Origin of the sequence: Streptomyces sp. NPDC000348, assembly GCF_042898795.1 — a bacterium.
Classification (GTDB): Bacteria; Actinomycetota; Actinomycetes; order Streptomycetales; family Streptomycetaceae; genus Streptomyces.
Window position 1 is genome coordinate 1 of the sequence record NZ_JBIAZD010000008.1, and the last position, 57671, is coordinate 57671.

The window sequence follows — 57671 nt, forward strand, 5'->3', positions numbered from 1 at the left end:
CGCTCCACACAGCGCCGGGCCACACAGGTCCATCCCCGGTTCACACCAACACGGGGCGCTCCACACAGCGCCGGGCCACACAGGTCCACCCCCGGTTCACACCAACACGGGGCGCTCCACACAGCGCCGGGCCACACAGGTCCACCCCCGGTTCACACCAACACGGGGCGCTCCACACAGCGCCGGGCCACACAGGTCCACCCCCGGCCCACACCAACACGGGGCGCCCCACACAGCGCCGGGTCACACAGGTCCACCCCCGGCCCACACCAACACGGGGCGCCCCACACAGCGCCGGGTCCTGCGAACACCCTTGGCGGGCCGGCACGAACGCGGGGCACCCGTAACGCGCCGGACTGCGCGGAGCCACCGGGTGGTACAACCCCCCGCCTCACCGCCGCCGGGCGATCCGCGCCCGGCCGGGGGCGTACGACGCGGGAAGACGGGCCGCCCCCACGGCCAGGGCGGTGGCGGCACTGGCGATGCCCAGGATCGCCCCGGCGGCCACATCGCCCGGATAGTGCACCCCCGTGTGCACCCGCGAGTACCCCACCGCGCACGCGAGCGCCCCCAGCGGCACGGACGCCGCGGGCAGCACCGTCCCGACCGCCGTGGCGAACGCGACCGCCGACGCCGTGTGCCCCGAGGGGAACGACGCCGACGTCGGCATCGGCACGTGCCGGTCCACGGTCACCCGCGCGGCCTCCCGGTCCGGCCGCGCCCTGCGCACCAGCCGCTTGCCCAGCAGGTTCGCCGACGCCGACGCCACGGCGATCGCCCCCACCCCCGCCAGCGCCGCCCGCCTCGGCCGCGCCCCGCTCAGCGCGAGGGCCCCGGCGATGGCGAACGAGATCTTGGAGTGGTCGGCCGTGTGGGACAGCCTGCGCAGCGCCCGGTCGAGCGTCGGCGTCGGTGTGGCGGCGACCGCCGCGTACAGGGCGCCGTCCACGGCCCTGAGGTCGCCCAGGACCGCGGTGGCGACCCTGCGCAGTCCGTCCGCGGGCGGTACGGGCTCGGTGAGCGGACGGGTGACGTCCTGGTCGGTGGTGGGCGGCTCGCTCATCTGTCTCTCCCGCAGTGGCATCGTGGACGAATCACCAGGTGCCCACGGTACGCATGATCCATCCGCGCGGACTCGCCCACCCCGGTCAGCCGGCCCGGAAGGTGCGCAGCCGCAGTGAGTTGCCGACCACGAAGACCGAGGAGAAGGCCATGGCCGCTCCGGCGATCATCGGGTTGAGCAGTCCGGCCGCGGCGAGCGGCAGGGCGGCGACGTTGTAGGCGAAGGCCCAGAACAGGTTGGACCGGATGGTGCCCAGGGTGCGGCGGGCGAGCCGGATGGCGTCCGCCGCGACCCGCAGGTCCCCTCGGACGAGGGTGAGGTCGCCGGCCTCGATCGCGGCGTCCGTGCCGGTGCCCATGGCCAGGCCCAGATCGGCCTGGGCGAGCGCCGCCGCGTCGTTGACCCCGTCGCCGACCATGGCGACCGAACGGCCCTCCGCCTGGAGCCGCTTGACGACGTCCACCTTGTCCTGCGGCAGCACCTCGGCGATGACCTCCTCGATGCCGACCTCACGGGCGACCGTCCGGGCCACCGCCTCGTTGTCCCCGGTCAGGAGGATGGGCCGCAGACCGAGCGCGCGGAGCCGGCGGATCGCCTCGGGGCTCGTCTCCTTCACGGCGTCGGCGATCTCCAGCACAGCGCGCGCCGCGCCGTCCCACGCGGCCAGGACCGCGGTGTGTCCGGCCGCCTCCGCCCGCTCCTTGGCCAGGGCCAGGTCCTCGGGCAGTTCCAGGGACCACTCCCGCAGCAGCCGGTCCCGGCCGACGAGGACCGCGTGTCCGTCGACGACGCCCTGGACACCGAGACCGGGGAGGTTGGCGAAGTCCTCCGGTACGGGCAGCTCGCCCAGCTTCTCCCGCGCGCCGTCGGCGACGGCCCGTGCGATCGGGTGCTCCGAGGAGTGCTCCAACGCGCCCGCCAGCCGCAGCACTTCGGCCTCGTCGGTGCCGTCGGCCGGGTGCACGGCCAGCAGGGTCATCCGGCCCGTGGTCACCGTGCCGGTCTTGTCCAGGACCACGGTGTCGACGCGGCGGGTGGACTCCAGGACTTCCGGTCCCTTGATGAGGATGCCCAGCTGGGCGCCGCGTCCGGTGCCGACCATCAGGGCGGTGGGCGTGGCGAGTCCGAGCGCGCAGGGGCAGGCGATGATCAGGACCGCCACGGCGGCGGTGAACGCGGCCGTCAGCCCGGCGCCGTTGCCGAGCCAGAAGCCCAGGGTGCCCAGGGCGAGGGCGATGACGACGGGGACGAAGACGGCGGAGATCCGGTCGGCGAGCCGCTGCGCGGCGGCCTTGCCGTTCTGCGCGTCCTCCACCAGCCTCGCCATACGGGCCAGCTGGGTGTCGGCCCCGACCCGCGTGGCCTCCACGAGCAGCCGTCCGCCCACGTTGATCGTGGCTCCGGTGACCGGATCGCCGGCGGCCACCTCCACCGGCACCGACTCGCCGGTGAGCATCGACGCGTCCACCGCGGAGGAGCCCTCGACCACGGTCCCGTCGGTCGCGATCTTCTCGCCGGGGCGCACCAGGAAGCGGTCGCCCGTGTGCAGCTCGGCCACGGGAACCGTCCTCTCCCGTCCGTCGGGGGCCAGTACGGTGACGTCCTTCGCGCCCAGCTCGAGGAGCGCCCGCAGGGCCGCGCCGGCCTTCCGCCTGGCGCGTGCCTCGAAGTACCGCCCTGCCAGGATGAAGGCGGTCACGCCGGCGGCGGCCTCCAGGTAGATGTTCCCGGCGCCGTCGCCGCGGGCGATGGTCAGCTCGAACGGGTGCGTCATGCCCGGCGTGCCCGCGGTGCCGAGGAACAGCGCCCACAGCGACCACAGGAACGCCGCCGACGTGCCGACCGAGATCAACGTGTCCATGGTGGCCGCACCGTGCCGGGCGTTGGTGAGGGCGGCCTTGTGGAAGGGCCATGCCGCGTACGTCACGACCGGCGCCGCCAGCGTCAGCGACAGCCACTGCCAGTACTCGAACTGCAGGGCGGGGACCATGGCCATCGCCACGACGGGCACCGCCAGGGCGGCTGCCGTGACCGACCGCTGCCGGAGCGGACGGAGGCCGTCGGGGTCGTCCTCCCCCTGGGACGGCTCGTCGGGCGGTGCGGGCCGCCGGGCGGTGTATCCGGTGGCCTCGACGGTGGCGATCAGGTCGCCGACGGTGGTCCCACCGCCGTAGGTGACCCGGGCCTTCTCGGTGGCGTAGTTGACGGTGGCGGTGACCCCCTCCATCCGGTTGAGCTTCTTCTCGATCCGCGCGGCGCACGAGGCGCAGGTCATCCCGCCGATGGCGAGTTCCACCTCGGCATCGGTGTCCACGGTACGGACGGTCATGGGTGCTCCTGGAGTAGAGGGACAGCGGATACGGGGTGGGGGTATCCGGACGAGTGATCCATTCATACCCCAGGGGGGTATGTATCGGCAAGGGTTTCGTGGATTGACTTTATACCCCGTGGGGGTATGGTGAGCTGCATCGAACGGCTCATGGTGAGCCGCCGGCCCCCATTTCCCAGGAGAGACGGCCATGAACACCGGACTGAAGATCACCGCGTTCGCCGCCGCCCTGGCCGCCACCTTCGGCACGGCCTACGGCGTCGGTCAGGGCCTCGACCCGGTCGTCGCGGACCGGGCACCGGCGCACGGCGAGCGGCACACCCCGCCCTCGACGGGGGCGGACGGTCGCACGGGACACGACACGCCGCCGGCCGGAGGGCTCCAGATCTCCGAGAGCGGCTACCGGCTCGATCTGCGGACCCCGCGCGTCACCGCAGGGCACCGTGCCGAGCTGCGCTTCACCGTCCGGGACGACCGCGGCCGGGCCGTCACCGAGTACCGTCGCGAGCACGACAAGGAGCTCCATCTCATCGTCGCCTCGCGCGACCTGCTCACCTACCGGCACCTGCATCCCACCCGCGCCGCCGACGGCACCTGGACCACCCCCGTCGACCTGCCCCGCGCCGGCGGCTACCGGGTCTTCGCCGACTTCACCCCGGCTGCCGAGGGCGCGCGCGACCTCACGCTCGGGGCGGATCTCGCCGCCTCCGGCCCCTACCGGCCGCAGGAACTGCCGCGGGCCGGCGGCACGGCCCATGTCGACGGCTACGAGGTCGAGCTGACCGGGGCCCTGCGTCCCGGACGGGCGAGCGAACTGCGGCTGTCGGTCTCGCGCGGGGGAAAGCCGGTCACCGACCTCCAGCCCTACCTCGGCGCCTACGGCCACCTGGTCGTCCTGCGCGCCGGAGACCTCGCCCACCTGCACGTCCACCCGGGCGGCGAACCCGGCGACGGGAGGACCGAGCCCGGCCCGGCGGTCTCCTTCACGGCCACGGCGCCCAGCAGCGGCAGCTACCGGCTGTTCCTGGACTTCAAGCACGAGGGGGTCGTCCGTACCGCCGCGTTCACCGTGCACGCCGGGGCGGCGGCGGAGGCGGGCACGGGGACGCCGGAGCACTCCGACGGCCACGGCCACTGAGCCTCAGCCCAGGGCGCGGTCCAGGTTGAACGCGGCGCTGATCAGGGCGAGGTGGGTGAACGCCTGCGGGAAGTTGCCCTGTTGCTCCCCGGTGTGGCTGATCTCCTCGGCGTACAGGCCGAGATGGTTGCCGTACGTCAGCATCTTCTCGAAGGCGAGGGACGCCTCGTCGAGCCGCCCGGCGCGGGTCAGCGCCTCGACGTACCAGAACGAGCAGATGGAGAACGTGCCCTCGTCACCGCGCAGTCCGTCGGGGCTCACCGACGGGTCGTAGCGGTAGACCAGCGAGTCGGAGACCAGGTCCTCGGTGAGGGAGTCGAGCGTCGACAGCCACTTCGGGTCGGTCGGCGCGATGAACTTCGCCATCGGCATCATCAGGACCGCCGCGTCCAGCTCCTCCCCGTCCTCGTGCTGGACGAAGGCCCGGCGCGACGGCGACCAGCCGCGGCTCATGATCCGCCGGTAGACGGCGTCCCGGCTCGCCTGCCAGCGGGGGAGATCCGCGGGCAGGCCCCGCCGGTTGGCCATGCGGATGGCACGCTCGATCGCCACCCAGCACATCAGGCGCGAGTACAGGAAGTTCTTCCGCCCGCCGCGCGTCTCCCAGATGCCCTCGTCGGGCTGGTCCCAGTGCTCGCACACCCAGTCCACCAGCGCCGTCACATGGTCCCACTGCTCGCTGGAGACGGGCTCGGCCCACTTGTCGTAGAGGTAGACGGAGTCGATCAGCGCCCCGTAGACGTCCAGTTGCAGCTGGTCGGCCGCCGCGTTGCCGACGCGGACCGGCGCCGAGCCGTGGTGGCCCTCCAGATGGCCGAGTTCGCGCTCGGGGAGGTCGGTGCGGCCGTCGATGCCGTACATGATCTGCAGCGGGCCGGAGGATTTGGAGTCGCCCGGACTGATGTGCCGGGAGACGAACCCCATGAACGCCTCGGCCTCCTCGGTGAAGCCCAGCCGCAGCAGCGCGTACACGCAGAACGCCGCGTCGCGCACCCACACGTACCGGTAGTCCCAGTTGCGTTCCCCGCCGAGCTCCTCGGGCAGACTGGTCGTCGGCGCCGCCACGATCGCCCCGGTCGGCGCGTAGGTGAGCAGCTTCAGGGTGAGGGCGGAGCGGTGCACCATCTCCCGCCAGCGGCCCCGGTACCGCGAGGAGGACAGCCACCGCCTCCAGTACGCCACCGTCGCACCGAACTGCCGCTCCGCCTCCCCGCACTCGCAGTGGCTCGGCGCCACCTCCGGGCCGATCAGGTCCAGGGCGAACACCGCCGTCTCCCCCTCGGCCAGCTTGAACCCGGTCCGCACGTCCGCCCCGTCGGTCTCCATCGGGACGGTCGCGGTGAGCGCCAGGGACAGTTCCCCGGAGTCGAAGACCGCGATGTCGCCGGCCGGCCGCAGGGTGTGCGGCCGGGAACCGTACGCGAACCGCGGCGCCACCAGCGTCCGGAACGGCACGGAGCCGCGTACGCACAGCACCCGCCGGATCAGCCGGTGCCGGGCCTCGTCGAGCGGCGTGCCGCCGACCGGCATGAAGTCCTGCACCTCACCGACCCCGTCCTCGGTGAAGAACCGGGTGATCAGGACGTTGGTGTCGGGGAAGTAGAACTGCTTGGTGCGGGCCGGCACGGCCGCCGCCAGCTCGAAGCAGCCGCCCCGCTCGGAGTCCAGGATCGCCCCGAACACGCTCGGCGCGTCGAAGGAGGGGCAGCAGTACCAGTCGATGGTGCCGTCGGTCCCCACCAGCGCCACACTGCGCAGGTCGCCGATCAGGCCGTGGTCGGCGATCGGCACGTACCGGTGGGGCCCGGACCCGCCTCGTTCCGTGGTCGTCCCGTCCATCGCAGCCTCCCTGGGCCGGCACGCCGTGCTCATGTGCCAGCTTAGGCAGCCTCGGCCGGACCGGCTCAGGTCACCACGACCCGCAGCCCCGCCTCCTCGAAGCGGCGTACCGTCCCGGCGTCCGCTCCCGAGTCCGTGACCAGGGTGTCCACCGACTCGGCCGCGCAGATCCGGGCGAACGCCCGGCGGCCCAGTTTGCTGGAGTCGGCGGCCACGACCACCCGCTCCGCCCGCTCGCACAGCAGCCGGTTGACCGCCGCCTCCGCCTCGTCGTGGGCCGCCGCCCCGTGCACGGCGTCGAACGCGACGACACCGAGCACCGCCACATCGAGGGTGATCTGCCCCAGCACCCCGTCCGCGAGCGGCCCGACCAGCTCGTACGACTGGGCCCGCGCCACCCCGCCGGTCAGCACGATCTTGAACTGGGGGCGTACGGCCAGCTCGTTGGCGATGTTGAGCGCGTTCGTCACCACGGTCAGCGCGGGCGAGCCCGAGGCGAGGTCTCCGCGTACGGCCAGCGCCCGCGCCACCTCCGTGGTGGTCGTGCCGCCGGTCAGCCCGACCGCCTCGCCCGGCGCGACGAGACCCGCCACCGCCTTCGCGACGCGCTGCTTCTCGGAGGCGTGCCGCGCGGTCTTGTAGCGCAGCGGAAGCTCGTACGACACCCCGTGCACCACCGCGCCGCCACGGGTGCGCACCAGCATCTGCTGCTCGGCGAGCCGGTCGAAGTCGCGCCGGATCGTCGCGGCCGACACGGCCAGCTCGCCGGCCGCCTCCTCGACGTCCAGCCGGCCGCGCTCGACGAGCAGCTCCAGCAGCGCCTTCCAGCGGGCGTCCCGCGCCATCCGCCCTCCCGTCTCCCGTGGTCTCCGGCGACCCTAACGCACCCGGCCTTCGACCTGATGCTTGATTTCGCTCGGAAACCCGCTCAATCTTGCAAGAACAATCACCAAGCCTTCGGGGGTGCGGCGTGACCCATGTCGAGGACGAGCTGGGCAGCCAGCCCGAGTGCTGGAGCCGCGCCGCCGCGCAGGCCGCGTCCCACGCCCCGGTCCTGCCGGCACCGGGGGAGCGGGTCGCGGTGGTCGGCTGCGGGACGTCGTACTTCATGGCGCAGGCGGTCGCGGCCCTGCGCGAGGACGCGGGCCAGGGCGAGACCGACGCCTTCGCCGCCTCGGAGTTCCCCCGGCACCGGGTCTACGACCGTGTCGTCGCCCTCACCCGCTCCGGGACCACCACCGAAGTCCTCGATCTGCTGGGCCGGCTGAAGGACGGCACGCGCACCACCGCGGTCACCGCCGACCCGGCCGCCCCCGTGACGTCGCTCGCCGGTGAGACGGTCGTCCTCGACTACGCCGACGAACGCTCCGTCGTCCAGACCCGGTTCGCCACCACGGCCCTCACCCTGCTCCGCGCCCACCTGGGCCTGCACACCGCAGCGGTCGTCGAGGACGGGCGTACGGCGCTGGCCGCCCCGCTGCCCGAAGGGCTGGCGGACCGCTCCCAGTTCACCTTCCTCGGCCGTGGCTGGACCGTAGGCCTGGCCCACGAGGCCGGACTGAAGATGCGCGAGGCGGCCCTCGCCTGGACGGAGTCCTACCCGGCGATGGAGTACCGGCACGGACCCATCAGCATCACCACCTCCACCACCGCGACCTGGATGCTCGGCGACGCGCCGAAGGGGCTGGCCCGGCAGGTGCGTGACACCGGCGGTCTGTGGATCGGGGGCACCCTCGACCCGCTCGCCGAACTCGTCCGCGTCCAGCGGCTCGCGGTCGCCGTCGCCGCGGCCCGCGGCCTGGACCCCGACCGGCCCCGCCACCTCACCCGCTCGGTCGTCCTCGCGCCCTGATCCGTCGGAAAGGACCGACCGTGCCCCTCACGACCACCGGCGAACTCGTCACCCGCGCCGCCGCCCACCGCTCGGCGGTCGCCTCGTTCAACATCATCACCCTCGAACACGTCGAGGCCCTCATCGCCGGCGCCGAAGCGGCGAACGCCCCCGTCGTCCTCCAGGTCAGCGAGAACGCCGTGAAGTTCCGCCACGGCCGGCTGCTCCCGCTCGCCCGCGCCGCCGTCGCCGCCGCCGAACGCGCCGCCGTCCCCGTCGCCCTGCACCTCGACCACGTCCGGAGCGACGCCCTGCTGCGCCAGGCCCCGGACGCCGGATTCGGCTCCGTGATGTACGACGCGGCCCGGCTGCCCTACGCCGACAACCTCGCCGCGACCCGGGCCGCCGTGGACTGGGCCCACGCCCGGGGGCTCTGGATCGAGGCCGAGCTGGGCGAGATCGGCGGCAAGGACGGGCAGGCCGCGCCGGACGCCCACGCCCCGGGCGCCCGTACCGACCCCGACCGGGCCCGCGCCTTTGTCGCCGGCTCCGGCGCGGACGCGCTGGCCGTCGCCATCGGCACCACCCACGCCATGACCACCCGCACCGCCACCCTCGACCACGCCCTCCTCGCACGGCTGGCCGCCACCGTGGACGTCCCCCTCGTCCTGCACGGTTCCTCCGGCCTCCCCGACCGGGAACTCGCCGCGGCGGTCACGGGCGGCATCGCCAAGGTCAACGTGGGAACGGCCCTGAACATCGCCATGACCGGCGCGATCAGGGAATTCCTCACCGCCCGCCCCGGGGCGGTCGACTCCCGCGGCTACCTCACGGCGGGCCGGGAGGCGATGGCGCGGACGGTGACGGGGATCATCGAGGCGCTGGGCCCGCTCCCGGCGCCGTCCTGAGTCATCGCTTCACGGCCCTCAGGACCACGAACTTCGGGTCCGAAGCCACCACTTCGCTGTTGCCGAACAGCCGTCGCAGCTTCACGTGGTACCCCAGGTGGCGGTTGCCGACCACCCACAGTTCGCCGCCCCGGCGCAGGGTGCGCCGGGCGCCGGTGAACATGCGCCAGGCCGTGGCGTCGGTGGTCGCCTGGTGGGAGTGGAAGGGCGGGTTGTTCAGGACGAGGTCGACACTGTCGGCCGGTACGCCCGACAGGCCGTCGCCGACCCGGAACTCGGCGTGGCCGGACACGTCGTTCTCCCGGTAGGTGGCCTGCGCGGACGCCACCGCCTGGAACGACTCGTCGACGAAGAGCACCTCGGCGCGCGGCGCGGACAGCGCCACCGCCGTACCGACGACGCCGTTGCCGCAGCCCAGGTCCACCACCCGGCCGCCGCCCCGGCCGGCGGGCAGGTGCCGCAGGAAGAACCGGGTGCCGATGTCGAGGCGGTCGGCGCAGAAGACGCCGGCGTGGTTGACGACCGTCGCGCCCGACACCGGGCCGATGCCGTCGGGCAGCGTGTAGCGGTACGGCCAGGGGTTCGCGGGACGCTCCCGCGCGGGGCCGGGCGTGCAGAGGATCAGCCGCGCCTTCCTCTCGGCGAGCGAGGTCCTGGTCGGCCCGAGGATCCGCTCGAAGAGGCCCAGCGTCGAGGTGTGGATCTCCTTCACCATGCCGGTGCCGACGACCACCGTCCCCTCGTGCACCGCCGGTGCCAGCCGCAGCAGCTGGTCCTCCAGCAGCGCCAGGCTCTTCGGCACGCGGACGAGCAGGACGTCGATCCGGCCCGGCGGGGGATCCTGCGTGGTGAGCAGCCGCACCGCGCCCGGCGCGACGCCGTTGCGGGCCAGGTTCGCACGGGTCGCCTCCTGCCCGAGCCAGGAGTCGGTGATCTGCGTCGGCCGGTGCGCCGCGAGCGCCGTCACCAGCGCGCCCCAGCGGTCGCCGACCACCACGACCGTGCCGGACAGCGGGACCCGCCGCTCGGCGAGATGCCTGAGGAGATACTCGTCGGACGCGTCCCAGGCGCGCAGCCCGTCCCGCGGGTCCTCGGGGAAACGGGCCAGCACCGGCTCGCCCCACGCAGTCGTCATACGGTCGTTCATGGTCCGACCAGGCTAGCCCAGCCGCAGCTCAGGGCGCGTCCGGCAGGATGGGAGGCATGGACGCCGAGCTGTTTCCCAGGGCACGCGACGAGATCGCGCCCGGCGCGGTGCACGTACCGGACTGGCTGGACGCGCGGGCGCAGCGCGAGCTGCTCGACGCCTGCCGGGCCTGGGCCCGGCCGCCCGCCGGACTGCGCACCGTGCGCACGCCCGGCGGCGGCACCATGACCGCCCGGCAGGTGTGCCTCGGGTGGCACTGGTACCCGTACGGTTACGCCCGCACCGTCGTCGACGGCGACGGCGCGCCGGTGAAACCGTTCCCCGCGTGGCTCGGCGAGCTGGGCCGCCGCGCCGTGACCGACGCGCTGGGCGCGGACGCCGCGCGCGGGGCCGCGTACGACATCGCCCTCGTCAACTTCTACGACGGCGACGCCCGCATGGGCATGCACCGCGACGGCGACGAGAAGTCGGACGCGCCCGTGGTGTCGCTGAGCCTCGGCGACACCTGCGTCTTCCGCCTCGGCAACACCGGGGGGCGGACCCGCCCCTGGACGGACGTGCAGCTGCGCAGCGGCGACCTGTTCGTCTTCGGCGGCCCCTCCCGGCTCGCGTACCACGGCGTTCCCCGGGTGCACGCGGGCACGGCGCCGCCCGAGCTGGGACTGACCGGCCGGCTGAACATCACGCTGCGGGTGAGCGGCCTGCGGTCCGCCCCCGGTTGCGGATCATGACAGACTCGCGTGCATGAGCGGGAAGGCGGACCCCCGGCCGGCGGGGGAAGGGACCACCTCGAGGACGCGGCTGGACCGGGGGCGCGGCGCGCTCGGACCCGCGCTGGAGCTCGTGCACACCGGACGCGCGCCGACCCGCGCGGTGCTCACCGCCGAGCTGGGCGTGACCCGCGCGACGGCCGGTGCGGTCGCCGCCGAACTGGAGGCCCTCGGACTGATCCGGGTGGACGCCCGGCCCGGTGCCGCGGCCGGTTCCCAGGGCCGTCCCTCGCACCGGCTCTCGGTCGCCGAGGACGGGCCCGTGGCGCTCGCCGCGCAGGTGCACTCCGACGGTTTCCGGGCGGCCCTGGTCGGGCTGGGCGGCCGTATCGTCGCCACGGCACCCGGCTGCGAGGTCGTCGACGCCGACCCGGCGAAGGTGCTCGGCTCCGTCGTCGCGGCCGGCGCCGAGCTGCTGCGGGAGACCGGACGGCGGTGCGTGGGCGCCGGGCTCGCCGTGCCGTCGGCGATGGCCGAACCGGAGGGGCTCGCCCTCAACCCCCTGCACCTCGCCTGGCCCGCGGGCGCTCCGGTGCGGGAGATCTTCGCCGAGCAGGTGCGCGCGGCCGGCCTCGACGGGCCCGCCTTCGCGGCCAACGACGTCAACCTCGCCGCCCTCGCCGAACACCGGCACGGCGCCGGGCGCGGCTCCCGCGACCTGCTGTGCGTGGCCACCGGCCACCGCGGGGTGGGCGGCGCGCTGGTGCTCGACGGCCGCCTGCACTCCGGCAGTTCGGGTCTCGCCCTGGAGGTCGGCCACCTCGCCGTCAACCCCGAGGGCCGCCCCTGCCACTGCGGCAGCCGCGGCTGCCTCGACGTCGAGGCGGACCCGCTGGCCCTGCTCACCGCCGCGGGCCGGGCACCGGGCCCCGAGATGTCCCTGCTGAAGCAGGCCGACGACCTGATCCACGGACAGTACGACGACCCGGACGTGCGCACCGCCACCGAGTCCCTCATCGACCGCCTCGGCCTGGGCCTCGCCGGACTGGTGAACATCCTCAACCCGGACCGGATCATCCTCGGCGGCCTGCACCGCACCCTGCTGGAGGCCGACCCGGACCGGCTCCGCGCCGTCGTCGCCGACCGCAGCCTGTGGGGCCGCAGCGGCGGCGTCCCCATCCTCCCCTGCACCCTGGACCACAACAGCCTGGTCGGCGCGGCGGAACTCGCCTGGCAGCCGGTACTGGACGATCCTCTCGGGGCACTGGTGTAACAGACGACGACCGCCCGACGTACAGAAAGCCGACTTCATGACCGACAAGCTCACCGTCAGCGTCCTGGGCACCGGCATCATGGGTGCGGCGATGGCCCGCAACCTCCTGCGCGCGGGGCACACCGTACGGGTCTGGAACCGCACCCGCGCGAAGGCCGAACCGCTCGCCGCCGACGGCGCGCACCTCGCCGGCACCCCCGCGGAGGCGGTCGAGTCCGCCGACGTCGTGCTGACCATGCTGTACGACGGCCCCGCCACCCTGGAGACGATGCGCCTGGCCGCCCCCGCCCTGCGCGACGGGACCGTCTGGGCGCAGTCCACCACCGCGGGCGTCGAGGGCGTCGCCGAACTGGCCGGTTTCGCCCGCGAGCACGGCCTGCTCTTCTACGACGCCCCGGTCCTCGGCACCCGCGGGCCCGCCGAGGCCGGAGAGCTGACCGTGCTCGCGGCCGGCCCCGCCGGGGGCCGGGACAGGGTGACGCCGGTGTTCGACGCGGTGGGCGCCCGTACCGTGTGGGCCGGGGAGGACGGCGCCGCGGCCGGCGCGACCCGCCTGAAGCTGGTCGCCAACAGCTGGGTGCTCGCCGCGACCACGGCCGCCGGTGAGGCCCTCGCCCTGGCCGAGGCCCTCGACGTCGCACCGGACGACTTCTTCGGCCTCATCGCCGGCGGCCCGCTCGACATGGGGTACCTGCGGGCCAAGGCCGGGATGATCCTCGACGGGCGGCTGACCCCGGCCCAGTTCGCCGTGACCACCGCGGCCAAGGACGCCCGGCTGATCGTGCGGGCCGGTGAACAGCACGGCGTCCGCCTGGACGTGGCCGCCGCGAGCGCCGAACGGTTCGAACGGGCCGACGCCCGGGGCCACGGCGACGAGGACATGGCCGCCGCCTACTACGCCAGCTTCGACGACGACCCCGCCGCCTGACCGGTACAGCCGAGAACACGAAGGAGTCCGTGGTGTCCAAGCCCCCGCTTCCCCCCGAGGCGCAGGAACTGCTGCGCAGGCCCAACCCCGGCGTGATGGCCACGCTGCGCTCCGACGGCGCGCCCGTCTCCACCCCCACCTGGTACCTGTGGGAGGACGGCCGCGCGCTGATCAACTTCGACGAGGGCCGGGTCCGTCTGAAGCACGTCCGCCGCGACCCGCGCGTCACCCTCACCGTCCTGGCCGGCGACGACTGGTACACCCACGTCACCCTGATCGGCCGGGTGACCGAGGTGTACGACGACGAGGACCTCACCGACATCGACCGCCTCTCCCGGCACTACACCGGCAACCCGTACCCGGACCGTGAGCGGGCGCGGGTCAGTGCCTGGCTCGAGGTCGAGCGCTGGCACGGCTGGGGCGCGATGAAGGACAGCGACCAGGCCGCCACCTGACCGCGGTCGCCCGGCCGGGATTCCCGGTGGGGGCGCCTTCCGCCCCTCCCGCCGGGCAGGGGAGCCGCATCGCCGTCGGGGCGATGCGGCGTTCCGAAAAGGGGGGCGGCGAGGCCGGCTGCGAGCAGGCGCAACGGGGTTTCATCCAAAGGGATGTGACGGGGTCGACGATTTCGTGGCGCGAGCGGACCGAGCGCTCCCGCGTCGCACGCGGCGGGTACGCCTCGGTGCGCCCGTACGGCGTTCCCGGTCCGGCGAGGACCGCCTCGGCGGTGGCCCGCGCCTCCCCGGCGGTCCGCGGCCGCTCGCGTACTCCCCGCGGAGCAGGCGCGGTGCCGCAGGCCGTACGACGACCCGACCCCCCTCGCGGGACGACCCTCGGAGGTGTCGCACCAGGAGCGACGAGACGGCGCATCCGAGGAGTTGAACGAGCATGCAGACCCTGGCGCACTTCGGCGACGGCGGGCCCGGTCCGTGGATCCTGTTCTTCCCGTTGGTCTGGGCCCTGGTCATCGGCGGCGGCATCGCACTGCTGCGCCGCACGGTGGGGCGCGGACGCCCGGCGCCCGGCCCCGGACGGCCCCCGGTGGAGGACACCTCGCCCCTCGCGGTGCTCGGCCACCGCTTCGCCTCCGGCGAGATCGACGAGGACGAGTACTGGCGTCGGCTGTCGGTCCTGGACGAGCAGTTCGGCCGGCACGGTGAGGGGGGCGGGCGCTGACCGGCACGACCATCGGGGCGGGGGCGGGTGGCGCGGCCCGGTGTCCGCGGGCTGCCGCCCGGGCCCGCCCGTGCCGCCCCGGGGCGCGCCTCCCGGGCCTTCGAGGCGCTGGGGAGGCACGATCGCCCGTGGGTACGGCGGCGGTCAGCCGGGGACGGCGGAACGGGCCGGGGCCCGTTCGGCGTGGTGCTCCTCGGCGGTGTGTTCCACGAGGGGGAGCTGCGCGAAGCGGTGGTCGGCGGGCTCGGCGGCCGTGATCCGCGGGCGCCGGTCCCAGGCGGGCACGGGGGTCGCGGCCGGTGTCGGCAGGGTGAACCACACGATCTTGCCGGACTCGCCGTCCGGCACCGCGCCCCAGCTCTCGCTCATCGCGGCGACCATCGCCAGCCCGCGCCCGCACGTGGCGAGCGGGCTCGCGTCCGCCATGACCGGCAGGCGCGGGTCGTGGTCGCGCACCGACACCTTGAGCCGGTCGAGCAGCAGCTCGATCTCGACGGTGCACGTCTTGTCGGGCCGGGCGTGCCGGTGGACGTTGGACAACAACTCCGTCACACCGAGCGACGCCCGGTCTATCAATGAGTCCATGTGCCAGTAGCGCAACTGCGCAGATACGATTCTGCGGACCTGGCCGATCCGCGACGGCAGGGCCTGGAGCTCCACCGCGCAGTGCCTGCTTGGGTGAGTGATCACGGCTGCGACTCCCCGACGTGAGGTCCGGAAGAACACGGAAGACGGATCCAGCAGGGCGTCTGCGTGACGCTGCCGCCTGCTGTCGTGGCCGGCGGGCTGGTTCGCAGCGTTATCGCCGGTAAACCCAGAGTGACGTGAGACCAGAGTGACGTAAGAGGTGAAGTGACGCAAGTCACGGGCATCTCAGGCGCCGCGCCCCGACGCCCGGTGCACGGCCTCGATGAAACGGCGGGCGGCGGGCGGACCGGGTTGGCCCGGCGCGGGGTCGTGGTCGGCCAGGGTCAGCAGGTACCGCGTCCCGTTGAGGTCCGCGAGCGCCCGGTCCTCGGGCGCGAACCAGGGCCTGGACGCCCGTACCGCCTGCACCGGCGCGCTGTCGATCTCGCTGCCGTAGCTGGTGAGCAGCTCCAGGCGGCCCTCGCTGATCCGGACCTGGCCGGCCCGGGTGAGCGAACGCAGCCACGTGCCGATCCGCACGCCCGTGGCCGTGAACTCCGGTTCCGCCATGCCACCCGCCCCCTTGTGCGCGTCGGTGCGCCGGACCGTGCTCCACGGGCCGGCTCCTGCCCAGCTCCAGTGTGCCCCCGTACGGGGCCCTGCCCACGCCGGTGCAGTCTGCCCCCACCCGCCGCCGAGCACCAGTGCGCGCGCCACCGTTCCCGGGTCCCGGGGTGCACTCGCGCCAATGCGCCCCCCCTGTCGCCTCCCGCGCTCCCCAGGGACGCCTTTGAGTGGCTCAAAGGAGTGTTTATGCAGGTGGGAGGCGGTGTGGAGGGTGCCTATGATCGGGGTACCGGCCGCGCGAGACGCCGTCGGCGCTCAGCGTAAGGAGCCCCGCCGTGAGCACTTCCCGACAGACCCCGACCGGCGTCACCCTCGACGTCGACCACAGCGACGCCGTCTACCGGGCCTGGCTGAAAGAGGCCGTGCGCAGGGTGCAGGCCGACGCCAACCGCTCGGCCGACACCCATCTGCTGCGCTTCCCGCTGCCCGAACGGTGGGGCATCGACCTCTACCTGAAGGACGAGTCGACCCACCCGACCGGCAGCCTCAAGCACCGGCTGGCCCGTTCGCTCTTCCTCTACGGGCTCTGCAACGGCTGGATCCGTCCGGGCCGCCCGGTGATCGAGGCGTCCAGCGGTTCCACGGCCGTGTCGGAGGCGTACTTCGCGAAGCTGATCGGCGTGCCCTTCATCGCCGTCATGCCGCGCACGACGAGCGCCGAGAAGTGCCGCCTGATCGAGTTCCACGGAGGCCGGTGCCACTTCGTGGACGACCCCCGCACGATGTACGAGGCGTCCGCCGCCCTCGCGGCGGAGACCGGCGGCCACTACATGGACCAGTTCACCTACGCAGAGCGGGCCACCGACTGGCGGGGCAACAACAACATCGCCGAATCGATCTTCCGCCAGCTGGAGTTGGAGCGGTTCCCGGAACCCGCGTGGATCGTCGCCACGGCCGGCACCGGCGGCACCTCCGCGACCCTCGCGCGCTACGTCCACTACATGCAGCACGACACCCGCATCTGTGTCGCCGACCCGGAGAACTCGTGTTTCTTCCAGGGCTGGACCACCGGCGATCCGGACGTCGCCTGCGACCGCGGCTCCCGCATCGAGGGCATCGGCCGGCCCCGTATGGAGCCGAGCTTCGTGCCCGGCGCGATCGACCGGATGATGAAGGTGCCCGACGCGGCCAGTGTCGCCGCGGTGCGGGCCCTGGAGCGGGTCATCGGCCGCAAGGCGGGCGGCTCCACCGGCACCGGGCTGTGGAGCGCGCTGAAACTCGTCGCGGAGATGGTGGCGGAGGGCCGGCAGGGGAGCCTGGTGACGCTGCTGTGCGACCCGGGGGAACGGTACCTGGACAAGTACTACTCGGACACCTGGCTGGCCGAACAGGGGCTGGACATCGCGCCGTACGCGGCGGCGATCGAGTCCTTGCTGCGGACCGGCGTCTGGCCCGACGGAGAACTACCCCACGAGCCGGCGGTCCAGTGAGGTCACCGCGTCGCGGAACGCGCGCACCAGGCCCGGCCGGGCGGCCCCGAGCACGAGCCGGAACGCCGCCGTGCCGTCGGCCGCCACCGTCCACCGCACGCGCGTACCGGTCCCGGCCGGCGCGAGCCGCCACTCCTCGACCATGGCGCGGACACCCGGCACATTGGTCGTGTCGACGCGGTAGGCGTATACCTCGGGCGCCCTCCTCGCCAGGACGGTCTCGTGGAAGCGGCCGCCGCCCCGGAGGCGGATCTCCCGCCGGGCGCCGCCGTCGAGGGGGCGGGCCAGCGTGACCGACCCGAACCACTCGGGCCAGCCGGTCACGTCCTCGGCCAGCGCGCGGAAGACCCGCTCCGGCGCCGCGGAGATCTCCCGGTCGAAGGCCAGACGCACGGGCGCGGTCCCGGCGAAATCGTGCCCCACGGGGCGCAGACGGTGGGCCATGGGCGTATCCCCCTTGACGAATGCCGCCTCCACGGCGGGCGGACGACGTTGGACGCGGGCCCGGGCCGGCGTCCCGTCAGATCTCGGCGACCTCCGCGGAGTCCTCGGATTCGCCCGCCACCACCAGCCGCCGCAGATGCTCGGACACCTCCGCGCGTGCCCCCGCGGGCAGCCCGGAGTCCGTCACCAGGGTGTCGACCTGCCCCAGGGACGCGAACGAACTCAGCCCCACCGTGCCCCACTTGGTGTGGTCGGCGACCACGACCACCCGCCGGGCCGACTGCACGAGCCGCCGGTTCGTCTCCGCCTCCGCGAGGTTCGGCGTCGACAGCCCCGCCTCCACCGATATGCCGTGCACCCCGAGGAACAGCAGATCGAAGTGGAGCGCCGCGATCGCCTGGTCGGCCACCGGCCCCACCAGCGAGTCGGACGGCGTGCGCACCCCGCCGGTCAGCACCACCGTGGCCGCGCCCTGCCGGGTCCCGGAGGTGCGCTGCGCCGCGTGGAACACATCGGCCACCCGCACCGAGTTGGTGACCACCGTCAGGTCGGGAACGTCGAGCAGGTGGTGCGCCAGCGCGAAGGTCGTCGTACCGCCCGACAGCGCGATCGCCGCGCCGGGGGCGACCAGCTCGGCCGCCGCCCGCGCGATGTCCTCCTTGGCGGTGGGCTCCAGGCCCGACTTGGCCTCGAACCCGGGCTCGTGCGTGCTCGCCTCCACCACCGGGACCGCGCCGCCGTGCACCTTCTCCAGCATGCCCTGCCGGGCCAGCGCGTCGAGGTCGCGGCGGACCGTCATGTCCGACACGCCGAGCTTGCGGGTCAGCTCGTTGACCCGGACCCCGCCCCGGCGCCGGACCTCGTCGAGGATCAGGGTGCGCCGCTGCTCCGCGAGCAGGTTCTGATTCTCGCTCACGTACGCTCCGGTCCTTTCGCCGCAAACCGTCCGACACGCCCGCACCCGCTCCGCGGGCGGGCTCCCGCCCGTCATCGGTGCGCGGACGTCCCATCCTCGCATGCCGCGCCCCCGGCGGTGCCACTGCCAACTCGTTGCGTACATGCCATTGATGTCCCGCATGTCGCTTGCATGTCACACGGATCGGGGAGATTACGTGACGAGAGGTGTGAGCCGTTCCGCCACGGGAGATCCTGTGCCCGCACGGACGGAGCCGACGGGGCGTCACGGGGGAAGTGCGAATCGGTGGAGAGCACGCAGAGACACGGAACGGCCGAGGGGACCGACAGTCCCGCGACGCGGGCCGCGGAGTCCGGGACCGCCCTGGAACTCCTGGTCCACGGGGTGGGCGGCACCACCCCCGAGGAGATGCTCGACGACCCGCGCACGGTCCGGATCACCGGTGACGACGTCGCCGCCGTGTTCCGCCGCGCCGACGACGCCGACGCGGAGCGGCGGCCCGCCGGACGACGCGAGGAACCCGTCCCCGAGGCCTACGTCTGGTGCAACCTCACCTCCGGGAACGGCACCCGCGCCCTGTGGCTGCTGCTGCTCCCCTTCATGGTGGTCAACCTCGCCCACTGGATGCGCCCCACCGCCCACGGCCGCCGGCGCGCGGTCCGGCTGTACGGGCTGCTGGTGCGGCTGGCCGCACTGAGCCTGACGGTGCTGCTCGTCGCGGCCGCCTGCGAGGTCGCCCTCGACCTGGCCGCCTGGCAGTGCGCGGGCACCCGGGGGTGCGCCGAACGGCACTCCTGGCTCGGCTTCCTCTCGCCCGGGACGTCCGACGGCGGCTGGTGGAGCGCACCGGGCCGCAGGCTGGCGCTCGCCGCCCTGGTGCCCGCCGCCCTCACCGGCCTGCTGTGGTTCCTGTCCCTGCGCACCTGGAGCGCGTACGAGTCCCAGCAGCCGATGACCCACGACCCCGGGCCCGAGGAGGACGCCGGGCGCACCGCGCTGGGCCGGCCCGGCTTCTGGTACGGCCGGCGCCTGGTGGCCCGGCTGCGCGCCGCGCACACCGCCGCCGGACTGCTGACGGTCGCCGCCGCGGTCGGCTCCGCCGCCGCCCGCCACGACCGCGAGCCGGGCGGCCCGGCCGTCCTGGGCGCCCTCGGCGTGCTCCTGGAGGCGGTACTTGCCGTCGGGGCGGGCGGCGTGGTGTGGGTGGTGTGCCGGCGGGGCCGCGCCGAACGCCGGCTGGACGGCGAACTCGACCGGCGCCTGGTGCGGTACCTGCCGCTCGCCGCGCTCGTCCTGCTCGCCCTCACCCTGCTCTACGCCGGGTGGGAGCGACCCGGCTGGGAGTCGGCGGGCCGGCTGCCGGGCGACGCCGCCTTCGGCGCCCTCGCCGTCGTCCAGGGCCTGCTGGTGATCGTGCTCGCCGGGGTCGCCCACAGCCTGCACCGCACCGACCCCGACCGGCGCGCCGCGATGCGGGGCCTGGCCGGACCGGCGGTCGCCATGCTCGGCTGCGCGCTGGGCGGCGTGATGTCCGGCGGTGTCTCCCAGCGGGTGGCCGACTGGCTGGACGGCACCGGCACCTCGATGCCCGGGCCACCGGTCCTGCTGACCTGGCAGGCGTCCGTGATCCCGCCCCTGCTCGTCCTGGTGCTGCTGCTGTGCGGCCGGCTCGCCCGGCGCGCCTGGCGGATCGCCCGCGCGGAACGCACCGCCGTGGAGCGCGAGTACGCCGGCGGGGCGGGCGACCCCGGCCGCACCCGCCGTATCGCCTCCGTACGCGCCATGGCCGCCCTCACCGACCGCGGACCGCGCATCCTCGCCGTCACCTCCGCCGCCACCCTGCTGCTCGGCGCCGGCGCCCTCGTCGGCGCCCTGACCACCGACAGGACACCCGGCGAGGCGGCACGGGGCTCGTACGCCGTCGTCCACGGCGCCGCCGAGACCGCGCAGGCGCTGGGCTCCTGGCTGATCGGACTCGGCTTCATCCTGTTCGTCACCTGGGGCCGCCGCGCCTACAAGGACCCCTCCGCGCGGCGCACCATCGGCATCCTGTGGGACGTCGGCACCTTCTGGCCGCGCGCCGCGCACCCCTTCGCGCCGCCCTGCTACGCCGAGCGCGCGGTGCCCGACCTGACCTGGCGCATCGCCACCTGGACCCGGGCCACCGGCGGCCGGCTGGTGCTCTCCGGCCACTCCCAGGGCAGCGTCCTCGCCGCCGCCACGGCCTGGCAGCTCCCGCCGTCCACCCGCAGACGCGTCGCGCTGCTGACCTACGGCTCCCCGCTGGAGCGGCTGTACGGCCGCTGGTTCCCCGCCCACTTCGGCCCGGACGCGCTCGGCTCCCTGCACCGGGAGGTCGACTGCTGGCGCAACCTCTACCGGCGCACCGATCCCATCGGCGGTCCGATGCGGCTGCCCGGCGTGGACCGTCCGGCGCTCGACGACCCCCTTGCCCACGGCCGCACCGAGACGCACCCCCTGCCCGCGCCGATCCTCGGCCACTCCGACTACCAGGCCGACCCGGCGTTCGCCGAGGAACGCCGCCGCCTCCTCGCCCGGCTGCGCCCCGAGGTGCCGGCCCCCCGGCACACGGGGGAGCCCGACGGCGCTCAGGGCAGCGCGGGCAGGTCCTCGGCGTAGAGGAGGGTCAGATCGTCGGTGGTCGGCTCGTCGAGCTGGGCCACCCGGCTCGCGTGCCGCTCGACCATCGCCTCGAAGGTCTGCCGCGCGGTGCGCCCGTTGCCGAACGCGGGCCCCTTGGGCATGTCGGTGAAGTACGCGAGCACCGCCTCGTCGGCGCCCGGCGCCAGCCGGTACTCGTGCTCCTCGGCCTGCTGCCGCACGATCCGCAGCAGCTCCTCGGGGCCGTAGTCGCCGAAGGTGATCGTCCGCGAGAAACGGGACGCCACACCCGGGTTGACCGACAGGAACCGCTCCATCTCGGCCGTGTAGCCGGCCACGATCACCACCACCGCGTCCCGCTGGTCCTCCATCAGCTTCACCAGCGTGTCGATGGCCTCCTTGCCGAAGTCGCGCCCGGCGTCCTCCGGGGAGAGCGCGTACGCCTCGTCGATGAACAGCACACCGCCGCGCGCCCTCTCGAACGCCTCCTGGGTGCGGATCGCCGTGGAACCGATGTGCTCGCCGACCAGGTCGACCCGGGACACCTCGACCAGGTGTCCCTGCTCCAGCACCCCGAGCGAGGCGAGGATCTCGCCGTACAGACGGGCGACGGTGGTCTTGCCCGTGCCGGGGGAGCCGGTGAACACCAGGTGCCGCTTGACCGACGCCGCCTTCAGTCCCGCCCGCTGCCGGCGCCGGCCCACCTCGATCATGTCGGTGAGGGCGCGCACCTCGCGCTTGACGCTCTCCAGGCCCACCAGCGCGTCGAGTTCCCCGAGCACGGCCTTGGACGTACGGGTCTCCCGCTCCGGCTCGGGGGCGGTAGCGGGGGGTGCCGGATCGGCCGTCCGGGCGGCGGGGACCGTGCTCAGCAGACCGGTGGTGTGGCCCACCGCCCGCACGGCCGGCTCCGGTGACGCCGGCGGCCTCGGACTCCCGCTCTCGTCACTGGTGCAGTCCTCCACCACGGGACCGCCCGAGCCGGACGCCGCGTCGCCCTCGGCGAACTCGTACCCCCCGCGCGCGCAGCGCTCCGTACGGCACTTGCGCAGCGTGGTGCGGCTGCCGTCGATCACATGGAAGCCGTAGCCGCCGCTGCCCGTGACCCGGCAGTTCACGAAGGTGCCGCGGCCGCCGGCGGAGACGTAGACGCCGGCCTCGGCGGGGGAGTCGACGGTGCAGCGCTCGACGGTGGGGTCGGCGCCCTTGGTGACGATCACCCCGGTCTGCACGCCCTCCAGGGAGCAGTTGCCGAGGGTGCCGCCGCTGCCGTGGTCGCGGAACCAGGCGCCCGTCGCCGCCTCCCGGATCCGGCAGTCGTCGAGCTGTGCGGTGGCGCCGTCGCTCACCGACACGGCCGTGTTGCGCACCTGCGTCAGATCGCTGTCGACGACGTCCGCGCGCGAGCCGCGGTCGAGCACGAACAGGGCGTCCGGGACGTCGTGCACCCGGCAGGAGTCCAGCACGGCGGTGGCGCCGTCGCTCACCCACACCGCCGGGTAGTCCCCGGTGCTGTCGAAGATCTCGCACTGGTTGGCGTCCACGCGGGTGCCCGGGTCCCACACCGACAGACCGTTGCGGCCGAACCGCCGCACGCTGGTGCGGGTCAGGGTGAGCACCGAGCGGGACCGCAGGTCGACCGCGTTCTCCGGGATGTCGTGGATCCGGCAGTCGGCCAGCGTCAGCACCGCGTCCGTGTCGAGCGTGACGCCGTCCCCGGTCGTACGGTGCACCTCGCAGTCGGTGAGGTGCGCGGTGGCGCGGCCGGTGACCTGGACACCGCTGCCCCGCACCTCGTAGACCTCGCAACCCACCGCCTCCAGCGCCGAGTTCTCCCCGGTCGCGGTCAGTCCCGAGCCCGAGGCGTGGTGCACCCGGCAGCGCTCAAGGCGGGGGTGGGCGCCGCCGTGCACCGTGACCCCCGCCTGCCCCGCGGCGACCACCTCGCACTCCTCGAACACCCCGCCCCCGCCGTCCACCACCGCGATGCCGGCGCCCGCCGGATTGTCGACCGTGCAGCGGCGCACCGTGGGCCGGGCGCCGCCGCGCACCTCGATGCCGGCCGCGGACCGGGTGACCACGCGTATGTCGCGCAGCTCCGGGGTGCCGCCCTCGACCAGCACGGCCGGGGCGGTGGCGTCCTGCCCCTCCACGTGCAGGTCCTGGACCACCGCGGAGGCGCGCACGGTCAGCGGAACGCCGTCCGGGGGCGCGATGCGCACCGAGCCGGGTGCGCCCTCGGGGCCGCGCAGGGTCACCGCCCGCTGCACGACGAGGTTCTCCCGGTAGGTCCCGGGAGCGACGGTGAGGACGTCGCCCTCGGCCGCGGCCTCCAGGGCGGCGGCGAGCGATGCGTACTCACCCGTGCGGCGCCGCCACCTCGATGTGCCGGTGTGCGTCACCTGGACCGTGCCCTGTGCCATGGCGTAGCTGTGCCCCCACCTTGTCGTACGTGGCTCGTTCGCGCGCGTGTTGCCGCCGATCGGTTCGGCCGGACCACCGTAGCGTGCGCGCGGGCACCGGGTTGACCAGAGCCGTGACCCCGGTCAGCTCCCGGTCCCGGTCCTGCCCCAGTCCGGGCCCGCCTTGTCCCACGCCTGACCCCAACGCGCGTACCGGCGCAGGACCATGCGCCGGACGACCAGCCGTCTGAAGCCCTCGACGAGGGCCGCGGCCACCAGGGCGGCGCCGACGCCGGCGAGCACGGCGTGCGTCGTGGCCGTCGCGGTGTCCAGGGGGCGGGCGACCGGGGTCCCGTGCCCGTCGGTCCATATCCGGAAGCGGTCGCCCGGCCGGGGGGCCGTCAGGCGCGTCGGCACCGGCCCTCTCCTCCCGGCGCCGTCCGGCGCGGTCCAGTGGGCGAGGACGCGGTGGCGCGGATCCCCGGCGACGGAGCCCTCCGGGTCGGCGGCCGACGGGGACGGATCGAGCTTGCGCATGACCGTGGCCGTCACCAGGTGCCGGGACTGGTGCTGTGCGCGGACGGAACGCTGCAGGGCGTCCTGGGCCGCGCTCCCGACGAGGACGCCGACCACCGGGGCGGCGACCAGGACGAGCAGCAGCGCCGTGAACGCCACCCAGGCCTCGGCCAGATCGGTCCCGCGGCACAACGGGTTGTGCCGCCAGCGCCAGAGTCCGCTGATCGCTCGCACGGTCCGCGCCCCCTTCCCCCCGCGGGTCCCTTCACGGATCTCTCGGGAAAGGACAACGCGCGAAGCCGGGGCCGGGTTCCCGCGCTCGCGACGGGAACCGCGGCGCGGACCTCCACGACGCCGGTGCCTCCGTTCCCGGCGCGGACGGCCGGACGCCGCCGGCCGGAAACCCGGCGGTGTTCCGTACGAAGCGCGGCGGCCGGCGCCGCCCGGGGCGCAACCGCCTGCTCCGCCCGCCGGGCAGAAGTCCGATTCCCTCCCCGGGGGCAGCCGGAAACGGCCTCGGGGCCTCCGGCGAATCGGGCGCGGACGGGCATGCCCGCGGGGCCGTCGTGCCGTACGGCGCCGACAGCCCCGGGCAGGCTCAGTACCCGCGGTACTGCTGACTGTTGTACGGGTCCTGGTAGGGAGCGGGACCCGGCCGCGGGGCCGCGGGGCGCATCGCCTCGTAGCCGGCGGGCGGAGCCGGACGCGGCGGCTGCGGCTGGGGGCCGGGGTAGCCGCGCGGCGCGGTCGCCTGCTGCGGGATGTACCCGGCGGGAGCCTGCTGGAGCGGGGCGGGCTGCGGCGCCTGCGGATAGCCGTAGGCGGGCTGGGACGGGGCCGCCGGGAGGGCGGGCAATGCCGAGGGGAGCGCGGGCAGATGACTGACCGGCGCGTCGTACGCGGCGGGGACCCGGATCGGGGCGATCTGCGGGGTGCCCCGCTCGGCCACGAGCGAGTCGTAGATCGGGGTGTCCGGGAAGGAGGCGGAGTAGTAACCGCCGCCATAAGTGGAGCGGGGGGAGGTCATGGCACATAAGTTAAGCCCACGATGTGCTGGTTGGGGAGACCGATAAGAGGGTTGTTTTCCGTGCCCGGCGTGACCGGGGATCCCCAATGCGAGCGAACTTATGGAAAACGGGCACATCGGCGAGCATATTTCGTGTAAAGGCCGAGTTCCGGGCCGGTTACCGGCGGTTGGCCACCGGTTTCCGCGCACTCCCCATGGGAGTTCCCCGCGCGGAGGAATAAGTTGTGCGGACGACGACCGACGGATGCCGGGACCCGGCCTGGCGCGGCGACCCGTGATGGGGGCGGACATGTCAATGCCGAAGGGATCGAACACGCCGGTGCCGACGACGGCACTGCGGGTGGACGTGGGCCGGCGCTCCGGTCCCGGCGTGCCCGATACGGACGCCTCGGCCCTCCTGCTGGCCGGCGGGAAGGTCCGCTCCGACGCCGACTTCGTCTTCTACAACCAGCCCGCCCACTCCTCCGGCGCCGTGCGCCACGAGGGCAAGCGCGACGCGGGAGGGCGGGCCACCGACACCCTGCTCGTCGACCTCGCACGCGTGGAGCCCGGCATCGAGGCGGTGATCCTGGCCGCCTCCTGCGACGGCGGCACGTTCGGACAGGTCCAGGACCTGTACATCGAGGTCAAGGACGCCGCAGACGGCACCGTGGCGGCACGCTTCGACAGCACGGGCGCCACCACCGAGACGGCGTTCGTCCTCGGCGAGTTCTACCGGCGCCAGGGCGCCTGGAAGTTCCGCGCCGTCGGCCAGGGGTACAGCAGCGGACTCGAGGGCCTCGCCACCGACTACGGCATCACGGTGGACGAGCCGCAGCACGCCCCCGCGGCCCCGGCGCCGCCCGTCGCGCCCCCGGTCACCATGCCCCCTCCGATCGCGCCGCCCGCGCCGCCCGAACCCCCCGCGCCGGTCCGGCTGACGAAGGTGACGCTCACCAAGGCGGCCCCCGCCGTCTCGCTGACCAAGCAGGGCGGCACGTCGGGCGCCCTGCACGTGAACCTCAACTGGGAGGTCCGCAAGCAGTTCTCGGGCTGGGCCGCCAAGCTGGGCCGCCCGGTCGCCATGCACTCCGACCTCGACCTCGACCTGTGCGCCCTGTTCGAACTCACCGACGGCCGCAAGGGCGTCGTCCAGGCCCTCGGCAACGCCTTCGGCGCACTGCACCAGCCCCCCTTCATCCACCTGGACGGCGACGACCGCACCGGCGCGGCGGCGAACGGCGAGAACCTCACCGTCAACCTCGACCACAAGCACCTCTTCCGGCGCATCCTCGTCTTCGTCACCATCTACGAGGGCGCCCGCTCCTTCGCCGACCTGCACGCCACGGTCACCCTCCGGCCGCAGCACGGCGCACCGATCGACTTCTCCCTCGACGAGTGCACCGTCCCCTCGACCGTGTGCGCGCTCGCCCTGATCACCAACACCGGAGGGGGCGAGCTGGTCGTCCGGCGCGAGGCCCGCTACCTGGTACCCGAGCGCGGAGTGAGCCCGCAGCGCACCGTCGACCACGCCTACGGGTGGGGCATGAACTGGACCCCCGGCCGCAAGTGAGGTGAGGTGACGGACGGTCAGCCCTCGTCGGGCACGGCGTCCGGACGCGCGTAGGTGCGGCCCTTCCAGGCCGCACCGCGCCCCCGGTGGTGCCGCACCGCCGAGTCCACCGTCATCAGCAGGTACAGGAACGCGGTGAACGGCAGCAGGGGAGCGAGCCACAGCGGCTGCCGGTAGTGACGGAGCATCGGGACGTACGTACCCGTCATCACCAGCCAGGCCGCCGCGCCGAGGACCGTGGCCGCCCCGCTCCCCGCCACCGCGCCCACGACCACCGCGACGGGCGGCACCAGGTACACCAGCACCAGGCCGGCGACCGTACCGGCCAGCAGCACCGGGCTGTGCCGCAGCTGCGCGTACGCACTCCGCGACACCATGCGCCACAGATCGCGCAGCCGCGGATACGGACGCACGCTGTCCACCCGCTCAGCGAGCCCCAGCCAGACCCGTCCGCCGCTCCGCTTGACCGCGCGGGCGAGCGCCACGTCGTCGATGACGGCCTGCCGGATCGCCTCCGGCACCCGTGCCCGCGCGGCCGCCTCGGCGCGCAGCAGCACACAGCCGCCCGCCGCGGCGGCCGTACGGGTCCCCTCCCGCCCGATCCGGCGGAACGGGTACAGCTGCGCGAAGAAGTAGACGAACGCCGGTACGACCAGGCGCTCCCAGAGGCTCTCCACCCGCAGCCGGGCCATCTGCGACACGACGTCGAACCCTCCGGTGCGGGCCGCCGCCACCAGCCGGCGCAGACTGTCCGGGGCATGCGCGATGTCGGCGTCCGTCAGCAGCAGGTACTCGGGGTCACGCGCGCGTGCCAGTCCGATGCCGTGCCGCACCGCCCACAGCTTGCCGGTCCAGCCGGCGGGCGGTTCGCCCGGGGAGTCCACCGTGAGCGGCAGCCCGCCGTGCCGGTCCGCGAGCCCCCGTGCCAGTTTCCCGGTGCCGTCCGTGCTGCCGTCGTCGACGAGGAAGACCTCGGCCCGGCCCGGATAGTCCTGGGCGAGCAGCGAGGGCAGGCTCGCGGGCAGCACCGCCGCCTCGTCACGCGCGGGGACCACGACGCACACCGACGGCCAGGCCCCCGGGTCGCGGGACGGCGGGAGCCGCACGTCGGTACGCCAGAAGAAGCCCTGGCAGAGCAGCAGCCACCACCAGGCGGCAAGTGATCCGGCGGCACTCCACACGATGGCGCTCACCTGCCGCAGTCTGCCCCACGGCAGGGGCCCGAAGCGGCTCATCGTCTATCGTGGCCGGGTGAAGATCGCGCTCATGGACTCCGGAATCGGTCTGCTGGCGGCCACCGCCGCGGTACGGCGACTGCGCCCCGACGCCGATCTCGTCCTCTCCCTCGACCCCGACGGCATGCCCTGGGGACCCAGGACGCCGGAGGACCTCACCGAGCGCGCCCTCGCCGTCGCCGAGGCCGCGGCCGCGCACCGGCCCGACGCGCTGATCGTCGGCTGCAACACCGCCACGGTGCACGCCCTCACCGCCCTGCGCGCCCGCCTCGAGCCCGGCCTGCCGGTCATCGGCACCGTCCCGGCGATCAAACCGGCCGCGGCCGGCGGCGGACCGCTGGCGATCTGGGCCACACCGGCCACGACCGGCAGCCCCTACCAGCGGGACCTGATCGAGGACTTCGCCGACGGCGTCACCGTCACGGAGGTGCCGTGCTGGGGGCTCGCCGAGGCCGTGGAGCGCGCGGACGAGACGGCGATCGACGCCGCCGTCGCCGCGGCCGCCGAGCTGACCCCGGACGATGTGACGACCGTCGTCCTGGGCTGCACCCATTACGAACTGGTCGCCGAGCGCATCCGGGCCGCCGTGCAGCGCCCCGGCCGCCCGCCGCTCGCCCTGCACGGCTCCGCCGGAGCGGTGGCCGCCCAGGCTCTGCGCCGCCTCGGCGGGCAGCCCGCCCCCGGGGCGCCGGCGAGCGGCACCCTGACGGTGCTGCTGAGCGGACGCGAGGGCACGCTCCCCGCGGCCGCCCTCACCTACGCGGAGGGCAGGCTGCTCCGGCAGGTCGCTTCCGCCCGGACGGCGCAGTAACGCTCTGCCGCGCGGTACCCGCGGAGCGAATCCTGAGTAACCTCGAACCCATGAGGGACCACCGCCCCGGAGAGCACGCCCCGTCCCCCGAGGTCTGGACCGGTCGCGCGACCAACCGCTTCCAGTGGCTCCTGGCGCTGATCGGCGCCGCCTGCCTGACGCTCGGCATCGTGCTGGCCGTCGACTCCGCGTGGACGACCGGCATCGCACCGCTGGCCATGGCCGTCGTCGGCTGCATCGCCGCCGGACTGCTGGTCCTGTTCGGCACCCTCGCCTTCGTGCATGTCGCGCTGCGGGTCGACGAGGACCACCTGGAGGTGCGCTGCGGGCACATCGGCGTGCCCCGCCGCCGCATCCCGCTCTCGCACGTCGCGGGCGCGGAGTTCGCCCCGCACGTCACCCCGCGGCACTGGGGCGGCTGGGGGTACCGCTGGCGGCCCGAGAAGGGCACGGCGGTCGTCGTGCGCCGGGGTGAGGGCATCGTCCTGCGCCTGTGGGACGGCCACACCTTCACGGTCACCGTGGACGACGCGGAAGCGGCGGTGACCGCCATCCGCGACCGCCTCCGCCCCCACACACCGGGCGCGACCCACTGACCACCCCCGGTATCCGCGGCCACTCGTGCCGCCCCGCACCGCGCCGCCGCCCCCGCCCCGCGACGGGCCCCGGCCGCCGACGACGCCCCGACGGACCGTGCGACCAGCGCACCGGCACACCGCGACGGCCGGCGCCCGGTTCCGGGACGTGGGGTGCCAAGGCGTGCGGAAACGACGCGGCACGCCGTCCGCACACCCGGAGGGAGCGCGGGCCCGCCGGGCGTCCTCCACCCCGCCGACCGTGCTGTCGGCCGCCAGGTCACGCGCCGTAGACTCCCGGAGTGACCGTCACCGCAACCTCCGTCGGCGAGTCGGACCCGATGCCGCCGCAGACCGCGCCCCCGGCGCGGCGCAGGCGGCTCGTGGGCCTCCTCCCGGCCGCCGCAGCCGCGCTCTCGGGCCTGCTCCTCTACGTCAGCTTCCCGCCGCGCACCCTGTGGTGGCTGGCCGTGCCCGCCTTCGCCGTCTTCGGCTGGGCGCTGCGCGGCCGGAGCTGGAAGGCGGCACTCGGCCTCGGCTACCTCTTCGGCCTCGGCTTCCTGCTGCCGCTGCTGGTGTGGACCGGTGTGGAGGTCGGCCCCGGCCCGTGGATCGCCCTCGTGGTGATCGAGGCGGTCTTCGTCGCGCTGGTCGGCGCGGGCATCGCCACGGTGTCGGGACTCCCCGGATGGCCGGTGTGGGCGGCGGCGCTGTGGACCGCCGGTGAGGCGGCACGCGCGCGCGTGCCGTTCAGCGGCTTCCCCTGGGGCAAGATCGCGTTCGGTCAGGCGGACGGTGTCTTCCTGCCGCTCGCCGCGCTCGGCGGAACCCCGGTGCTGGGCTTCGCCGTCGTGTTGTGCGGCTTCGGCCTGTACGAGATCGCCCGGCTGGCCCTGCGGGCCCGGCGCACCGGAACCGTACGGCGCGCCTCGGCGGTCGTCGGCGTGCTGAGCGTCGCCGTACCGCTGGTGGCCGCCCTCACCGCCCGGTCGCTGGTCAGCGACCGGGCCGAGGCCGGCACCGTGACCGTCGCCGTCGTCCAGGGCAACGTGCCCCGCCTCGGCCTGGACTTCAACTCCCAGCGGCGCGCTGTCCTCGACTACCACGCGCGGGAGACGGAGCGCCTGGCCGCCGACGTCGCGGCCGGCCGGGCGGAGCAGCCCGACATCGTGCTGTGGCCGGAGAACTCCTCCGACATCGACCCCTTCACCAACGACGACGCGCGTGCCGTCATCGACAGGGCGGCCAAGGCCATCGACGCGCCCATCTCGGTCGGCGGCGTGGTCGCCAGGGACGGCGAGCTGCTCAACGAGCAGATCCTCTGGGACCCGGCGAAGGGCCCCGTCGACACCTACGACAAGCGGCAGATCCAGCCGTTCGGCGAGTACCTCCCGCTGCGCTCGCTCGTGGGGGCGATCAACGAGGACTGGACGTCGATGGTCCGCCAGGACTTCAGCCGGGGCGGCGAGCCGGGCGTCTTCACCATGAGCGGTGCCGGCGTCGGCCTGGTCACCTGCTACGAGGCCGCCTTCGACTGGGCGGTGCGCGACACGGTCACCGCCGGCGCCCAGCTGATCTCGGTGCCCAGCAACAACGCCACCTTCGGCCGCAGCGAGATGACCTACCAGCAGCTCGCCATGTCCCGGGTCCGGGCCGTGGAGCACAGCCGCGCCGTCACCGTGCCGGTGACCAGCGGGGTCAGCGCGATCATCATGCCCGACGGGGAGATCACGCAGAGGACCGGCATGTTCGTCGCCGACTCGCTGGTGCGGGAGGTGCCGCTGCGCACCTCGCAGACCCCCGCCACCCGCCTCGGCGTCCTCCCGGAGATCGCCCTCGTCCTGGTCGCCGCGGGCGGACTGGGCCGGTCCGTCGCCGCCGGGGTGCGCGGGCGACGCGCCGGTGACGTGCGGTAGTACGCCCACCGCACGCTCCCTGAAGTGAGGAGGAGGCCCTGACCGGCCGGTTAGGGTCGGGGGCATGGCTACTCCTGACTTCATCCGCACCCTGCGCGCCTCCGCCGGCCATCAGCTGCTCTGGCTCCCCGGGGTCACGGCGCTCGTCTTCGACGACGAGGACAGAGTCCTGCTGAACCGCCGGACCGACACCCGCAAGTGGTCGGTGCTCGGCGGCATCCCCGAGCCCGGGGAGCAGCCCGCGGCTTGCGCCGTGCGGGAGGTCGAGGAGGAGACCGCGGTGCGCTGTGCCGTCGAGCGGGTCGTACTGGTCCAGGCGCTCGACCCGGTGACGTACGGCAACGGCGACGTCTGCCAGTACATGGACATCACCTTCCGCTGCCGTGCCCTCGGTGGTGAGGCACGGGTCAACGACGACGAGTCACTGGAGGTCGGCTGGTTCGCCGTGGACGCGCTGCCGGAGCTGAACGAGTTCGCGCGCTTCCGGATCAAGCAGGCCATGTCCGACGCACCCACATGGTTCGACCCCACTGGAATCGGCTGAACTGTAGGGCTCGGCCACATGGGGCGCCGTAGGGGCGCTGCCTAGGGTCGAGACATGACCGCGCCCCGTGCCCTTCCGGCCCCCCACGCCGCCACCCCGCTCGACCTCGGTGGCCGTACCGCCCTCGTCACCGGTGCCGCCGGCGGCATCGGCCGCGCCTGCGCGCTGCGGCTCGCGGCCGCCGGAGCCAAGGTCAGAGCCGTCGACCGGGACGCCGCGGGCCTGGAGACGCTCGCCGAGGCGGCCCGGGGCCTCGGGGGCGCCGTCGAGCCGCACGTCCTCGACCTCACCGACCTGGACGCCGCCGAACTCGCCGCAGCCGGCACCGACGTACTGGTCAACAACGCCGGGCTGCAGCTGGTCCGCCCCATCGAGGAGTTCCCGCCCGACGTCTTCCACACGGTGCTCACCGTGATGCTGGAGGCCCCCTTCCGGCTCGTCCGGGGCGCCCTGCCCCACATGTACGGCCAGGGATGGGGCCGCATCGTCAATGTGTCCTCGGTCCATGGACTGCGCGCCTCGGCCTATAAGTCCGCCTATGTGGCCGCCAAACACGGCCTGGAGGGACTGTCCAAGACCACCGCCCTCGAAGGCGCGCCCCACGGCGTCACCTCCAACTGTGTGAACCCCGCCTATGTGCGCACCCCCCTGGTCGAGAAGCAGATCGTCGACCAGGCCCGGGCCCACGGCATCCCCGAGGAACGGGTCCTGTCCGAGATCATGCTGCGGGACAGCGCCGTCCGGCGGCTCATCGAACCGGAGGAGGTCGCCGAGGCGGTGGCCTATCTGTGCGGCCCGCAGGCGTCCTTCGTGACCGGTACCTCACTGGTCCTGGACGGCGGCTGGACCGCGCACTGAGGCATCGGCCGTCAGCGGCCGGCCGTCGGCCGACAGGGTTTTCCACAGGCCTGACGGGGCGGCCGCGGGATGAGGAATCCTGTGAGCATGTCCCGCGATCACGTGCAGTCCGCCGAGCGTCCCCTCCCCGCCGCCGGAGCGCCGGGCCGGGTGCGTCCCGACGCCGGCTCCGTCGCCGGCAGCGCCGAGACGCCGTTCCTGGAGCTGCTGGCCCGTGGCGCCCCCGCCGAGGCCTACGAGCAGCCGGTGCTGCTCGCCCGCGCCGAGGGACTGCCCGCCGAGCGGATCGCCGCCCTCCAGCAGGCCAAGGTGCTCGCCCTGCGGGTGCGCGCGGAGCTGGAGGGGCGCCGCCGCCGGGAGGCCGAGCTGTCCGCCCTCTTCGAGACCGCCCACGACCTCGCCGGACTGCGCGACCTGGACGCCGTGCTCCAGGCGATCGTGCAGCGCGCCCGCTCCCTGCTCGGCACCGACGTCGCCTACCTCAGCCTGAACGACCCGGCCAGGGGCGACACCTACATGAGGGTCACCGAGGGTTCGGTCGCCGCCCGCTTCCAGCAGCTGCGCCTCGGCATGGGCGAGGGCCTCGGCGGCCTCGTCGCCCAGACCGCCCGCCCCTACGTCACCGACGACTACTTCCGCGACGACCGCTTCCAGCACACCCACACCATCGACACCGGCGTGCGGGACGAGGGGCTCGTCGCGATCCTCGGCGTGCCCCTGATGCTGGGGCACCACGTCATCGGCGTCCTGTTCGCCGCGGACCGGCGGGCCCGGGTCTTCGAACGGGAGCAGATCGCCCTGCTCGGTTCCTTCGCCGCCCTCGCGGCGGCCGCCATCGACACCGCCAACCTGCTCGCCGAGACCCGCTCGGCCCTCGCCGGCCTGGAACGCGCCAACGAGATCATCAAGGACCGCAGCGCGGTCATCGAGCGCGCCTCGGAGGTCCACGACCGGCTGGCCGAGCTGGTCCTGCGCGGCGGCGGGGTGCACGACGTGGCCGCCGCCGTCTCCCGGGTCCTGGACGGCACGGTCGAGTTCACCGAGGCCACCGCGGCACCCGCCCAGGCCCTCGGGTCCTCACGGGCGGAAGGCCACGCGGTACGGCACCGGGACGACTGGATCGCCGCGGTGGCCGCCGGCGGCGAACTCCTCGGTGCGCTGGTGCTGCGCGGCCACCCCGGCCTCGACCCCGTCGACCAGCGCACGCTGGAACGCGCGGCCATGGTCACGTCACTGCTGCTGCTCGCCCGCCGCTCCGCCGCCGAGGCCGAACAGCGCGTCCGCGGAGAGCTGCTCGACGACCTGCTCGACGCCCGGGACCGGGACCCGCGCCTGCTGCGCGAGCGCGCGGCCCGGCTGCACGCCGACCTCGACGCCACCCACGCCGTGCTCGCCGCCCGCCTCGAGGGCGGCACCGCGGACGCCGACGCGGAGGCGGACGCCCGCAGACGGCTGTGGGCCGCGGCCTCCCACCTCGCGGCCACCCGGCAGGGCCTCGCCGCCGCACGCGACGGCGGCACCGTCCTGCTGCTGCCCCTCGCCCCCGGCGACACCGCCACCGACCTGGCCCGCCGCACCGCCCGACACCTGGGCACGGCCGTCCACGAACCGGTCACCGTCGGCGCGTCCGCCCCGGTCGAGCACCTCACCGCCCGCCCCGACACCGTGGCGGCGGCCTACGCGGAGGCCCGGCGCTGCCTCGACGCCCTGCGCCTCCTCGGCCGCTGCGGTGACGGCTCCGCCGCCGAGGACTTCGGCTTCCTGGGGCTGCTGCTGGCCGGCGAGCGGGACATCGCCGGCTTCGTCGGCCGCACCATCGGCCAGGTCGTGGCGTACGACGAACGGCGCGGCACCGAACTGCTGCGCACCCTCGACGCCTACTTCGCCTGCGGGATGAGCCCCGCCCGCACCAAGGACGAACTGCACGTCCACGTGAACACGGTCGCCCAGCGGCTGGAACGCGTCGGCCGCCTCCTCGGCGACGACTGGCAGAGCCCGGCCCGGGCCCTGGAGATCCAGCTCGCCCTGCGCCTGCACCGCCTGTCGGCGGGCACCACGCCTCCCGCACGGCACTGACCCCGTACGCCGGGGAGCGTACGGGGCCGGTGCCGGACCCGGTCAGACGGTGCGCGCGTCCCGGGCGGCCGGGGCCGCCTCGACCGGCCCCTCCGTGTCATCCGGCGGGGCCACGTCCGCCAGGTCACGGTGGCGGGTCTCCTCGGCCGCCGCCACGGCGACCACCGTCAGCAGGCTCGCCGCGATGACGTACAGCGCGATCGGAGTGGAGCTGCCGTAGTCCGACAGCAGCGCGGTGGCGATCAGCGGCGCCGGGGCACCCGCCGCGACGGAGGCGAACTGGGCGCCGATGGAGGCACCGGAGTAGCGCATCCGGGTGGCGAACATCTCGGAGAAGAAGGCGGCCTGCGGCGCGTACATCGCCCCGTGCAGCACCAGCCCCACGGTCACCGCGAGCAGCAGGTTCGTGAATCCGCCGGTGTCGATCAGAGCGAAGAACGGGAACATCCACAGTCCCACCCCGGCCGCGCCGATCAGATACACCGGACGCCGCCCGAGCCGGTCGGACAGCGCGCCCCAGGCCGGGATGACGGCGAAGTGGACCGCCGAGGCGATGAGCACCGCGTTGAGCGCGGTCTGCTTCGAAACCCCGGCGGAAGTGGTCGCGTACACAAGGATGAACGCGGTGATCACGTAGTAGCTGATGTTCTCCGCCATGCGTGCCCCCATCGCCACCAGCACGTCACGCCAGTGGTGCCGCAGGACCGCCACGACCGGCATCCGCTCCGCGCCGGTGTCCGCCTCACGGGCCTCGGCACGCTCCAGTGCCTGCTTGAACACCGGCGATTCGTCGACCGAGAGACGGATCCACAATCCGACGATCACCAGGACCCCGGACAGCAGGAACGGGATCCGCCAGCCCCAGGCCGTGAAGGCCGAGTCCGACAGCACGGCGGTCAGCAGCGACAGCACACCGGTCGCCAGCAACTGCCCCGCCGGCGCGCCGGTCTGCGGCCACGAGGCCCAGAATCCGCGCCGCCGGGCGTCCCCGTGCTCGGACACCAGCAGCACGGCACCGCCCCACTCGCCGCCGAGCGCGAACCCCTGGACCAGTCGCAGCACGGTGAGCAGCACGGGCGCGGCGCTGCCGATGGCCGCGTGCGTGGGCAGCAACCCGATCGCGAACGTCGCCCCGCCCATCATCAGCAGACTCAGCACCAGCAGCTTCTTGCGCCCGAGCCGGTCCCCGTAGTGCCCGAAGACCAGCGCGCCGAGCGGCCGCGCGGCGAACCCGACGGCGTAGGTGAGGAACGACAGCAGCGTGCCGACGAGCGGGTCGGAGTCCGGGAAGAACAGCTTGTTGAAGACGAGCGCGGCGGCGGAGCCGTAGAGGAAGAAGTCGTACCACTCGATGGTGGTGCCGATGAGGGACGCGGCGACGATGCGCTTGAGGTTGTTCGGTGCTGGTGGGGCGGTTGCGGGCGACGACATCGGCACCACTTCCTGGGGTGTGACGGGGACGTTTGCGTGTCGCCACACCGTAGGAATCCGCAGGTCAGGCGCACATGTGGCGGGGCAACATAGTTCGAGGGCCGGCTATGCGCGCGGCCACCATGCCGACTCATGGAAAGGCGTTTCAGAGGATCGGTGGTGGTCGAAACGAGTGCCGTCCGGGACGCGTGGTTCAGCACGATGTGACGGTGCCGTGCTGACTCCCGTGCTGGTTTGGTGCTGACTGAAATCCCACGTCATCACCCGTCCTCACCTGTCCCGTGCTGACTTGGTGCTGACTACGCTCCGTTGAACTCGGGCATCTGGGATTGATCGACTCAGAGTCGTTGCATGGCAGGCGACCGGACTGAGAGACCGAGTCCGGCTTTGCCCCTCAGCCGCCGTCGGCGTGGGCAAGGCGCTGTGTCTGGGCGCGGTACATCCTGGTCCCAGGAGTTCGGGTTCAGCGCTGCTCCAAGGCTGGCTACTGGGAACAGGAGCATCCAGGCCCTGCCGATCCCAGGATGAGGTCGAGCTGATGGGGCTGGAGCGGGCACCGAGCCGGGTCCGGGGCATGATGCGGGGGATCGGTCGTGTGTGGCACGCCGCGCGTCGGGACGGCGGAAACGGACCATTGCAGGTCAGTGAAGACGGGGAACAGCGCATGACGATCGACCGGGCCGGGCCGGCCGGTTTCCTCCGACGGCGGCGGCCGGCACTACAGCCGGAGGACGCCGGACCCGTGCGTGGTGTACGACGTAGGATCAGCGGGCTGCGGCGGGAGGAGGCGGCCCTGTTGGGCAACATGTCGGCCGACTGTTACGCGAAGCTCGAACGGGAGCGAGGTCCTCAGCCGTCCGAGCGACTGATCGCTTCCATCGCGCGAGGGCTCCAGCTCTCCCTGGACGAGCGCGACCACCTGTTCCGGCCGACCGGGTTGACCGCACCCCGTGGGCCGGATCTGTACGGTGAGTGGTTCTGTCTCACATTCGGCGGTGACGGTAAGTCATGACGGCGACAGACAGGTCATCGGCCGTAAACCCGTAGGCCGGTGCCTCGCAACAGGCCTTCCCGGGGATCCGGCCGATCGCTTGGCGCCCGGTCGTGAGAGTTCGACGTGACAAGTCCGGTGACCCGGTGCGATGCCGTCCACCTCGGAGTGTCAAGGTCGGAGCACCAATCGTACTTTCCGTAAGGAAGAGGTGCTCGCCGTGCACGATCTGTCACCACCGAATGTGAGCCAGAGCTGCTCACCGTACAGACCCCGCTGCTCAGGTGGTGACGGCTCAGGGACGGCTCAGTACACCCCCTCAGCGACGGCTGCGCGCGAGCGGACACCGGGTGTCGGCGGCTCCGGCCCTCGGGCGTGGGCGGCCGAGGGCCGGCGAGGCCCGCGGTTGTCCCGCCACTTGTACTCGCGGTCCGGATGCGCGAGACGTGCCTGACTGACGGTTGGCGGCTGATGTCGTGCGGCGAGCACACGCTCACGCCGTGCACGGTCCACAGCAGCGACGATCGTGATCCAGTCGGGCCCGAGACGGGCAATCAGGCGGGTACGCAACACGGTCCGCTGCCGGGCGGTGGTGCCCGCCCAGATACCCGTCGGTGTCTCCTCCGGATGTGCGAGTGCCCACTTGAGGCACTGAGGCGCGACCGGGCACACCGCGCACCGTGCCTGGGCAGCCGCTATGCGCTGGGCGACCTGGTACCCACGTTCTTCGTATTCGTGGACGAAGAGCTCAGGACTTGTCCGGCAGCTGGTCGGTTTGTGGATGCGGGGGAACGGGATGTCGGCGGCAGAGGGATTGGCGGAGCTCATCGGGTGTACCTCGATTCGAAGGTGCGGACAGGCGGACGAGGGCTTGTGCGGCCGGATCGTGTCGGCGGCGAGCCGGTCACAAAGCGTCGGGCGCTTGATTGCGCGCCGGGTGTTCGGTCGAGGGCGGTTCTCTTCGGTGCGGGGCGGGACGGTCATGATGCTTGCGCCGGGTCACGGGTGCCGGGGCGTCCGGCCCGGCGGCCGTTGACGGGCGCATTCACCCCGTGCCGGGCCCCAGCGAGGGTTGCCCGGCCGGTGTGCTTGCCGTCGTAGAGAGCAGCGTCAGCAGCTCTGAGCAAACGCGACAGGTTGGTGGTGCCGATCGCGTCGGGCGTCGCGGCCCCGACGGAGGCCTCGACGTTGACGACCTGGCCGTCGTCCAGAAGGACCGGCTGGGTGAGCGAAGACATCAGGCGTGCGAGGCATGCGTGTTGGAGACCGGAGCCGAGCCGGGTCGTGAGAGCGAACTCGTCCCCGCCGAGCCGGCCGACGGCGGCCGTGCTGCCCGCCCACGTGGCGAGCCGCTGTGCGGTCGCGGCCGGCACGGCGTCTCCGGCTGGGTGTCCGAGCCTGTCGTTGATCTCTTTGAAGTGATCCAGGTCGCAGATGAGCGTCAGGGTGTCGTTGTCGTAGCGGTCGAGGATCTGCTGAGCCTTGGCGGTGTACCCATCGCGGCGAAGGAGCCCGGTGAGCGGGTCACGACTGGCAGAGGCGAGCCGGCGCCGAAGTGCCATGGCGTGCAGCGCCCACCCGAGCAGCGGGACTGCTGGAACAGCCAGAAGAAGCGCACGACGTACGCGGGGGACATACGCCTGTGGATGAGCGGCCATGATGGCTCCTTCGTGTCGTGCGGTGGCAACGGCTCCGCGCGGGCGGCAGATCGGACGCGGGGATGTGTCCCGTCCGGGGACACCGCAGATCGACGTGGGTGGGCGGATCCCTGTTGTGGAGATCTCTTCAGCGGCTGGATTTCGCGACTGAACGGTGGAGCGGCCGGTCGGACAGCGGGCCTCGCTCTCGGCGGGCGCTCGCCTGTGACGACGTGTACTCACGGAGGCCGGGATGGCGGCCGGGGCGACGCGGGATCGTTCGTCATGGGGGAGTGATGTGACGCTGCGGCACTCACCCGGGCCTCGAAGGCTCGGTTGGCGGCCGCGCACATGACGCTCATCAGGAACGTTCGCAGACGGGTGAGGGCTGGTCGGCCTGGACGAGGTTGCGCAGAGGTTTCATGAGTGGTTGTCCTTCGATGGGCGGAGCTTCCGTCGGCTTCGACTCCGTGACGTGGCGATCGGTCACGGGCGAGGGATGGCGAGGCACTGGCGTCTCTGCTTGTCAGGAAGTGTGCGCATCCGCCACGGCGGGCTGGCGCAGAAAGGCTGTGACGGCTTGGTACGGAACCGGCGCCGGCCGCACGTCTAGGAGGTCCGGCCGGGTTCGGCGGTGTAGTCGTCCCGACCGCGCGACGGGTCGGCGTCAAGCCGCAGGAACGTCCCCGTTGCGGTGCTCTGCGAGGGCTCACGACGCCACACGACACCCTCGACCTCTGAATTTCCTCGCATCGACAACTGGCGAGATCCAGGTGGGCCTCGTGGCGAACTAATCTGGTACCTCGACCCTTCCGCCACAGGTTCCCCCTTGTGGCGGAACTGAGTTCCTTCTGGCTGCGGGGACTCGGCGGGGTCGATCGCGTAAGGGCCTGGCGGAAGGCGTTCGGTGGACTCACAGCAGGATTTCGGGATGCAGTTGCGGACGTTCCGGCGCGTTCGGAGCTTGTCACTGACCCAGCTGTCGGCGTTGACCCACTTCAGCAAGGGGTATCTCAGCAAGATCGAGAACGGCGTGAGGCCGCCGACGCGCGAGCTCGCGGTTGCGTGCGACCGGGCCCTCGAACTGGACGGTGTGCTGGAAGCACTGGTGTCCGTTTCCCCGCCGAGAGCGGCGGTCGAGCGCAAAGCACCCGTTCCGGTCCCGGCTCAGCTGCCCTCTGCCGCATCGATGGTCGGCCGGTCGGAGACGGCTCGTGACCTGTTCGAGACGGTGACGGGCATGGCCGGTCGGACCGTGGTGATCGGCATCGACGGGATGGCCGGGGTGGGCAAGACCACGATGGCTCTGCATGTCGCGTACAGCCAGCGGGATCGCTACCCCGATGGTGCGTTGTACTGCGACCTGCAGGGCCACTCGGAGGCCGCGGCGCCGCTCCCGCCGGGACAGGTGCTCGGAGACTTCCTGCGTGCGCTGGGCGTTGAGGCCGACGTCATCCCCGACTCCACGGCCGAGCGTTCCAAATTGCTGCGCTCGACACTGAACGGGCGACGCGTCCTCATGGTGCTCGACAACGCGGCGACCAGCGCCCAGGTCCGCCCCCTGCTTCCCGGCGCGGCCGACTGTCTTGTGCTGGTCACGAGTCGCAGGCGGCTCGCCGGTCTTGCCGTCCACGACCACGCGCGTCTCCTCACGCTGGATCCGCTCGAAGACGAAGACGCGTTGGCGCTGTTGCGAGCCCGGGTCGGCGGAAGCCGGGTCGATTCCGAGCCAGGCGCGGCCGCGGACATCGTCCGATGGTGCGCGCGTCTTCCCCTTGCCCTGGCGATCGCCGCGGACCTGGCCGCCGAACGCCCTCACGTCGTGCTCGCCGACCTGGCGGCCGACTTGGCGCAGGAACCCAACCGGCTGAATCTGCTGGCCTCCGAGGAAGATCCGAGGACGGCAGTGAGCACCGCCTTCTCCCGGTCCTACGCCACTCTGGCCGCGCCGGCGGCCCGTGCGTTCCGCCTTCTCGCGCTGCACCCCGGGCGGGACATCAGCGCGGAGGCAGCCGGTGCCCTGCTGGGCACGACCGCCGAAGACGCCCGGCACCAGCTGCGTACGCTCGTGCGCGCACACCTGCTCACAGAGCCGACGCCACACCGCTACGGATTCCACGATCTGCTGCTCCTGTACGCGGTGGACAAGGCCAGACAGGAGGAGCCGGCCGAGACGCGCCGACAGACCATGCGTCGATCGCTGGAGTGGTATCTGCACACGGTGAGAGCCGCTTCGCAGGTGATCACTCCGAACCGCTGGCTGAATGAGCTGCGCGATGTGTCGCCTCCCGGTGACGGGGTGCCGACGTTCACCGAGCGCGCGCAGGCCCTGCTGTGGTGCGAGACCGAGCGGCGCAATCTGATCGCCGCAGTGGATGAGGCCGCCGCACTTGGAATGCACGCGGTGGCTTGGCAACTGGCCGCCGCGCTGGTCGGATTCCTCTATCTGCGCAAGCACCGTTCCGACTGGGATCATGTAACTCGGCTGGGGCTCGCCTCGGCCATGCAGGTCGAAGACCTGGAAGCCCGGGCTCGTATGCACACCTACCGGGGTGGCTCCTGCGCGGAGTCGCACGACTACACCGAAGCGACCGCTCAGTTCGAACAGGCGCTCAGCGTGTACCAAAGCCTCGGAGACACATGGGGACAGGTCAACGCGCTCAGTAATCTCGGTGACGTGAACCTCCGACAGGGGCGCTACGCCGAAGCCCTTGTGCACCTCGAGCCCGCCGCGGCTGCCGGACGCGATGTCCAGCAGCCCTGGATCATGGGGATCCTCCTCAACAACCTCGGTGAGGCGCGGGTCCACGTCGGCCGCTACCAGGAGGCAGTGACGGATCTTCAGCAGGCTCTCGTGATGCACCGGGAGATCGACAACACCTGGGTCGAGGCCATCACTCGTACGAACCTGGGCATTGCCCACTACCACCTCGCGGAACCGGAACAGGCGGTCACCTACTTCGATGAGGCCTTGCGACTCCACCATGCCGCCGGAAATGAGTGGGGAGAAGGCTGGACCCTCCACCACCACGCCCTGTGCCTTCAGAAGCAGGGTTACGGGGCCGAGGCGCTCGAGATGTGGAAGAAGGCGTTGACCGTGCTCGAATCTCTCGGCGACCCACTCGCCGAGACGGTCCGCGCCCACGTCGAGGAGTCGGCCCTCGGTCCACTGGGACCGGACGTGTGAATGCGTCCCCCATTGCAGCCTCCCTTCCGGCGTGATGCGTTCGGCGAGGTCGGGAACACCGGCCGGCTGCGTCCGGCGCGGATGGCGAACGACACGGGGTGCGTACGGTTGCGCAGCCCGTGGCGGCTCAGGAGGGCAGCCAGGGCGCTGATGACGGTGCGCGGAGAAGAGCTCGGCCCGACGGCGCGACCGCCTGCTCGGTCCTGTTCCGGAGGAACGGATCCCCGGCGATGGCTTCGCCCGCTCAGCGCCTCCCTGAGCACCGGCAAGTGAGGGTGGGGCGAGGCCGGCCGAGATCCGTGGGTCCGATGTCCGCGGAGCGGGCCACCGACGCGTCGGGTGGATCGTCGTGGACACTGCCGCATCGGGGCATGAGGCGGATGCGGTCATCGAACTGGTCTCCTCACTGGAGAATGCTCTCCTTCGGACGACAGGACGGGCACGGGCTTCGTGCTCGATGATTGCGCGCCGGGACGCGACCCTCCAGGGTTGCCAAGTGGACAACTGCGTTGGCGACGGCCGCGCCGTTGGGACCGGGACGCGTGGGCGTACGGTGCCGCGTGCGACCAGTCCGTCAGGCGCCGCAGGTCCTCGTCGGCCAGGAGGCCGACGAGGACCTGGGAGGGCGTTCAGGCGGACCTGACGCTCCCTGGGCAGGAGGCGTAGTCCTGGCGAGCCGCTCGACGGGCTGCTCGTCTGCTGCCCATGCTTTGGTGCCGCCGCCCAGGGGCGCTGCCTCGTAGGCAAGGCTCAGGGATACCCTTGCGCAGCAAAAGCTCGCTCGTGCCTGCTCGCCGCCTTTGTTCACCCCGTGAGTAAAGTCCCTGGCTGAAGGCGAGACGGTCGAAGTCGGCAGTCTCGTGGAACGTGCGATCCACACACGGCCGTCGGCCGGCAGGGAGCCGGCCGCTCGCCACTGGCAGCGGCGGGCGCCGGAATGGTGTGCAGTCGACCACCCCGCCGCAGAGCCGGCTTCGTGGTGAGATGGGTCCCGGCATGCCGTGCGGCGCGAAGTCGATGTCCCCATGGAGTAGTTCGACACCTCGGTACCGGCATGATGTCCCCGCCCATTCGTGGCACCAGGGGTCTCGCGGGCACCACGGTGCCGAACGGAGGAGGAAAGTGCGTGTCACGCCAGGTACTTGCGGTCAGCCCGGAGCGGCCCGACGGCTTTCGGACGATTGGTGAGGCTCTGGCCAGGGCGCGCAGTGGTGCTGTCGTCAGAGTCTCGCCCGGCATCTACACCGAGAACCTGACCATCACCACCCCGGTCACCATCGTGGCGGAGCAATCCCGTGGCACCGTGGAGATAGCACCGCGTCGCGGCAGCGCGATCGTGCTCAAGGCGGAGGCCGCGATGCTGACCGACCTGGTGCTGCGCGGACGGGACGAGGAGCTGCCGGTCGTCGACGCCCCGCGCGGGCAGGTCGCGATGGAGGGCTGCGAGATCACGGGCTCTGCCTGGACGGCCATGCTCGCCCGTGGCAGCGGTTCGCTCGCCCTCCGCGACTGCCGGGTCAGCAACCCGGGCGGTGCCGGGATCGTGGCCACCTCCGAGGTCGAGAGCTCCGTCGAGTCCTGCATCATCGAGCACCTCGGTACCACCGGGGTGGTGATCGGCGAACGAGGCCGGATCACGCTGCGTGGCTGCACCGTCCGCAACGCCCGCGGGAACGGCGTGCTTGCCAACGGAGAGTCCCAGGGATCGGTCGAGGAGTGCGACATCTCCTCGACCGACAAGCCGGCCATCGCCCTGGAGGGCAACAGCACAACTCGGGTGCTGCGCACGGTGGTCCACGACACGAGCACGGGCATCATGCTGAACAGCCGGGCCCGAACGGCACTCGAGGACGTGCGGGTCACCGGCACCACCGGTGTCGGCATCGCGGTCACCGGAGGCAGCAACCCGGTGCTGCGCCGTTGCCGGACCGCGCGTACCAAGGGGCATGGACTGCTGGTCGGCGACCGCTCCCGGGGCACGTTCGAGGACTGCTGGCTGGACGCCGCGCAATCCCCCGGGCTGCGCGTGAGCGGGCCGTCGTCTCCCGTGCTGGTCGGGCTCACCGTCCGGGACTGCGCCACGACCGCGGTGCTGCTGGAAGAGGAGTCGACGGCCGAGCTGGACCGCCTCGAGGTCATCGACGCCCAGGGAACGGGCGTTTCCATCCGCACGGGAGCCAATCCGCTGATCCGCCGGGCGCGGATCAGCGCTCCGCGCGGTCATGGTGTGGAGACCGTGAAGGACGGCCGGGGACGGCTGGAGGACTGCACCGTCGACGCGGCCGGCCGCTGCGGCATCAGGGTCGAGGACGACGGCAACCTGTACGTCGGCGGCGGCGCCGTCACCTCGGCTGCGGAATCGGGCCTGTCGATCGCCGCCGGGGGAATCGTGACCGTACGGGACCTGGAGATCACCGGTGCCAAGGACTCGGGTGTCACCGTCGACGAGGACGGCGAGGTGACCGCCACCCGCGTCCGGGTGGGCGGCAGCGGCCGCCACGGTGTCCGGATCGCCGAAGGCGGCCGCGGCTCGTTCAACTCCTGTGAGATCGGCGGCAGTTCCGGCGACGGGTTCCGCATCGAGTCCGCCGCGCCCGTCTCCGTCGTCAACTGCACCGTCCGGGACAACAGCGGCGGCGGGCTCCTCCAGTCCCGGCCCGGTGAGCGGCTCGCCGTCGAAGGGCTGGTCAGCACGGGCAACGGGAAGCAGGACTCCTGGGGCGCCGGGGCCGCCGGGGGCGCCGGCGACGGCGGAATAGGCGGTGAGGACGCGTGGCTGAGCCGTGAGGACGGTCCGCTGTCCGCCCTTGACGCCCTGATCGGCCTCGACAACGTGAAGCAGCAGGTGCGTACGCTGGTCAACCTCACGCGGCTGGCCCAGCATCGCACCCGGTTGGGCATGGCCGCTCCGCCGATGAGCCGTCACCTGGTCTTCGCGGGCCCGCCCGGCACCGGCAAAACCACGGTGGCCCGGCTCTACGGGACGATCCTGGCGGAACTCGGTGCGCTGCGCTCAGGTCACCTGGTGGAGGTCTCCCGGGCCGACCTGGTGGCACAGGTCATCGGTGGTACCGCCATCAAGACCACCGAGGCCTTCAACCGTGCTCTGGGGGGTGTCCTGTTCATCGACGAGGCGTACACCCTGCTGTCCGACGGCCGCGGTTCCGGCGCCGACTTCGGACGGGAAGCGGTCGACACGCTTCTCAAACTGATGGAGGACCACCGCGACGACGTGGTGGTGGTGGCCGCCGGCTACTCCGCCGAGATGCAGAGCTTCCTGGCATCCAATCCAGGTCTGGCTTCACGCTTCTCCCGCACCGTGGAGTTCGAGAACTATTCGGTGCCCGAACTGGTGGCCATCATGGAGAGCATGTGTGCGGGACACCAGTACGTGCTCGGTGCCGCCACGCGCAAGGCACTCACGGTGCATTTCGAGCGCATGCCCAAGGACGGGTCCTTCGGTAACGGCCGGGCCGCCCGTCAGGTGTTCGAGCAGATGGTGGACCGCCAGGCGTCCCGTCTGGCCACGCTCACCAACATGACGGCGGAGGACCTGCCACTGCTGCTGCCCGAGGATGTGGGGGAGGAAGCCGCACGAGCCGTCTCCGAGGAGGCCGCACCCGCGGACGGCGAGAACAACCCGCTGGCCCGACTCGGTGACCTGGTGGGACTGGCCGGCGTCAAGCGGGACGTCACCAACCTCGTCAACCTGCTGTCCGTCACGCGCCAGCGGGAGGCCGCGGGACTGCCCGCGCCGCAGATCAGCCACCACCTGGTCTTCACCGGCCCGCCCGGCACGGGCAAGACCACGGTGGCACGGCTCTACGGTGAGCTGCTCGTCTCGCTGGGCGTACTGCCCCGCGGCCAGCTCGTCGAGGTGGCCCGCGCCGACCTCGTCGGCCGGTACGTCGGCCATACGGCCCAACTCACCCGGGACGCCTTCGAACGGGCCCTGGGGGGCGTCCTGTTCGTCGACGAGGCGTACACGCTCACGCCCACCGGGCCGGGCTCCTCCTCGGACTTCGGGCAGGAGGCGGTGGACACTTTGCTGAAGCTCATGGAGGACCATCGGGACGAGGTGGTGGTCATCGTCGCCGGCTACACCGAGGAGATGGAGCGCTTCCTCTCCTCCAACCCGGGCCTCTCTTCCCGCTTCTCCCGGCGCGTCGGGTTCACCCACTACTCCTCGGACGAACTCGTCACCATCGTGCGGCAGCACGCGGCCACCTCCGGGTACGAGTGCGGGCCGGGCACCGGCCAGGTACTGCGGGCGTACTTCGAGTCGGTCCCGCGTGACCGCTCGTTCGGCAATGGGCGCCTGGCCCGCCAGGTCCTGGAAGGCATGATGACGCGCCAGGCCGGCCGCCTCAGCACGATGACCGCCCCCGGCGTGCAGGACCTGCGCCTGCTCCTTCCCCAGGACGTGGTGCAGGGGGAGGCCGTACCCGAGTGATGAGCGGCGGGTGAGGCGTCCGCGAAGCACACGAGGCCCAACGACCATGACCGGACACCGTCTACGTTTCCAGGATGCACGCCATGCGCCGTCACACGCTCCGCCACTCGTCGATGGCGGCCCTGCTCACTCTCCTGTCCACGTCCACGCTGGCCATGGGCGGCGCCGCGCAGGCCGGCGCCGCGGCCCGTGAGCCGGTGCGCCTGCCCGCGATGCCGTCCCGGCTGGCGGACGGGGCCGCCTGCACCGGCGGCTCGGAAAAGGTGATCGACGCGGTGCCTCGGGAGCAGCAGGACCTGCAGCTCGCCAGAGTGCGGCAGTTCGCCGACGGCGACGGGGTGACCGTGGCCGTCGTCGACACGGGGGTGTCGCCCAAGGCGCCGACGCTGAAGGGCAGGGTCGCCGCCATCGGCGAGGCCGACGACGACTGCGTCGGTCACGGCACCTTCGTGGCCGGGCTGATAGCCGCCACCCCTGCGGAAGGCTCCGGATTCTCCGGGGTGGCCCAGCAGGCGGATATCCTGGCCGTGTGGGGCACCGACGCCCGCGGCAGGGCGACCGACACCACGGTCGCGGCCGGTATCCGGGCGGCGGTGGACGCCGGAGCGGAAGTCGTCCAGGTGTCCCCGGCCCTGACCCGCAACTCCGCGAAGCTCACGAGTGCCGTCGCCCACGCCGCCGCCCACGACGTGCTGATCGTGGCCGCCGCCGTCCCCGACAGTCCCCAAAGCCCTGCCTCCGCCGCCCCGCCCAGGGACTACTGGCCCGCGGCCGAGCAGGGGGTGCTGTCCGTCATCGACCTCGGTGCGCAAGGCAGCCGTCCACGGGGCGCGCTCACGCCACGGCGTGCGGACCTCGCAGCACCGGGCGACGGCGTGGTCGGCATCGGCCCGGCGGGACGGGGCCACTTCGTCGGCTCGGGAGCGTCGCTCGCCGCCGGATACGTGGCCGGCACGGCCGCCCTCATCCGGTCCGCCCATCCCGAACTGACCGCCGGGGAGACGGCACGACGGCTGACCTCGACCGCTTACCCGGCGGGTGTGCCCCGGCTCGACGCGTACGGCGCCGTCACCACGGTCGCCGCCCCCTCCGCCGCGCCGGCGGAGGCGGCAGACGATTCCGAGCCGGTGCGGCTGCCGACGGATGAGGCGGGTGCCCGCGCGACACAGCGAGCTCTGGTGATGGTGGGCTCCGGCGCCGGTCTGCTCGTGTTCATGGCCTGGGCCGCCGTGATCGTCCCGAGAGGCCGTGCCCGCGGATGGCGGCCGGCCCGGGACGACGCTTCGACGACGACCTGAGACGAACGGCGGATCACCACCGCCGGGCACGGGCCTTCGCGTACCTGGGTCCGATTCTCCGACCGCCTGTTGCGCGAGCGGTTCCCGAAAGCCGTTGTCACCGGGGAAAAGGCGCCGGTCGGCGTCCGCGTATACGCAAGGCCGCTGTCCGGACCCGCGGGTCCGGACAGCGGCCTTTGCGCTTCATGGCCCCGGCGGCGCGCAGGGCACGGCCAGACACTGCCGGCCTCCCACCGTTCAGGCGATCCACACGGCGACGAGCGACCCCGGGGGCGCGGGTTCACCCGCGCCCCCGGAACCGGCAGACCCTCGAACCGCATCCGCACACGTCGACCGGGACGAAACGCCGCCCCGCGCGAGGTCGCTTCTCGCCCGGCTACTCCCCGGCCTGTCCGCCGACGATGGCCGTCTGCATCAGTACGGCCTTGCGGCGGGCGATGTAACGTGCCCGGCCGGGCGGCAGGTTGCGTGGCTTGATGTTGTCGAAGACGTAACCCTCCGACGGCGGACACGACATCAGCAGGCCCGGGGTGTTGACCTCGTCGAGGCGCCTGAGCAACTGGTCGCCGAGGCCCCGGCCGGCACCGGTCGCGGAACGCAGCACCACCAGGTGAAGTCCCACCTCGTGTCCCAGAGCCAGGTAATCGAGAAGGGCCTCGAACGGGTGGTCCATGATGCCGCCGGAGCCGACCATGTCGTAGTCGTCCACGAGCACGAACAGCCGTGGTCCCGTCCACCAGTCCGCGAGCCGCATCCGGGCCGGGGAGATGTCCTCACCGGGGAGGCGGGTCTTGAGGGCCCTGGCCGCTCCGGCCATCAGCTCCTTCAGGGGATCGAGTGACACCGCGTGCCCGAGGCGGTACGCCTCCGGGACCGCCTCGGCCAGTTCACGCCGGTAGTCCACCACCAGGATGCGCGCTTCACTCGGGCTGTAGCGGGCGGTGATCGCCGAGGCGACCAGCCGCAGCAGATTGGTCTTGCCGCTTTCGGTGTCTCCGATGCCCACCAGGTGGGGCGTGCGGCTGAAGTCGTGCCACACCGGCGACAGGGTCTCCTCGTCGAGCCCGAGAGGAATCCGCAGTCCGTCCGCCAGTTCCGGTTCCGGCAGTTGCGTGGCGGGCAACCGGTGCGGCAGCATCCGCACCGGCGGCGCGGAAGGCCCCGCCCAGTGCTCGGCGACCTGTTCCACCAGCGCGGCAACCCCGTCGCTGAGATCGTCGGAGGTCTCCCGGCCGTCGATACGCGGCAGGGCGGTCAGGAAGTGCAGCTTGCTGTCGACCGTCAGTCCGCGGCCGGGGCTGCGCGGCACGGTGGCGGCCTTGCGGATGTCGACCACGGAATCCATCGAGTCGCCCAGCCGCAGCTCCAGCCGGGTGGCCATCTGGTCACGCAGCTGGGACGACAGCTCCATCCATCGCGCGGTGGAGACGACCAGGTGGATGCCGTAGTTCAGGCCCTGGGACGCGATCTGGCCGAAAGCGGGCAGGAGCGCGTCGAACTCCTGACGCATCGTGCCCCACCCGTCCACCACCAGGAAGACGTCACCATGGGATTCGTCCTCGAACTCCCCGGCCGCACGGCGTCTGCGGTAGGTCGCCATCGAGTCGATGCCGTGGTCGAGGAAGAGCTGTTCGCGGTGGTCGAGCACGGCCGTGACCTCGGCCACCGCGCGGCTGATCCGCTCGCCGTCCATCCGGTTCGCCACTCCACCGACGTGCGGCAGGCCGGCCAGCCCGGCCAGCGTGCCGCCACCCAGATCCAGGCAGTAGAACTGCACTTCGCGCGGCGTGTGGGTGAGCGCGAGAGCCGCGATCAGGGTACGCAGCACCGTCGACTTGCCGCTCTGTGAACCACCCGCGACAGCGATGTGCCCACCGCTGCCCGAGAGATCCACCACGAGCGGATCACGCCGCTGCTCGAACGGCCTGTCCACCAGCCCGACCGGCACCCGCAGAGAGCCGACGCCCGGCCAGCCGGCGGAGACGAGCCCGCGCTCCGGATCGGCGGTCAGCCCCGGCAGCAGGGAGTCCAGGGCCGGCGGCTCGGCCAGCGGCGGAAGCCACACCCGGAGGGCCGGCAGCCCCGCCCCCCGCAGCCGCTCCACGGCGACCGACAGCAACGACGCCCCGTTCCCGTTCTCCTCGGCCTGCTCCTCCTCCGGCTCTGCTTCCGGCAGCTCAGCAGGCGCGCGCGGCACCACATAACCGGCCGTCCACGGAACCACCTGGCTGGCGACCCGCGCCTGGGCCACCGCCCCGCGCCGCGGTTGGTACACCCCGGACACGTACGCCGCCCGGAACCGGGTCAGCGCGTCCACGCCGCTCTTGAGGAAACCGGCGCCCGGCTGCGACGGCAGCTGGTAGGCGTCCGGCACGCCCAGTACGCCACGGCTCTCCATGGCGGAGAAGGTACGCAGACCGATGCGGTAGGACAGGTGGCTCTCCAGCTGGTGCATACGCCCTTCGTCGAGGCGCTGCGACGCCAGCAGCAGATGGACGCCGAGGGAACGGCCCAGCCGGCCGATCATCACGAACAGCTCCATGAAGTCCCGGTGTGCCGAGAGCAGTTCGCTGAACTCGTCGACGACGATGAACAGGCTCGGCAGCGGATCCAACGGCGTCCCCGCGGCGCGGGCTTTCTCGTACTCGAGCGCCGAGGAGTAGTTGCCGGCCGCCCGGAGAAGTTCCTGACGGCGTATCAGCTCGCCGTGCAGGGCGTCCCGCATCCGCTCGACCAGGGCGGCCTCGTCGGCCAGGTTGGTGATCACGGCAGAGGTGTGCGGCAGTTCGTCCAGGCCGAGGAACGTGGCGCCGCCCTTGAAGTCCACCAGGACGAAGTTCAGGGTCTCCGAGGAGTTCGTCAGCGCCAGGCCCAGCACCAAGGTGCGCAGCAACTCGCTCTTGCCCGAACCGGTCGCGCCGATCAGCATGCCGTGCGGACCCATGCCCCCCTGCGCCGCCTCCTTGATGTCCAGCTCCACCGGAACTCCGTCGCCACCCACCGCGATCGGGACCCGCAGCCGGGCGGCGCCCTTGTTGCGCCCCCACAGAGCGGCCGGCTGATGACGGGACAGGTCGGGGATTCCCAGCAGAGCCGTCAGCTCCACATCCGTCGACAGCGGCTCGGCGGTCTCCGTGGTCAGCCCCGTGCGATACGGGGCGAGCATCCGCGCAAGGGCCTCGGCGCCGACCGGACCGACCGCGTCGGGACGACCCAGCGGGGTCGACTGCTCCTTGCGGTTCCGGTCCGTGCGCACCAGCCGCACCCCGTCCGGCTGCACATCCAGCCGCAGCGTCGTTCGTCCCGGACGCCACCGCAGGGACTCCGACAGGTCGAACACGATCACGTTGCGGAACCCGGGGCCGTCGAGCCGGTGCCCGGACGGCACCTGGACCCCGTCCACCACGAGCACGGTGAACGGCTCGTCGCGGCCGGGCACGGCCTCGGGGTCGAATGCCGGACGCTCGGTGAACTCCCCTCCGAGCAGGTCCTCCAGGCCGTTGAAGTCCGACGCCACCATGCGGGCCGGCCCGGCGCCGTCCTGCTCGTGCGGGTGCAGGTTGTGCGGCAGCCACTTGACCCAGTCCCACTCGGCCCGGCGCTCGTCGCCGACGGCCAGCGCGATCCGCACGTCCTCGGGGGTGTGGAAGAGAGCCAGTTGGCACAGGGCGGCCCGCGCCATGCCGCGCACCGCCGCCTCGTCCCCGCGCAGCAGCACCCGTGCCCAGGACCGCAGGTAGAGCGCGATGGGCTGGTCCGGCACGGTGCTGTAGGCGCGCATGAACCGTCGCAGCGCGTGTGCTGACAGGGGCTCGAGGTCCTCCACCGGCTTGGTGGACAGCGGGGTCAACCGCAGCGCCAGTTGCTGGTCACCGACGGCCACCCGCACCTCGGCGAAGTCGTCATCCTTGACCCGGCGCTCCCAGAGCCGAGTCGTCCGCACCAGCGAACGCATCGACGCCGGCTCCGGGTGACGCCAGGCGAGCGCCAGTTGCTGCTCGATCACAGCCCGGTGGACCTGCCGCCGGGTCTGCGTCAGGTAGCGCAGATAGTCCCGGCGCTCGCCCCTGAGACGCTGTTTGCGCTCGCTGCTCTGGCGCATCACCTGGCCGATCATCATCACCGCCGAGGCCAGGACCATGATGCCCAGGGCGATGTACGTGAAGACACTGCCGGACCCGCCGGGCCGCAGGAAAGCCAGCATCATGGAAACGGACATCATCGCCATGGGCAGATACGTCCACACCGCCGAGCTGTCCGGCACGGTCTCCGGCAGCGTCGGCGGCTCCTGGAGGGTCAGTTCACCCTCGGGCATGTCCGGCCCGCGCCGACGGGCAGGGCGACGGAAAAGGACGATACTCAACTACTGACTCCTTAACGAGCGCACGGCTCCTGGACGGGGTCATCAACGGGAAGTCGCGTAGCGGGCCATGAGCGGCCCAAGGTCTCAGTACTCTGCAGGCGTTCAGAACCAAGCCCAGCGGATGAACCCCGGGAAGCGTGGCCCCCCACCCATGACTGAGAGCTCTGTGGCCGGCCTGTGCCACATCACCGTTCGTGCCCCTGCCAAGACGATAGACCTGGCTGTACCCGCCGATGTGCCGGTTGCCGACCTTCTGCCGACCGTACTGAGTTACGCGGACGGCGACCTGGAGGAAAACGGCCTGGAACACGGCGGCTGGGTCCTGCAACGTCTGGGCGGAGCCCCACTCGACGAGGAGGCAACTCTCGAGACGCTGGACCTCAAGGACGGGGAGGTGATGTACCTTCGTCCCCAAGCCGATGCCCTGCCGGAGGTGCGCCTCGACGACCTCGTCGACGGGATCGCCGGGGTCACGGGGGAACGGCTGCACGGCTGGAACCCTCAAGGCAGCCGCCGTGTGCTGCGCTGTGCGGTGGTCGTCTGTGTGCTGACATCCCTGGGAATACTGGCCTGGCCGTCGGGCCCGCTCGCCCTGCGCGTCGCGACCGCCCTCGTCGCCGGGCTGCTGCTCCTCGCGGGTGCGGCCTCGGCGAGCCGGGCAGTGGGCGATGCGGCAGCCGGTGCGACGCTGGGAATCCTGGCGGCGCCGTGTCTGGCGTTGGCGGGCTGGCTGCTGCCCGGAGGAGAGATAGCGGGCCCCCAGGCGCACCACGTGCTCGGCGCCCGGCTGATGGCCGCCGGCGCGGGGGCTGCCGGAGCAGCCGTGCTGGCGGTCGCGGCGACGGCCGTGTACACGCCCTTCTTCATCGCCACAGCGCTGATCGCGATCCTCTCCGCGGCCGCCGGGGCGCTGATGAGCGTCTTCCACCTGCCCGTGGACAGTGCCGGCGCGGGGGTGGCCGCGGCGGTCGTCGTCTTCGGCAGCTTCATACCGGTGCTGTCCTTCAAACTCGCCGGCATGCGGATGCCCGCTCTGCCCAACAGCGCCCGGCAGTTGCAGGAGGACATCGAGCCCTACAGTGGCCGTGACGTCGCCGTCAGGACCGAACTGGCCGGCGACTGGATGACCGCCCTGTACACGGCCACCGGAGTCATCTGCGCCGGCACCCTGGTCGCTCTGGCCCACGCGCCCGGCCTGGCCGAGACGCTGACCGCGGCGACACTCTCCCTGCTCCTGCTGCTGCACGGACGAGGCATGGTCAACGTGTGGCAGCGTCTGGCCCTGGTGGTGCCGGGCATGTGGGGAGCCGTCCTGCTGGCCGTCGGCAGCGCGGCAAGCCTCACTCCGGCCGACCGGCCGGCCCTGGTCATAGGACTGCTGGCACTGGCCGCAGCGCTGGCCGTCGCCTCATGGACCGTGCCCGGCAGGCGCATGGCGCCGCACTGGGGCCGCGCGGCCGAACTGCTGCAGTCGCTCCTGGCCATCAGCCTGCTGCCGCTGACGCTCTGGGTGCTGGGCGTCTTCGGCGCCCTCCGGGCGATGAACGGCTGAACCAGGCAAGGACCGGGAGGACACGAACCGATGCAGTCCAAGCGTGACCAGGTACAGGCCCACACGTTCGCCATGGGCAGACTCACCGCGGGCATGCTGCTCGCCGACCCCGATGCTCCCGAAACCCCGACGGGACGTACCACCCGTGGTGTGTTCATCGGCCTGCTCGTCGCGGCGCTGATCTCCGCGGGCGCTTTCGTCTACGGGCTGATCGTGCCGGGCGGGAACGACTCCTGGCAGGACGGGAAGAGTCTGATCGTCAACAAGGACACCGGAGCCCGCTACCTGTACATCGACGGCCGCCTCAGGCCGGTACGCAACTACGCCTCGGCCAAACTCATCGGCGGCGCCGACCTGAAGACCACCGACGTGCGCACGCCGTCGCTGCGGGGAACCCCGGTCGGGGCCCCGGTGGGCATCCCCGGCGCCCCTGAATCCGTTCCAGCGGCGGACGACCTGGACGACGGCGCCTGGCACGTCTGCTCCGCCATCAACGTGTCCGGCACCGCGGACGGCGCGGACACGGCACCGACCACGGTCACGACGCTCGTCGTGGGCGCCCCCCTGGAGAACAAGGGGGTCTCCGGTGACCAGGGACTTCTGGTGACCGGCCCGGACAAGGCGACCTATCTGGTCTGGAGGGGAAGTCGCCTCGAACTGGACAAGGCCTCCGGCGCCGCCGTCTCCCTGGGCTACGGTTCCGTGACACCGCGGCAGGTGTCCGCCGCCTTCCTCGACGCCCTGGTCGCCGGCCCGGACCTGGCCTCACCCGACGTACCCGGCCGGGGCACCGCCGGGCCGTCCTTTGCCGGCCGCAGCAGCACGGTGGGACGGGTGTACCTGGCCGAACTGCCCGGCTCGGCCGAGCAGTACTACCTGCTGCGGAAGGAAGGCCTGGTGCCCCTCACGGCCACGGAGGCGGCCCTCGTCCTCGGTGATCCGGCCACCCGCGAGAACGCCTACGGGGGAGCCTCTCCCACGGCCGCGCCGCTGAGCGCCGACATCCTCAGGGAGCACCTGGCGCCCGGCACCGCCGACACGTCACCGGCCTCCAAGGGGCTGCCCGAATCCCCGCCCCGCGCGGTTTCCGTGCCGGAGGGAATGTCCGCCTGCGCCCGGGGTGAGTCGGTCGACGGCCTCACACGCATCACCATGGCGCTGGTGCCGCTGAGTTTCCTGGCCCCGGTCACTCAGACGGCCCCCGGGGAGTTCGCACCGGCGTGCCTGCCGGTTGACGACGTCGTCGTCCGGCCCGGCCACGGTGCCCTGGTGAGGGCGCTGGGCGCAGGTGGCACGCCGGTGGGCGACACGACGTACCTCGTGGCCGACAACGGCGTGAAGTACCGGGTGCCGTCCCGGGCCGCACTCGAGGCGCTGGGATACGCGAGCGGCGATGTGGTGGCGCTGCCCTCCCCGCTGCTCTCCATGCTGAAGTCCGGACCGGACCTGGCCCCGGGCGCCGCCGCACAGGGTCGTACCGCCCCCAGCACCCCGCCTTCCTGCGAAGACGCCACGGGAGAGCCGGGCTAGGCCGCAGAGCAGCCCGCCGGCGATCGAGCTGTGCGAACAGGGGGACGCAAGCCCCGGTTGTTCGATCACCGAACCGTTTTCATCCTGTCCTGCGGGGGTGATGGTGCAGGTCAGCGGGGTGGTGTGACGAGGCGAGGCTCCTGGTCGTTGCGGTGGTGTTCTCTACGCACCACGCTTCGTCCGAGGGGCCTCGCCTGGTCCCGTAGCGAGCCTCGCTCGACGTCCCGCATGAGCTGGTCGGGCATGTCGCGTGGCTGACCTGTGCCCGAAGGCGTGAACGCGGCACGCGGTGGCGCAAGCCGGGCTGTTTCCACCAGGCTCTGCCGGCGCTGGTGCACCTGCGCAAGAACGAGACGTTGCCCCGGCTCGAGGCGGGATTCGGGATCTCCACCGCAACCGCCTGGCGGTACGTGGACGAGACCCTCGAGGCCCTGACCTCCTGGGCGCCCGGCCTGCAGGAGGCACTCGTCGGCCTGGGCGAAGGGGATTTCGTCATTGTCGACGGCACACTCATCCCCCGTCGACCGCGTCGCCGCGGACGAGCCGTACTCCTCCCAAAAACACCGGAAGCACGGCATGAACGTCCAGGTCGTCGCGCATCCGGACGGCACACCCCTGTGGTTCTCCCGCGTGACACCCGGCCGCACCCACGACCTGATCGCAGCCCGCGCTCACGGCATCGTCCAAGCCTGCCTGACCCGGCGGATCCTCGTCCTCGCGGACCGCGCCCACCAGAGTGCCGGCGCTGTTCCACCCGACGCATCGGCACGGCAGTCCAAGCCGTCCGCACCCTGCTGACCTGCACATATCCAGGATGGAAACGGTTCACTGAGAAAAGTTCCTCAGATAAACCTCAACCGAAGACGCCCTCAAGTGGAGCAGCCCTACCCTCTTCCCCAGCCCACAGGTACCTCCTCAACCATCAAGGGACAGGACCATGACAGGCAACATGCAGCAGTCGGACGCACGACTGACTCAGAACGGCATCGAGTCCCTCAACCAGGCTCGCAACGAAATCGTGAAGTCCCGACGGCACGTGGAGACTTTGAAGGAGGTCCTCAGGAGCAAGTACAAGGGCGGCGACGGCGCGGCGTACGGCGAGCTGCTGAGGCTGTGGGACGAGAAGTGCGCGATCGTCCAGAGGAACGTCGAGGACATGATCGACAAACTCGGCGGCAGCCGGCAGACGCAGGCAAGGACACAGGCCGCTGCGATGGACTCCATCGCCCAGGGCTCTGCCACGTCCCAGGCGGTCTTCGACGCTCTCAAGAACGTCTGACCCGATTCTCCGGCCCCCCGCCACACCTACGACTGAGAAGAGATTTGTGATGGACGACGGCTACATCTACGTCGATTACACGCACCTGAACGATGTCGGTGACTCCATGGCCCAGCAGACCAAGCTCATCGCCGGAATCGTGGAACGCCTGGAGACGGAGCTCCAGCCACTCAAGAACACGTGGATCGGCCTCGACGCCACGGAGTACCAGAACAGGCAGCGGGAGTGGGACGGGGCAGTCCTGGGGATGCAGCGGCTGCTCACCTCGCACGCCGGCCTGCTGGCGGAGATCGGATCCAGCTACAAGCAGAGCGAAAACCAACTGGCCGACCTCTGGTCCCAGGTCACCATCGGCCGCTGAGTCGCTGAATTCTTCGGTCCGAAGCTGTTCGCCGTCCGGCCGTCGGGCCGGACGGCGAACAACCACCAGGAGAAAAGACATGACGGATCTGACGCAATTGGACGCCTCGCACCTGCAGACCTTCATCGACACCGAAGTGGCTGACTTCAACAAGGACCTTGAAGGCATCGGAAAGGACGTACCCGGAGGCGCCCGGGCCCTGAAAAGTCTCGTAGAGGGGTACCACACCCCCGAGGGGAATCACCTTCAGGAAAATCCCTATCTGACCATCGGGCTCATGGCGGCTGAAGGCGGGCTGGTGAAGGGAAATACCCTCGTCAGTCGGGTAGCGGATGCTGCCAAGGGGATCGTCGACGTCCTGACGGCTGAGCAAAACCTGTTCAAGCACATCGCCAGAAACCTGGAGGAGACGATCAAGGTCCTGCAGAAGAATCAGGACCGGAGTCTCACCGCGATCAGCGCGGAGAAGATGCTCGACCTCTTCTCCGATGTCGACAACGATCTGAGCGGCGCATCTGCTTTGGACAACTCCACCTCCAAGGCGGCGTAGTTGCCGTCCCTCCCTCCTCTTCCCACCCCAGGAGCGTGCTGCTGTGGCTGCCGAGCCTTCCTTTGAGGCCGACCCCGATGACTACTGGGGAAGGGCCGTGTCTCTCCTCACCGGCTACATGATGCCGAAGAGGAGCGCGCTCTTCGACAAACTCAAGAGCGAAGGCGACATTCCCCTTTTCCGTATGGGCTTCAAGGACATGAGCATGAGACCGGTCATGCCCGAGGACTATGCGGCGATCAGTGGGTGGATGACCCATAAGGGAGAGGATTACGACCTGGTCTTCTACACGGCGAAGGGTCGCGACAACGTGAAGATGCAGCGGGCCCGGATCGTGTTCATCGGGGTGCTCACCGATGAGAACGGCAGGGCGGTGCTGTACACGGGGCCCGAGAGCAGGAGGACAGGCGGCGAGTTCACGAGCGTCGTCGAGAAGGATGCGCAGTGGGACAGCGCGCCGCCGGCACGCTACATCTTCGGAGGCAGAGCGGCGCTCGAGGCGCTGCAGACAGGTGACCG

43 protein-coding genes and 2 pseudogenes (1 of these 45 running past the window's edge) are annotated in these 57671 nt (G+C 72.4%); 28 read left to right on the forward strand and 17 right to left on the reverse strand.

What is annotated here, in order from left to right:
* Positions 1-391 precede the first annotated feature (391 nt).
* Together ACFY3N_RS17300 and ACFY3N_RS17305 are read right to left on the reverse strand one after the other, a co-directional pair.
* Entirely contained in the window at positions 392-1063 is a 672-nt protein-coding gene (locus ACFY3N_RS17300) for a phosphatase PAP2 family protein (protein ID WP_390817527.1), read from the reverse strand.
* 85 nt (positions 1064-1148) lie between these two features.
* The gene (locus ACFY3N_RS17305) at positions 1149-3392 is read right to left on the reverse strand and encodes a heavy metal translocating P-type ATPase (RefSeq protein WP_390817528.1); all 2244 of its coding nucleotides are present in this window, start codon (positions 3390-3392) and stop codon (positions 1149-1151) included.
* Between the two features lie 190 nt (positions 3393-3582).
* Here ACFY3N_RS17305 and ACFY3N_RS17310 point away from each other — a divergent pair, with 190 nt between their 5' ends.
* Positions 3583-4530 carry a hypothetical protein gene (locus ACFY3N_RS17310; RefSeq protein ID WP_390817529.1) on the forward strand — a complete coding sequence of 316 codons (948 nt, stop codon included), beginning with the start codon at positions 3583-3585 and terminating at the stop codon, positions 4528-4530.
* 3 nt (positions 4531-4533) lie between these two features.
* On the opposite strand, the gene ACFY3N_RS17315 is transcribed toward ACFY3N_RS17310, so the two are convergent.
* Positions 4534-6369: a glycoside hydrolase family 15 protein gene (locus tag ACFY3N_RS17315; protein ID WP_390817530.1), complete on the reverse strand. Its 1836-nt coding sequence runs from the start codon at positions 6367-6369 to the stop codon at positions 4534-4536.
* 65 nt (positions 6370-6434) lie between these two features.
* Positions 6435-7214 carry a DeoR/GlpR family DNA-binding transcription regulator gene (locus tag ACFY3N_RS17320; RefSeq protein ID WP_390817531.1) on the reverse strand — a complete coding sequence of 260 codons (780 nt, stop codon included), beginning with the start codon at positions 7212-7214 and terminating at the stop codon, positions 6435-6437.
* A 125-nt stretch (positions 7215-7339) separates the two neighbouring features.
* Here ACFY3N_RS17320 and ACFY3N_RS17325 point away from each other — a divergent pair, with 125 nt between their 5' ends.
* On the forward strand, positions 7340-8221 hold the full coding sequence (locus ACFY3N_RS17325; protein ID WP_390817532.1) for an SIS domain-containing protein: 882 nt from the start codon (positions 7340-7342) through the stop codon (positions 8219-8221).
* Between the two features lie 20 nt (positions 8222-8241).
* Positions 8242-9108, forward strand: a complete 867-nt coding sequence (locus ACFY3N_RS17330) for a ketose-bisphosphate aldolase (RefSeq protein WP_390817533.1) — start codon at positions 8242-8244, stop codon at positions 9106-9108.
* 1 nt (position 9109) lies between these two features.
* Here ACFY3N_RS17330 and ACFY3N_RS17335 read toward each other — a convergent pair whose 3' ends face one another.
* Positions 9110-10243 (reverse strand): methyltransferase, encoded by a 1134-nt coding sequence (locus tag ACFY3N_RS17335; RefSeq protein ID WP_390817534.1) that lies wholly within the window; start codon positions 10241-10243, stop codon positions 9110-9112.
* A 68-nt stretch (positions 10244-10311) separates the two neighbouring features.
* Here ACFY3N_RS17335 and ACFY3N_RS17340 point away from each other — a divergent pair, with 68 nt between their 5' ends.
* The 5 genes from ACFY3N_RS17340 to ACFY3N_RS17360 all read left to right on the forward strand — a co-directional run bounded on the left by ACFY3N_RS17340 (position 10312) and on the right by ACFY3N_RS17360 (position 14342).
* Complete coding sequence (locus tag ACFY3N_RS17340; RefSeq protein WP_390817535.1) at positions 10312-10986, forward strand: alpha-ketoglutarate-dependent dioxygenase AlkB family protein; 675 nt, start codon at positions 10312-10314, stop codon at positions 10984-10986.
* A 13-nt stretch (positions 10987-10999) separates the two neighbouring features.
* Positions 11000-12238, forward strand: coding sequence for an ROK family protein (locus ACFY3N_RS17345; protein ID WP_390817536.1), 1239 nt, complete (start codon positions 11000-11002; stop codon positions 12236-12238).
* A gap of 37 nt (positions 12239-12275) precedes the next feature.
* Positions 12276-13166, forward strand: a complete 891-nt coding sequence (locus ACFY3N_RS17350; RefSeq protein WP_390817537.1) for an NAD(P)-dependent oxidoreductase — start codon at positions 12276-12278, stop codon at positions 13164-13166.
* A gap of 32 nt (positions 13167-13198) precedes the next feature.
* Positions 13199-13621, forward strand: a complete 423-nt coding sequence (locus ACFY3N_RS17355) for a PPOX class F420-dependent oxidoreductase (protein WP_390817538.1) — start codon at positions 13199-13201, stop codon at positions 13619-13621.
* Positions 13622-14054: 433 nt separating this feature from the next.
* Positions 14055-14342, forward strand: a complete 288-nt coding sequence (locus ACFY3N_RS17360; RefSeq protein ID WP_390817539.1) for an SHOCT domain-containing protein — start codon at positions 14055-14057, stop codon at positions 14340-14342.
* A 144-nt stretch (positions 14343-14486) separates the two neighbouring features.
* Here the strand turns inward: ACFY3N_RS17360 and ACFY3N_RS17365 are convergent, their stop codons facing one another.
* Both ACFY3N_RS17365 and ACFY3N_RS17370 read right to left on the reverse strand, forming a co-directional pair.
* Entirely contained in the window at positions 14487-15032 is a 546-nt protein-coding gene (locus ACFY3N_RS17365) for an ATP-binding protein (RefSeq protein WP_390817540.1), read from the reverse strand.
* A gap of 183 nt (positions 15033-15215) precedes the next feature.
* On the reverse strand, positions 15216-15539 hold the full coding sequence (locus ACFY3N_RS17370) for a hypothetical protein (protein WP_390817541.1): 324 nt from the start codon (positions 15537-15539) through the stop codon (positions 15216-15218).
* 332 nt (positions 15540-15871) lie between these two features.
* Between ACFY3N_RS17370 and ACFY3N_RS17375 the strand changes: the two genes are divergently transcribed.
* On the forward strand, positions 15872-17026 hold the full coding sequence (locus tag ACFY3N_RS17375) for a PLP-dependent cysteine synthase family protein (RefSeq protein WP_390817542.1): 1155 nt from the start codon (positions 15872-15874) through the stop codon (positions 17024-17026).
* Here ACFY3N_RS17375 and ACFY3N_RS17380 read toward each other — a convergent pair.
* Positions 17000-17470: an SRPBCC family protein gene (locus ACFY3N_RS17380; protein WP_390817543.1), complete on the reverse strand. Its 471-nt coding sequence runs from the start codon at positions 17468-17470 to the stop codon at positions 17000-17002. The two genes, ACFY3N_RS17375 and ACFY3N_RS17380, sit on opposite strands and share 27 nt — an antisense overlap.
* Positions 17471-17546: 76 nt before the next feature.
* On the reverse strand, positions 17547-18386 hold the full coding sequence (locus tag ACFY3N_RS17385; protein ID WP_390817544.1) for a DeoR/GlpR family DNA-binding transcription regulator: 840 nt from the start codon (positions 18384-18386) through the stop codon (positions 17547-17549).
* A gap of 285 nt (positions 18387-18671) precedes the next feature.
* Here ACFY3N_RS17385 and ACFY3N_RS17390 point away from each other — a divergent pair, with 285 nt between their 5' ends.
* Complete coding sequence (locus ACFY3N_RS17390; RefSeq protein WP_390817545.1) at positions 18672-21026, forward strand: hypothetical protein; 2355 nt, start codon at positions 18672-18674, stop codon at positions 21024-21026.
* Here the strand turns inward: ACFY3N_RS17390 and ACFY3N_RS17395 are convergent.
* The 3 genes from ACFY3N_RS17395 to ACFY3N_RS17405 all read right to left on the reverse strand — a co-directional run bounded on the left by ACFY3N_RS17395 (position 20996) and on the right by ACFY3N_RS17405 (position 24953).
* Positions 20996-23431 carry a right-handed parallel beta-helix repeat-containing protein gene (locus ACFY3N_RS17395; protein WP_390817546.1) on the reverse strand — a complete coding sequence of 812 codons (2436 nt, stop codon included), beginning with the start codon at positions 23429-23431 and terminating at the stop codon, positions 20996-20998. The genes ACFY3N_RS17390 and ACFY3N_RS17395 overlap by 31 nt on opposite strands.
* Before the next feature lie 123 nt (positions 23432-23554).
* Positions 23555-24160 (reverse strand): hypothetical protein, encoded by a 606-nt coding sequence (locus ACFY3N_RS17400; protein WP_390817547.1) that lies wholly within the window; start codon positions 24158-24160, stop codon positions 23555-23557.
* A 364-nt stretch (positions 24161-24524) separates the two neighbouring features.
* On the reverse strand, positions 24525-24953 hold the full coding sequence (locus ACFY3N_RS17405) for a DUF6643 family protein (protein WP_390817548.1): 429 nt from the start codon (positions 24951-24953) through the stop codon (positions 24525-24527).
* A gap of 289 nt (positions 24954-25242) precedes the next feature.
* Between ACFY3N_RS17405 and ACFY3N_RS17410 the strand changes: the two genes are divergently transcribed.
* Complete coding sequence (locus tag ACFY3N_RS17410; RefSeq protein WP_390817549.1) at positions 25243-26505, forward strand: TerD family protein; 1263 nt, start codon at positions 25243-25245, stop codon at positions 26503-26505.
* A 17-nt stretch (positions 26506-26522) separates the two neighbouring features.
* Here ACFY3N_RS17410 and ACFY3N_RS17415 read toward each other — a convergent pair whose 3' ends face one another.
* A complete protein-coding gene (locus ACFY3N_RS17415) occupies positions 26523-27740 on the reverse strand; it encodes a glycosyltransferase (protein WP_390817550.1) in 1218 nt (405 codons plus the stop codon).
* A 16-nt stretch (positions 27741-27756) separates the two neighbouring features.
* Between ACFY3N_RS17415 and ACFY3N_RS17420 the strand changes: the two genes are divergently transcribed.
* The 6 genes from ACFY3N_RS17420 (at position 27757) to ACFY3N_RS17445 (ending at position 34520) form a co-directional block, all read left to right on the forward strand.
* Entirely contained in the window at positions 27757-28551 is a 795-nt protein-coding gene (locus tag ACFY3N_RS17420; protein ID WP_390817551.1) for a glutamate racemase, read from the forward strand.
* 50 nt (positions 28552-28601) lie between these two features.
* The gene (locus ACFY3N_RS17425) at positions 28602-29147 is read left to right on the forward strand and encodes a hypothetical protein (RefSeq protein ID WP_390817552.1); all 546 of its coding nucleotides are present in this window, start codon (positions 28602-28604) and stop codon (positions 29145-29147) included.
* 281 nt (positions 29148-29428) lie between these two features.
* The gene (gene lnt, locus ACFY3N_RS17430; RefSeq protein ID WP_390817553.1) at positions 29429-31042 is read left to right on the forward strand and encodes an apolipoprotein N-acyltransferase; all 1614 of its coding nucleotides are present in this window, start codon (positions 29429-29431) and stop codon (positions 31040-31042) included.
* A gap of 64 nt (positions 31043-31106) precedes the next feature.
* Complete coding sequence (locus ACFY3N_RS17435; RefSeq protein WP_390817554.1) at positions 31107-31586, forward strand: NUDIX domain-containing protein; 480 nt, start codon at positions 31107-31109, stop codon at positions 31584-31586.
* Between the two features lie 54 nt (positions 31587-31640).
* Positions 31641-32444 carry a 3-hydroxybutyrate dehydrogenase gene (locus ACFY3N_RS17440; protein WP_390817555.1) on the forward strand — a complete coding sequence of 268 codons (804 nt, stop codon included), beginning with the start codon at positions 31641-31643 and terminating at the stop codon, positions 32442-32444.
* Positions 32445-32531: 87 nt separating this feature from the next.
* Complete coding sequence (locus ACFY3N_RS17445; protein ID WP_390817556.1) at positions 32532-34520, forward strand: helix-turn-helix domain-containing protein; 1989 nt, start codon at positions 32532-32534, stop codon at positions 34518-34520.
* Between the two features lie 42 nt (positions 34521-34562).
* Here the strand turns inward: ACFY3N_RS17445 and ACFY3N_RS17450 are convergent, their stop codons facing one another.
* A complete protein-coding gene (locus ACFY3N_RS17450; RefSeq protein ID WP_390817557.1) occupies positions 34563-35951 on the reverse strand; it encodes an MFS transporter in 1389 nt (462 codons plus the stop codon).
* A gap of 664 nt (positions 35952-36615) precedes the next feature.
* Here ACFY3N_RS17450 and ACFY3N_RS17455 point away from each other — a divergent pair.
* A pseudogene (locus tag ACFY3N_RS17455) lies at positions 36616-36900 on the forward strand (helix-turn-helix domain-containing protein); the annotation flags it as partial.
* Positions 36901-37248: 348 nt separating this feature from the next.
* Here ACFY3N_RS17455 and ACFY3N_RS17460 read toward each other — a convergent pair.
* Both ACFY3N_RS17460 and ACFY3N_RS17465 read right to left on the reverse strand, forming a co-directional pair.
* On the reverse strand, positions 37249-37926 hold the full coding sequence (locus ACFY3N_RS17460) for a WhiB family transcriptional regulator (RefSeq protein WP_390817558.1): 678 nt from the start codon (positions 37924-37926) through the stop codon (positions 37249-37251).
* Positions 37923-38600 (reverse strand): GGDEF domain-containing protein, encoded by a 678-nt coding sequence (locus ACFY3N_RS17465; RefSeq protein ID WP_390817559.1) that lies wholly within the window; start codon positions 38598-38600, stop codon positions 37923-37925. The genes ACFY3N_RS17460 and ACFY3N_RS17465 overlap by 4 nt, the downstream gene beginning before the upstream one ends.
* 886 nt (positions 38601-39486) lie before the next feature.
* Between ACFY3N_RS17465 and ACFY3N_RS17470 the strand changes: the two genes are divergently transcribed.
* The 3 genes from ACFY3N_RS17470 to ACFY3N_RS17480 all read left to right on the forward strand — a co-directional run bounded on the left by ACFY3N_RS17470 (position 39487) and on the right by ACFY3N_RS17480 (position 47517).
* Positions 39487-41766 (forward strand): tetratricopeptide repeat protein, encoded by a 2280-nt coding sequence (locus ACFY3N_RS17470; protein WP_390817560.1) that lies wholly within the window; start codon positions 39487-39489, stop codon positions 41764-41766.
* Positions 41767-42892: 1126 nt separating this feature from the next.
* On the forward strand, positions 42893-46219 hold the full coding sequence (locus ACFY3N_RS17475) for a right-handed parallel beta-helix repeat-containing protein (protein WP_390817561.1): 3327 nt from the start codon (positions 42893-42895) through the stop codon (positions 46217-46219).
* A gap of 83 nt (positions 46220-46302) precedes the next feature.
* Positions 46303-47517 carry a S8 family serine peptidase gene (locus tag ACFY3N_RS17480; protein ID WP_390817562.1) on the forward strand — a complete coding sequence of 405 codons (1215 nt, stop codon included), beginning with the start codon at positions 46303-46305 and terminating at the stop codon, positions 47515-47517.
* A 376-nt stretch (positions 47518-47893) separates the two neighbouring features.
* Here the strand turns inward: ACFY3N_RS17480 and eccCa are convergent, their stop codons facing one another.
* Positions 47894-51832: a type VII secretion protein EccCa gene (eccCa, locus tag ACFY3N_RS17485; RefSeq protein ID WP_390817792.1), complete on the reverse strand. Its 3939-nt coding sequence runs from the start codon at positions 51830-51832 to the stop codon at positions 47894-47896.
* A 199-nt stretch (positions 51833-52031) separates the two neighbouring features.
* Here eccCa and eccD point away from each other — a divergent pair, with 199 nt between their 5' ends.
* From eccD to ACFY3N_RS17520, 7 genes and pseudogenes are all read left to right on the forward strand, one after another.
* The gene (gene eccD, locus ACFY3N_RS17490) at positions 52032-53432 is read left to right on the forward strand and encodes a type VII secretion integral membrane protein EccD (RefSeq protein ID WP_390817563.1); all 1401 of its coding nucleotides are present in this window, start codon (positions 52032-52034) and stop codon (positions 53430-53432) included.
* 30 nt (positions 53433-53462) lie between these two features.
* Positions 53463-54962 (forward strand): type VII secretion protein EccB, encoded by a 1500-nt coding sequence (gene eccB / locus ACFY3N_RS17495; protein ID WP_390817564.1) that lies wholly within the window; start codon positions 53463-53465, stop codon positions 54960-54962.
* 233 nt (positions 54963-55195) lie between these two features.
* Positions 55196-55777, forward strand: a pseudogene (locus ACFY3N_RS17500) (transposase family protein); the annotation flags it as partial.
* 122 nt (positions 55778-55899) lie between these two features.
* A complete protein-coding gene (locus tag ACFY3N_RS17505) occupies positions 55900-56241 on the forward strand; it encodes a hypothetical protein (RefSeq protein WP_390817565.1) in 342 nt (113 codons plus the stop codon).
* Positions 56242-56290: 49 nt separating this feature from the next.
* Positions 56291-56602: a WXG100 family type VII secretion target gene (locus ACFY3N_RS17510; protein ID WP_390817566.1), complete on the forward strand. Its 312-nt coding sequence runs from the start codon at positions 56291-56293 to the stop codon at positions 56600-56602.
* A gap of 79 nt (positions 56603-56681) precedes the next feature.
* Positions 56682-57152, forward strand: coding sequence for a type VII secretion system-associated protein (locus ACFY3N_RS17515; RefSeq protein WP_390817567.1), 471 nt, complete (start codon positions 56682-56684; stop codon positions 57150-57152).
* A gap of 43 nt (positions 57153-57195) precedes the next feature.
* Positions 57196-57671 carry the 5' portion of an AAWKG family protein gene (locus ACFY3N_RS17520; RefSeq protein WP_390817568.1) on the forward strand. It continues 2227 nt past the right edge of the window, so 476 of the gene's 2703 nt are visible here — the first part of the coding sequence; the start codon lies at positions 57196-57198; the stop codon falls past the right edge of the window.

What these genes read in the sequence shown, in the direction of transcription:
- ACFY3N_RS17300 (WP_390817527.1), bottom strand. Translation starts at nt 1,063, where the DNA reads ATGAGCGAGCCGCCCACCACCGACCAGGACGTCACCCGTCCGCTCACC.
- ACFY3N_RS17305 (WP_390817528.1), bottom strand. Translation starts at nt 3,392, where the DNA reads ATGACCGTCCGTACCGTGGACACCGATGCCGAGGTGGAACTCGCCATC.
- ACFY3N_RS17310 (WP_390817529.1), top strand. Translation starts at nt 3,583, where the DNA reads ATGAACACCGGACTGAAGATCACCGCGTTCGCCGCCGCCCTGGCCGCC.
- ACFY3N_RS17315 (WP_390817530.1), bottom strand. Translation starts at nt 6,369, where the DNA reads ATGGACGGGACGACCACGGAACGAGGCGGGTCCGGGCCCCACCGGTAC.
- ACFY3N_RS17320 (WP_390817531.1), bottom strand. Translation starts at nt 7,214, where the DNA reads ATGGCGCGGGACGCCCGCTGGAAGGCGCTGCTGGAGCTGCTCGTCGAG.
- ACFY3N_RS17335 (WP_390817534.1), bottom strand. Translation starts at nt 10,243, where the DNA reads ATGACGACTGCGTGGGGCGAGCCGGTGCTGGCCCGTTTCCCCGAGGAC.
- ACFY3N_RS17340 (WP_390817535.1), top strand. Translation starts at nt 10,312, where the DNA reads ATGGACGCCGAGCTGTTTCCCAGGGCACGCGACGAGATCGCGCCCGGC.
- ACFY3N_RS17345 (WP_390817536.1), top strand. Translation starts at nt 11,000, where the DNA reads ATGAGCGGGAAGGCGGACCCCCGGCCGGCGGGGGAAGGGACCACCTCG.
- ACFY3N_RS17350 (WP_390817537.1), top strand. Translation starts at nt 12,276, where the DNA reads ATGACCGACAAGCTCACCGTCAGCGTCCTGGGCACCGGCATCATGGGT.
- ACFY3N_RS17360 (WP_390817539.1), top strand. Translation starts at nt 14,055, where the DNA reads ATGCAGACCCTGGCGCACTTCGGCGACGGCGGGCCCGGTCCGTGGATC.
- ACFY3N_RS17370 (WP_390817541.1), bottom strand. Translation starts at nt 15,539, where the DNA reads ATGGCGGAACCGGAGTTCACGGCCACGGGCGTGCGGATCGGCACGTGG.
- ACFY3N_RS17380 (WP_390817543.1), bottom strand. Translation starts at nt 17,470, where the DNA reads ATGGCCCACCGTCTGCGCCCCGTGGGGCACGATTTCGCCGGGACCGCG.
- ACFY3N_RS17395 (WP_390817546.1), bottom strand. Translation starts at nt 23,431, where the DNA reads ATGGCACAGGGCACGGTCCAGGTGACGCACACCGGCACATCGAGGTGG.
- ACFY3N_RS17405 (WP_390817548.1), bottom strand. Translation starts at nt 24,953, where the DNA reads ATGACCTCCCCCCGCTCCACTTATGGCGGCGGTTACTACTCCGCCTCC.
- ACFY3N_RS17410 (WP_390817549.1), top strand. Translation starts at nt 25,243, where the DNA reads ATGTCAATGCCGAAGGGATCGAACACGCCGGTGCCGACGACGGCACTG.
- ACFY3N_RS17415 (WP_390817550.1), bottom strand. Translation starts at nt 27,740, where the DNA reads ATGAGCCGCTTCGGGCCCCTGCCGTGGGGCAGACTGCGGCAGGTGAGC.
- ACFY3N_RS17425 (WP_390817552.1), top strand. Translation starts at nt 28,602, where the DNA reads ATGAGGGACCACCGCCCCGGAGAGCACGCCCCGTCCCCCGAGGTCTGG.
- ACFY3N_RS17435 (WP_390817554.1), top strand. Translation starts at nt 31,107, where the DNA reads ATGGCTACTCCTGACTTCATCCGCACCCTGCGCGCCTCCGCCGGCCAT.
- ACFY3N_RS17440 (WP_390817555.1), top strand. Translation starts at nt 31,641, where the DNA reads ATGACCGCGCCCCGTGCCCTTCCGGCCCCCCACGCCGCCACCCCGCTC.
- ACFY3N_RS17445 (WP_390817556.1), top strand. Translation starts at nt 32,532, where the DNA reads ATGTCCCGCGATCACGTGCAGTCCGCCGAGCGTCCCCTCCCCGCCGCC.
- ACFY3N_RS17450 (WP_390817557.1), bottom strand. Translation starts at nt 35,951, where the DNA reads ATGTCGTCGCCCGCAACCGCCCCACCAGCACCGAACAACCTCAAGCGC.
- ACFY3N_RS17460 (WP_390817558.1), bottom strand. Translation starts at nt 37,926, where the DNA reads ATGACCGTCCCGCCCCGCACCGAAGAGAACCGCCCTCGACCGAACACC.
- ACFY3N_RS17465 (WP_390817559.1), bottom strand. Translation starts at nt 38,600, where the DNA reads ATGGCCGCTCATCCACAGGCGTATGTCCCCCGCGTACGTCGTGCGCTT.
- ACFY3N_RS17480 (WP_390817562.1), top strand. Translation starts at nt 46,303, where the DNA reads ATGCGCCGTCACACGCTCCGCCACTCGTCGATGGCGGCCCTGCTCACT.
- eccCa (WP_390817792.1), bottom strand. Translation starts at nt 51,832, where the DNA reads ATGCCCGAGGGTGAACTGACCCTCCAGGAGCCGCCGACGCTGCCGGAG.
- eccD (WP_390817563.1), top strand. Translation starts at nt 52,032, where the DNA reads ATGACTGAGAGCTCTGTGGCCGGCCTGTGCCACATCACCGTTCGTGCC.
- eccB (WP_390817564.1), top strand. Translation starts at nt 53,463, where the DNA reads ATGCAGTCCAAGCGTGACCAGGTACAGGCCCACACGTTCGCCATGGGC.
- ACFY3N_RS17505 (WP_390817565.1), top strand. Translation starts at nt 55,900, where the DNA reads ATGACAGGCAACATGCAGCAGTCGGACGCACGACTGACTCAGAACGGC.
- ACFY3N_RS17510 (WP_390817566.1), top strand. Translation starts at nt 56,291, where the DNA reads ATGGACGACGGCTACATCTACGTCGATTACACGCACCTGAACGATGTC.
- ACFY3N_RS17515 (WP_390817567.1), top strand. Translation starts at nt 56,682, where the DNA reads ATGACGGATCTGACGCAATTGGACGCCTCGCACCTGCAGACCTTCATC.